Raw genomic sequence first — 56,313 nt, 5'->3', positions numbered from 1 at the left:
ATGCAGGCCGTCCATCGGCCAGAAGGCGATGATCGCGACCTGAAGGGTCATGATGGCGATCGGCCAGCCATAATAGGACCAGCGGATCGCCGCGCGCGCACCGTTGGTCACGGCCTTGGGATCATAGCCGGCGATGCCCAGCACATAGGCGATGATGGCGGCGCCGATGGCCATGCCGATCTTGGTCGACAGGCTGATGCCGGACGAGAGCAGCCCTTCGTTGCGCACGCCGAAAATCCATTCATGATAATCCACCGCATCGGCCGCCATGGTGAAAATGGCCGTCATGGTCAGGCTGACTAATATGGCGGCGATCAGGAACAGGCTCAGGAACAGAATATGCTGCGCCTCGACCCATGGCAGGATCAGGTGCAGGATGATCGCCAGAGCCAAGGCGGCGATGCAGCCCCGGCGAATGCCCGTCCGTTTGAAGATCATCGGCGCGATGAAGGCGCTCAGCAACAGCGTGCCGGATACCGCCGGCAGCAATATGCCGATCATCCAGGGCGCCTTCATCACCTCTATCGCGAAGAAGGCGGTGACGGAGATCACGCAGCCAAAGCGCAGGAAATTGAGCGTGCAGAACAGGAACGTCACCATCCACGCCCGGTTGCGCACCATGGCGCGCAGCTGCGGTCCGATCGCCTCGCTGCGGGGCGCTTCGTCATGGTGCCGTTCCCGGCAGCTGAAGAACAGGTTGAGCAGCGCCGCCAGCGTCAGCACCGCGAACAACGCCGCCACCAGCGCAAAGCCGGTCCGCTCATTGCCCCCGCCCAGCAGGCCGACCAGCGGCATGGTGGCGGCGGTCGCCAGGATGACCGAAATCGACGTGCCGATCGCCCGTGCGCTGCCCAGTTGCATCCGGCTGCCATGGTCGTTCGTCATCATCGGCATCAGCGCGGAAAAGGGCACCGCCAGAAAGCTGTAGAGGATGCCCAGCAGCGAAAAGGTGACATAGGCATAGGCCAGCTTCGCGCCGGTCGACGCGTCAATGGTGGTGAATGTCAGCACCAGCAGGATGGAAAAGGGGATGGCCGTGAACAGGAAATAGGGGCGGGTGCGGCCCCAGCGCGTCCGTGTCCGGTCCACCATCAGCCCGACGCCCAGATCGACCCCTGCGTCGAACAGGCGGGACAGCAGGAACAAAGTCCCCACCGCCGCCGCGGGCAGCAAGGCGACATTCGTGTAGAAATAGAGCAGGAACGCGCCCACCGCATTCCAGCTGAGGCCGCAGGCGAAATCGCCCAGCCCATAGCTGATCTTCTCCCAGGGTTTCAGCCTGTCGTTCGCGGCGGCGGCAGTGGCCGGCCTCTCCTCCATCGCATGACCTGCAACAACACTCGTCATCGCGCTTTCCTCACCTTCTCCTTGGGCGCTTGCCGCGTTGCGGCAGCTGGGTCCGGTCGAAGAAGAAAAAGAGGCGGTTCCGCCGGCCTAGCCGGAACCGCCTCCAGATCATGTCCTGCTATGGTCGCGCTGTCCGTCAGAAACGGACGGTGCCACGAATGCCATAGGTGCGCGGGGAACCATAGACATAGTTGATCAGCAGCGAACCGCCCGCATTCACATAGCCTGCAAAGGCGAATGGGCGATAATTTTCGATGTTGCGGACAAAGCCCTGAACGCTGAAGCGGTCATTGGGGGCCACCCATTCCAGCGTGAAGTCGGTCTGGGTGAACGCCTTCTGCCGGGTCGCCAGATCATTGCTGGGTTGCAGATAATAATCCGACTTGAACCGGCTGAACAGGCTGGCCGTCACCTTCTGATCGCCGAAATGGAAATCATGGTCATAGCCCAGCGCAATGGTCCATGTCGGCGACTGCACCGGCTTGTTGCCGCTCAGGTTAAAGGGCTGAAGCCCTGGCGTACTGGGATCGCTGTCGGTCAGCGTGCCCGTCAGGCCCAGCAGGTTCGCGGAAAATTTGGTCAGTTCCGCGTTCAGATAGTTGACGGTCGCGGTGAAGCGGTCGTTGCGCGACAGAAGGATGGTGGTGTCCGTTTCGATGCCCCAGATCCGCGAAGCGCCCGCATTGACCACTTCCGCCCCGACGCTGGTGTCCAGGAAGATGGGGATCTGCTGATCCTTATAGTCATAATAGAAGGCTGCGGCGTTGAACTGGATCGTGCGGTTGGCGAAGCTGTTCTTCGTGCCGATTTCATAAGCGGTCAGCTTTTCCGCGCCGAACGAACTGACATTGTCGAAACCGCCGGCCTTATAGCCGGTGGCGACCTTGCCGTAGATCAGGTGATCGCGCGAGGGCGTATAGTCGATCCCGGCGGTCCAGGTCAGCTGACCGTCGTTCAGCGGCGTCGGATTGAAGCCCAGCGACGCGTCTTCCGGCGGCGGGGTGGAACCCCGGCCGAAGCGCGGGCCATAGTTGATGAACAGGGCGTTCTTCTTGTCCTTCGTATAGCGGATGCCGCCCGTCACGCTCAGCTTGTCCGCGACCAGCGGCACGGTCGCCTGCGCAAAGCCCGCCATCGACTTGTTCTTCACATAGGGGCGGTAGAAATAGTTGAGGTAGCTGCCGCCAGCGGCCAGCGGCAGGAACAGGCCCTGCGCCATATACTGATTTTCATGGAAGTAGAAGGCGCCGACCTGATAGATCACGCCGCCATTCTCGCCGCCCGACAGGCGGATTTCGTGGCTCTGCGTCTGCGAATTCTTTTCGTAATTCTGGATGAAGACGGTCGGCACATAGCCATTGAGTGGCTGGCTGACATTGGACTGCACATCGCGATAGCCGCCGATATAGCTGAGCGTCCCGATCGAGCCGACATCGATGTCCAGCCGTCCACGAACCGCATATTGCTTGATCCGGGTATAGCCCAGATCGCCCAGCGGGAAGGATTTGCGTGGCGGATTGAACTGGAGATTGGCGGGCACGCCGCCATTTTCCAGCTGCGGCGTCGATGGAATGGCGTCGATCAGGCCGCCGGCATAAGCGGGGTTGGTCAGCACGCCGTTATTGGCGATGACCATGCCATATTGGGCGACGCCGGTCGTATCCACATTGACATATTCCCCCGCCAGATAGGCGCGAACGCCTTCGGTCGGTTCGGCATAGATGGACAGGCGGGCGGCGTCGGTATTGCCCGCGCTGCCGCGGCCGGCGGGCGTATTGTTGAAATAGCCGTCATGCTCATTGTGCATGCCGCTGGCGCGAATGGCGACCTTGTCTCCCAGCGGAATGTTGACGGCCGCTTCGGCGGACAGCGCCTTGTAATTGCCATAGCTGCCCGTCGCATAACCGGAAAATTCGCCCAGCTTGGGTTTGGCGACCACGATGTTCAGTGCGCCGGCCGTGGCGTTGCGGCCATAGAGCGTGCCCTGCGGGCCGCGCAGCACTTCGATGCGCTCCAGGTCGAAGAAGCTGGCGTTCAACGCGATCGGGCGGTTGATATATTCGCCGTCGATGTTGATGGTCAGCGCCGGATCGGCGGTTTCGCCATGATCCTGACTGGAAATGCCGCGGACCGAAATCTTGGTATATTGGGTGTCGTTGGTGATGTTCAGGTCCGGCGCCAGTCGCGACAGGCCGTTCACGTCGCTGATCCCGGCATTGAGCACGGCGTCGCTGTCGAAAGCGCGCATTGCGATCGGCGTGTCCTGAATGTTGGTCGCGCGCTTTTGCGCGGTGACGACGATGTCGGCCAGCCCGATCGCGCCATTGTCCTGGGCCCAGAGCGGGCTGGCATAGGCGATGATGGCGACGCTGGTCGTGAGCGCGGATATGCGACGGAATTTCTGCATGGTTCCTCCCCTCGATGTCCCCCTTCATGGGGGTTATTAAGAATTGCAATGATGGTTTTAATTATGAGCGCTGCGTGCGTCAACCCATAAAGGAATGTGTATTTTAATTTTGCTCTGGCGGCTTGGCCTTTGCTGGCGGCATGTCCGGGGGTGGAGCATGGCGTGATGGGGGGATCATTGATCGTCCGCCTGATCTTTTTGCCCCGATGCCCGCTGCTTCTTGCCGCTCCGCACGATGTTTCGGCGCCGCCGCTGAAGGCAGAAAATGAGCGTGCAGATCAGAATGATCACGGCATTTTGCGGCAGCGATCCTGTTTCGCCTGCCGCTATATGAACGGTCGCTGCAACCATCTGATTGAACAGCAGGGCGATCGCGCCAATCTGGCCTGCCAGCGGGCGGATCATCCCGATCAGCAGCAGCAGCGCGCAACCCATTTCGCTCCATCCGACCGCCCGGCCTGCCTGTTCCGGCAGACGGACCGTCCAGGCATGGTGCTGCGCCAACTCGGCCAGTGGAGCGAAAGCCTTCATATAGCCCACGAACAGAAAGAAGAGGGCGAGCAGGCAGGAGGTGAACAGGATTCCCGCCATCGTAACGGCCTTGAGCAGCCTGCTATGGGAACGCATTTTCCGCCTCCTATCGGATCTGGGGGGAGCCGCGCGCAGAGTCCGTTTGGAACATGGGCGAAAGAGCGAATTTCTGGCGTGACGCCGGCCCGCGCGAATGGGCCGGATGCGCATTTTCAAACAGGCGCTCAGTCATAAATGGGCCGCAGCGCATTATCCAAATAGTAGCGTGTCATCGCCATCGAAGCCAACAGGTCGGGCGATCCGTCATATTCGATCGAGATCCAGCCTTTGAACGCATGTTGCTTGAGCAGGCGATAGAGGCCTTTCAGATCAAGTTCGCCCTGGCCTGGTTCCCAGAACCAGCGCGTGCCATCGTCCGCAATTTCCGGATCCTGCGCATAGCGCACATCATCGGGCGCCTTGGCGGAAGCGGTGTCCTTCAGATGGAATGTGCTGATGCGATCGTGATAATCCTCGTAAAATGTGAGCAGATTCTCGCCCATAATTTCTATCTGTGCGGTATCGATGCAGTAATGCACGAATTTGGGATCGGTCAGCTCGATCAGTTCGCGGTGATTTGGAAGGTTGATCGCGCAGAAAAATTCATTGTGAAGGCCGATCTTCACGCCATGATCTGTGGCATAAAGGCCGATTTCGTTCATCACCCTGGCGCATTGCTGCACCTCTTCCCGGCTCAACGGGCCGGTTCCGTAATAATTCTGCGTGGGGCAGGTGTTCATATATGTGCCGCCAAACTGGACGATCGTATCGACAGCCTCACGTCCGGCCCGCACGGCCTCATCGAAATGGCCTGCCGCATGGGAAGCATGCGCGCCATGGAACATACCAATCACCGAAACGCCACGATCCTTGGCAAATTCGGTAAAGTTCTGCGGCGATCCGAATAGCGGCAGGATGTCGGCCAGATCCCAGGGCGCAATTTCTATACCCTCAAATCCCAATGCGGACTGGTATTTCAATATATTGTCCCAGTCGGAATAATAGGCGCTATTGGTCTTGTCTTCATAGTAGAACTCACGGAAATTATCGATCTTGCGGTACGGGATCGCTTTCCAGTGGCACATATTGGCGTAGCGGATGTTCGGCATGGCGGAATCTCCGTTCATTTATTTCTGGAACTGGTCGATCAGGAGGCGAGTCCGCAGCAGGGCGCGGAACGGATCTCTCGTCTGTCGGGCGCTACAGGTGACGGCGCCGCGATAACCCAGCCTGTCGAGCAGCGCGCTGATTCCGACCAGATCGACCGATCCGGTTCCAGGATCGCGAAACACCTGCGTGGCGCGGTCGCACGGAAACTCCGGATTGGGGGTTTTCCAGATGTCCTGCGTGTCGACGAAATCGGTATCGGTCAAATGGACACAGCCGATCCTGTCTATCTGCGCTTCAAGGAAGGCTGCGGCCGGGATGCCGGCGACAAACAGGTTGGCCGTATCGACGTCCAGCTTCACCGTGTCGGGCAGCGCATCGGCCAGCGATACAATCCGCTCACCGCCAAACAGGCTCCAATATTCATTGCGCAGAACCAGGTCGACGCCCCGCTCTTTTGCGATGACGGCCAGTTCGTTCAGCAGGGACAGGCTGCGTGCCGCGAAACTGTCCATATTGCCCGCTATGTCGGGATGATATTGCGCGACCCGCCCATAAAAGGGGGATGGGCTGATGGCGAAATAGCCCGCGCCCAGATCCGCCGCATGGGCGATGGCCTCCTTCGCGAAGTGGCCGGTCGCGCCAAAATAGAAATCCAGATTGGCGTTGCGCATGAACAGATTGGGGTCGAACGTCACGCCGCTGACCCGGCTGATCCCGCTGGCTTCCAGCACGGCGCGATATTTGGCCGCATCGCCATATTTGGTGGTCACGCAATAGCGATTGAACGGCACGCCGCTGCGTCCGCCAAATTGCCAGACTGGCTCATAGGGAATCTCGATGGCGGAAAAACCGGATGCGGCGATCAGCCTGTACAATTCTTCCCAGAAATACCGGCTTTCATAGCGGTTCCGGTTGGGTTCCTGATAATGGCGATTGATCAGGTCGAGACTGATGGCGATGCTTTGGGGATTCATATCTCATATCCATTTCGTCAGGCGCTGGGGCTGGAAAGCGGGCCATCTCGTCTGGCGCAGGCGATTGTCGCCCGTCATCCGCTTCCATCGCGGCGGTTTGCCGTCAGCAGCCCAGCTTTTGTCGGGTCAGGGCCAGCGACTGCTCCATGGGCAGCGTCGGAAAATATTCCAGGCCAATGGCGCCCGAATAGCCCAGATCCTGCAATGTCTGCATGACTGTCGCCCAATCGATGCTGCCGGTGCCCGGTTCGTGGCGATCGTCCATGTCCGCCATCTGGACATGCGCCACCAGATGGATGCGGCCCGCCAGAACCTCGGCCATGCTCTCGCCCATCACCGCGCTGTGCCAGACGTCATAGAGCAGGCGCAGATTGGGGCTGTTGACGGCCTCGACCAGATCAAGCCCCAATTTGGTACTGACCAGATACATTGCTGCAAAAAGGCGGGTGTTCAGCGGTTCCAGCAACAGCGTGACGCCCGCTTCCTCGGCAACGTCCGCCGCCGCGCGCAGCGCGGCCACGGCATTGGAAAAATGCTCTTCCTCGCTTAGCCCCTCGATGCGGAAACCGGATGCGACGATCAGGTCAGGCTTGCCCAGTTGTTGCGTGGCGGCAATCGTGTCGCGCACCGCCGCGACCATCTCTTCGCGTTCGGCCGGATCGACGATCGACCGGCGCGGATCGACGCACACGCCGGTAAGCCGCATGCCCGTTTCGGCCAGGGCTTTCGACAAGGCATCCACTGGCTTGTCGCGCCAGAGATGAAATTCCGCCAGTTCAAGGCCGGCCGCGCTTGCCGCACGCAAGCGCGCGTCAAGGTCGCCGGCTTCGGTAAATTGCCATTCGATGCAGGATGAAAGCGGGTAACGCGCAGACATAGGATCTCCTTCCCATTCTACGGCCCCGTGGCGCTATGCGCGCTCGTATGCCTGGCAAGGTTGATCCCTGCTATTTTGTCGCGTTTCTATCGTGGCATTTGCAAAAGAGGTCAAGTTGCTTCGCGATGCGAAGGTCAAACCGCAAGGGGGGGCGCCATCGCAAAAGCTGGCCGGCCTGGGCCGACATGGGGCGGCATAGAATATTTGCGCAGACGGCGCATCGCCCGAAAATGCTCGCGTGGCGCCCCCTATGTCTGTCCTACGGGATCGGTCTCTCCTATTCTGCCACCGACTCCTTCATGGTCGGCGCAACAGGGGCCGGTTGGTCCATAGGGCGGCGATAAAGTGACATAAGGTGACAGTTTCGCATGCATTTTGCGTCTCTTTTGTCACTTTATCGCCGGTGCGACAGGAAAAATCGGACCATTTCCCGCGATGCGGACGGTCCTGCCGGGTCGGTGTGCGTTCCGCCTGCGTGGCCCCCGGACCAGCCATGCCCGCTGCCGTGAACAGACCAGTCCTCCAGCAGCGTCTCGCCCCGCAAATTCCCATAGACACGGCGCGTATAGGCGCGCCCGCCCGCCGCCGTCCCGCTATGGCTGCGCGCTATCAAGGGGCCAGCGCCCGACCGTTCGATATTGCGCAAGAAACCGTCCGCATTGGATGGATGAACCACGCGGTCCTTGTCCCCATGGAAAACGATCGTCGGCAACTGGCGCGGCAGGCGCTCCGACGACCCGGATTCGTGCCGGCCCCGCATCGCCGCGATGGCGGCGGAAAGCGATCTTATGTTGCCTCGCGGAACGCCGGAATGGACGCCGATCGCGACATAAAGGTCCGGATAAGCCGCGCCGATGATGGACGCGGCCGCGCCGCCGGCGGACAGGCCGGCAATATAGATGCGGCCCGGATTGGCCCGGCCGAGTTTCGCGACATGCCGCGTCAAGGCTGCGATCAATGCGGGTTCGCCGCGACCGCGCACCTGATTGTCCGGATTATGCCAGTTCCAGCATCGCGCGAAATTGGCTCCGGTCGATTGCTGCGGATACAGAACCAGAAAGCCCAGTTCGTCCGCCAGGCCGTTCATCCCGGTTCCAATCGCGAAATCGCTGGCCGTCTGGGAACAGCCGTGCAGCATGACGATCAGCGGCATGCGCCGCAACGTCGACCCTTTCGGCGTGTAGAGCCGATAGGGAAGCGATCCGAACCGGCACCGAAATTCTTCGTTGAGGAAGCTCCCCGGCGCAGGACGCGGCAACGGCTTTGCGGATGTCTTCGAACCGGGCGAAGCGCTGTTTTTGCCGGCAGTCTTCGATGTTTTGCGAGGAGAGGAGGGCAGGTTTTTTTGCAGGAGGCGGGCGGCCGAGAGCGGACGCCGCTTCCGGATCAGTCGCGACGCTCTGATGATCGTGTCGAAAAAATCCGCCATTCCTGCCCCGACGCTTGCCCAGCATTGATATGGGCAACGACAGGCCGGGGATATTGATCCTTGGGATCAACCATGCTGGCCGTCCTCGATCCATACATGCCGCGATGGTCCGCCGCCGAACATGGCGGCAATGCCGGGTCTAACGCAAGAGCTTCGCGCCTGTCGCCATGGCAGATAAACGCGTCGAAGAGTAAGGCCAAAGGGCTTGGCTTACTTTTCTCATTATGTAATACGTCATACAACATAATGAGAGGATAGCAGTATGAGCGGCGTGATCGAGCGCGCTTCATTCAGTCGACGCGCCATGACCTTGGGGCTGGGTGCGGCCTTCGCCATGGCATCCGCCCCGGTACGGGCGACGGGATCGCTCAGCGGCTTTTACAATGTCCGCGATCATGGCGCGAAGGGGGATGGCGTGGCGATCGATTCCGACGCGATCAATCGCGCGATCGAGGCAGCGAGCGCGGCGGGCGGCGGGACGGTGGTGGTGCCGCCGGGCCATTATCTCTGCTTCTCCATCCGCCTGAAAAGCTACATCACCTTGCTGTTGATGCCCGGCAGCCTGATCGAGGCGGCGGACCCCCGTCGGCACAAGGGCCGCTATGATCTGCCCGAGGGCGTGTATGACGAGCAATATGTCGACTTCGGTGTCGCGCATTTCCATGATGCGCTGATCTATGGCGACAGCGTCAATGATGTGGCGATCGTCGGGCGCGGGCTGATCCATGGGCTTGGGCTGGACCGGGAGGGGCCGGCGCCGCGTTGGCATGGGATAGAAGGATGGAAGTCGCCCAAGGAACAGGGCCTGTCCGCCGACGCCGCGCGCCGGGCGATCCCGCGCGAAATGGCCTATGAGGGGCGTGGCAACAAGGCGGTGGCGCTGCGTCGTTGTCGCAATGTGCTGCTGCGCGACTTCACCATCCTGCAAGGCGGTCATTTCGCCTGCTATGTGCTGGGATCGACCAATGTCACGATCGACAATCTGACGGTCGATACCGATCGCGACGGCATCGACATCGATTGCTGTCGCGATGTGCGGATCAGCAATTGCCTGGTCAACGCGCCAAAGGATGACGCGATCGTCCTGAAGAGCAGCTATGCCTTGCAGGAGCCGGTTTTCTGCGAAGATGTGACCGTCATCGGTTGCAAGACCAGCGGCTATGATCTGGGGTCCGTGGTGGGGGGGCGCTATCGTCCGTCGCCCTATAAATCGGTCGATGATGTGGGTGTGCTGGGACGGATCAAGCTGGGCACCGATTCCGCGACGGGCTTTCGCAACATTTTGATTTTGGGCTGCACCTGCGAACATACGCGCGGCCTGCAACTGGGTGCGATTGACGGCGGCGTGCTGGAGGATGTGACCTTCAGCGACATTAATCTGCGCAACCCGGTCAATCATCCGATCTTCGTGCGATTGGCCGCCCGCAACCGGGCGCCGGGCGGCAATGGTCCGTCCAGGGTGCGGCGGGTGCGCTTTTCCGACATCAACGTGTCGGGCGCGCCCGGCCCCTATGCCTGCGGCATTATCGGCAATCCGGGCGAGCCGATCGAGGATGTGAGTTTCTCCAACGTCCATGTTCGATCGGCCGGCGGCGGGAGCGAGGCGGAGGCGCGCCGCGCCATCCCGGAACGGCCGGCCAGCAGCCTGGAGCCGAGCTTCATGGGGGCCTTCCCGGCCCATGGCCTCTATGTGCGCCATGCCCGCAACATCAGCCTGCGCGACGTCAGCTTCGATGTGGAGGCGGCCGATGCACGCCCGGCCATATTGTTCGATGACGTGCAGGGGGCGATGGTGGATGGCCTGCGCTCCCGCCAGCCCCGCGACAAGGCTATCCGGTCGACCGCCAGCAGCGGCATCCAGATCGGCGATATCCAGACATATAGCTGAAGGAATGACGATGCGTCCGCTTTTCGCGCTTGCCCTGCTGCTGCCGGGCGTGGCTCAGGCCGCCACCGAAACACCGCTCACTAATGGTTGGCGCTTCATCAAGGCGGATGCCACCGGGGCGGAAGCGCCCGGCTTCGATCATGGTGCATGGGCATCGGTCAGCGTGCCGCATACCTACAACGCCGAAGATAGCGGTATCGGCGGGGCGAAGGCGCGGGGCGAACCGGAGGGCGCCTATTATCGCGGGCCGGCCTGGTATCGGCTTGAGATCGACCATAAGCCGCAGCCGGGCAAGCGATACCTGCTGCATTTTGGCGGCGCGACGTTGAAGGCGGATATCTGGCTCAACGGTCGCAGGATCGGCGCGCATCGGGGGGGCTATGGCGCCTTCCGGGTCGATGCGACAGATGCGCTGAAGCCGGGGCGCAATCTGCTGGCGGTGCGGGTCGATAACAGCCGCGACACGCATATCGCGCCGCTCAACGGCGACTTCAATGTCTTCGGCGGCCTCTATCGCAGCGTGTCGCTGATCGAGGTGGATGCGCTGGCGATCGACCGGCTCGATCATGCGGGGCCGGGCGTGCAGGTGCGGACCAGCGCGCTCCAGTCGCGCCGCGCGACGATCGACATCGCGGTGGCGCTACGCAATGATCGCGCTGCGGCTGCGCGCTTCACCCTCAGCAGCCGGATCGTGGATGCGGGCGGCAAGGTCGTGGCGCGATCCGTTGTGCCTGCCACTCTGGCCCCCGGCGCGCGGGATGCGGTGAAGCAGGCGATCGCGCTGCCCAATCCGCACCTCTGGGCGGGGCGCAAATCCCCCTATCTCTATCATGTCGTGACGGACGTGGTGGAGGGCGGCCGCATCATCGACAGCCAGAGCGTGCCGCTGGGCGTGCGCACCATCGCGGTGAAGCCGGACGGCACCGTGCTGCTGAACGGCGCGCCCTATCCGATGCGCGGCGTCAACCTCCAGCATCCCACGCGCTTCGGGCGCGGGCCGATCGTCACTGATGCGGAGATTGACGAGGATCTGGGCATTTTCGCGGATATGGGCGCGACCGCGATCCGCCTTGCCCATATGCAGCATCCCCAGCGCGTCTATGAACGGGCGGATGAGCTGGGCCTGCTGCTGCTGACCGAAGTGCCGCTGATCGATGATCATGATCCGTCTGATGCGTTCCGCGACAATTTGGTCGAGCAGATGCGCGAACTGATCGCGCAGACGGGCAACCATCCCTCGGTCGCTTCGTGGGGCATCGGCAATGAAATCCGCAAATCGGATGCCGCCTCCAACCGCATTCTTGCCGAGTTACAGGCGACCGCGAAGGCGCTCGATCCGACCCGGCCGACCACCTATGCCCATTGCTGTCTGGAGGACAGCGATCCGATCGCCCAGCATAGCGATACCGTGTCCTATAATCGTTATTTCGGCTGGTACTGGACCAAGTCGGAGGACATTGGGCCTTGGGCGGATGAACTTCATGCGAAACTGCCCGGCCGGCCGATCGGCGTCAGCGAATATGGCGCGGGGGGTAGCATCCTGCATCAGGAAGACCCGGTGATGAAGCGGCCGGAATCCAACGGCTATTGGCATCCCGAACAATATCAGACCGATTTCCATATCAAGCATTGGCGTGAGATGAAGCAGCGGCCCTTCCTCTGGTCGACCTTCGTCTGGGTCGGGATCGACTTCCCCTCCTTCAAGCGGAATGAAGGGGATCGGCCTGCGATCAACGACAAGGGGCTGGTGACGGAGGACCGCAAGGTTCGCAAGGACGCCTATTATTGGTATCAGGCCAACTGGTCGGACGTGCCGATGCTGCACATTGCCAGCCGCCGCGATGTGATGAAGCGGACGCAGCGGGTGAAGGTGCAGGTCTTCTCCAACCAGCCGGCGGTCGAACTGCGCCTGAATGACGGAGCGTGGACCCGCGTGCCGGTGGAGGATCATATCGCGGCCTGGGATGTGGATCTAGCCAGGGGCGATAATCGGGTTGAAGCCCGCGCGCAGGCGGGCGGCAAGATGCTGAGCGATGCGGTGGATTGGACATGGGCGACCCGGCCCTGACGCGCAAAAAAAAAGGCCGCCCGAAGGGATCGGGCGGCCAGCGGGGGATGGGACGTTCAGCGCGTGACGGTGAAGTTGTAGTCGCCTGATCCGGCTTCCAGAACGAAACGATCGCCGCGTGGGCCGATCTGGCGAAGGCCTGGTGCGGCGTCGATTGTCCGGCCACCCTCGCGGATCGCATTGATGGAGGTAGTGGGCAGCCATATTTCCGCGCGGCTATTGGCCGGCACGTTGATCTGCGCTGTGAAACCATCTGCGCCGTTGTGCCAGTCAGTGCGGATTGCTCCCAGCACGCTGTCATAGCTGGCGCCGCCGCGCTCCAGCCTTTTGTCCAGCACCGGGTTGAAGCGCCATGTCAGGAAACCGGCGGAGGTCGGATCGATCCCGGCGACCCGGCGGAAGATGAAGCCCGCGACCGCGCCCAGCGCATAATGATTATAGCTGTTCATTGCAGAATCGACCATGTCGGCATTCCACCTTTCCCAGATCGTCGTCGCGCCCTTGGCGATCATATAGCCCCAGGAGGGGAAGGCGGTGCGCAGCAGCAGGTCGTAAACCAGCGCCTCCTCCCCCTGATCCGCCAGCGCGTCGAGGCTGTAGGGCGTGCCGAGAAAACCGGTGGAAATCAGCGTGCCGCGCCGGCGAATGTCGGCCGCCAGCTTTGCCGTCGCCGCCGCGCGCAGCGGTTCGGGCACCAGTCCGAAGCGGAGCGCGAGGATGTAACCGCAATGCGACCCGTTGCCGACGCTGCCATCCGCTGTGACGAAGGCGGCGGCAAAGGCGGTGGCGATGTCGCGGGAGAGTTGACGATAGCGGTCGCCTTCGGGCTGGCGTTTCGATCCGAACGCCATGTCGGCCATCGCGTCGGCCGCATATTTCCACATGGCGGTGGCGATCAGATCCTTGGGCGTCGTCTCGTCGCTCGGCTTCTTCGCGTCGAGCGCGACCCAGTCGCCATAGTCGTAGCCGCGCAAGTTTCGCCAGATATGGTCGGGATTATGCTCGGACAGGAAGCGCATATAGCGCGTCATCGCCGTCCAGTTGCGATCGACGATGGCGGTGTCGCCATAGCGTTGCCATACCGTCCAGGGCAAGATGATGCCCGCGTCGGCCCAACCGGGTGACGCGCCCAGCGATAGGTCGCGCCAGCCGGTCGGGGCATAATCGGGAAACTCGCCGCGCGGCCCCTGCGCATCGCGTAGGTCGCCCATGAAACGATGGGTGAAGGGGCCGACATTCATGGTAAAGGCGGCCGCATCCCAGAACACTTGTGCATCGCCGGTCCAGCCCAGCCGTTCGTCACGCTGCGGGCAGTCGGTCGGCACGCCGAAGAAGTTGGAGCGCTGGCTCCAGCGGCTATTTTGCCACAGGCCCTGGATGATGCGGTTTTCGACCAGTGGCTTGCCACCTTCGGGCAGGGCGCTCGACAGGACTATGCCGGTGACGTCGTCGGCGGTCGGTGCGCGGCCAAGCCCGCTCACCTCGACATAGCGAAAGCCGAAATAGGTGAAATGCGGCTCATAGCTTTCGCCCGCCGGATCGCCCCGGAAGGTGTAGAGGCAGGATGCCCGCGCGGCGCGCAGATTGCCAACGTCGATCGTGCCGTCGGGATGCAGGATTTCGGCGAAGCGCAGCGATACGGTCTGGCCCGCCGCGCCCTTCGCCTTCAGTTCGGCCCAGCCGGCGAAATTCTGGCCGAAGTCGATGACATGCCGGTCGCCGTCGAAGCTGCGGATGCTGACCGCCTGCCGCCGTTCGATCGCGCGGATCGGCGGGGCGACATGGGCGCGCAGGCGACAGGGCGGCGTCTGGCCGATCCGCGCGGGCGTCCAGCCTGTCGCGCGGAATCCGGGGCTGGACCAGCCGGGCTGTTCGCGCCGGGCGTCATAATCCTCGCCATAATAGATTTCCGCCTGGGTGATCGGCGTGTCGGTCTGGAGTTGCCATTTGTCGTCCGTGGCGATGACCGATCGAGCGCCATCGTCATGCTCGACCTCCAGTTGGGCGAACAGACGCAGCGGTGGCGGTCCAAAGGCATAGCGGCCGGCCGGGGCATGATAGCTGCCATACCAGCCTTCTCCCAGCAGCGCGCCGATCGCGTTGGCGCCGGGACGGAGTAGCGCGGTCACGTCATAAGTGCGCAACAGCGCCGTTTCGCGAAAGTCGCTGCTTTCCGGCGCCAGTTGTGCGTCGCCGACACGCTGGCCGTTGATATGCGCGATATAGGCGCCCAGCGCGGTGATGCGCAGCCGGGCCTGACGGACCGGCCGCTTCAGGCTGAAGTCGCGGCGCAGCATATAGGCGCCGACGCGGGGCCAGGCCTGCGGCTGGCTGGCGGAGCGTTCCGCCTTTGCCCACTTTGCGTCATTGAAGCCGGTCGACTGCCACCCTTCGGGTGCGTGGGTTGCCGTGCGCATCTCCTGACTGGTGATGCGCTTGTCGCCCGCGCGGATCATCGCTGCGGCGGCGATTTCATGCATGCGCGGTTCGTCAAAGCCGGCGGGATCCGTGACCTCGATCGCCACGACATGGCGGCCGGCGGGCAGGCTGTGCTGTGTCTGCGCGATCGGTTCCGCGCCGAAGCGATGCGGGCCGGGGGCGGGGAGGGCGACGGGTTCGCCATCGAGCCACACGCGCGGCGCCCGGAAATTGCCGATGGAAAAGAGCGTGACCTGTTCCGCTTTGTCGAGGGTGAAGGGCAGGCGGAACTGGCGCGGGGATTTGTCGGCGGGCCGGTCGCCGCGCATCCAGTGCAGGCCGGCGGCGCGGTCGGCGCGCTCCAGATCGGTTTGCGCCTCGATCCATTGCGCCTGCCAGTCGGTGGGGGCGAGCAGGCCCATCTCAAAGCTGGCGATCGGGCTGGTGGCGCGCACGCCGCGATCGTCGCGCACCAGCACGCGCCACCAGACGCGCTGGTGTGATGTCAGCGGCGCACCAAGCCAGCCCATGTCCATGCTCTTGTCGGTCAGCACTTCGCCCGCGTGCCACAGATCGGGCGCGCCCGCCTCCAGCAGCGCGCGGCTGCTCGCCGCCTGCACTTCGCAGCGGGTCTGGCGCACCGCGCGGTCACGGCTCTCCAATCGCCAGGACAGGCGGACATCCTGCTGGTCCAGGCCGATCGGATCGACCAGCCCTTCGGCGCGCAGATCGGTGATGCGCAGATCGCCGCCCTCCTGCGCCTTTGCGGCAAAGGCGGGCAGGCCGGCGAGCGCGCCTGCGCTCTTGAGCAGCGTGCGACGTTCGATCAGGCTCATGGCCGCACCCCCGCTTCATCGATCACCTTTTGCGCATCGGCCGGCCAGTCGCGATTGGGCAGCAGCCTATTGTCGCGCGCCACATTGCCGACTTCCTCCAGCCAGCGGCCGCCGGTCGTGGCGGAGTTATGCCAGTTGCCGGTTGCGATATTGTCGGTCGAAATGCGCCGTCGGTACATTTTCCCCGCGGTGTTGATGTTCAGCCATTTGCCGCGCGTCTCGATCACATTGCCGGTCACGCGGAAATGTTTGGAGCCTTCGTCCAGATAAAGGCCGATCTTGTCGCCAATGTCGAAAATATGGTTGCCGCGCACGATCGCGTTCGGATTGGCGGACAGGTTGTAGATCGCCCCACCATCCATGAACCAGCCCTTCACGCCATGGATGCGGTTCCCCTCGACCAGCGTGTCGCGCAGCGTGGTTGGCGTCGTATATTTGACGTTGTGGACATAGCCCTTGGCATTTTCATCATAATTGGGATTGCCGCCGGCGTCATTATAGCCCCAGCCCCAACCCACGGCGATCCCGTCATAGGGCGCGTCGCTGATGTCATTATGGACGATGCGCGCGCCGCTGACATAGGTGGTCAGGATCGCGGCATTATCCTTATAATCCTGCGATACGGTGGCGGCGATATTATCCTCGATCGCAATGTCGCGATTGATGAGCGCCGCCTGTTCGGGATGATGCGCCTCCACCCGGATGCCGCCCGCCATGATCGCGCTGCCCGACAGGACCGAAAAGCGGTTGCGCGCGATGCGGATATTGCTGGTGGCGAGGCCCACGCCCGACAGATTGGCGTTGGCGTCATTGCCGATGCCAAGGCCGATCTGTCCCAGCTGCGAGAACTGATTCTTTTCGAAGGCGATGTCGCGTGCGGCCGAAACCTGCACGGCGGCGGGCATCTGGTGCCATTTCTGACGCATCGATTCAAATTCGACGCAGCCCCAGCCACATGTCGTCCACGCATCGGCCGGGCGGATCGGCGAGGTTTCGGACAGGAAGGAGCCGCTTTGCTGATTGGCATAGCCGGTGGGACGCGAAGGGCCGAGCCAACTGCTGTGCGAGAAGCGCAATCCTTCGAACCGCAGCCGCTCGACCGGGGCGTCGGGCGTGCCGCTGATCGACACCAATGTTTCCAGGCGCGGCAGGACCACGCGGCGCTGCGCGATATCCTCGTCCAGCCCCATGCGCAGGTAGAGTTTGCCCGCCTTCGGATTGATCACCCACTGATAGGGCTTGCCGTGCCATTCATTGGTCTTGCCGACAAATTCCAGCGCATTGACCAGAAACAGCCGGCTGTCGTCCGGGAAGATCGGCTTGGTGATCGTGTCATAGCCCCAGCTATTATTGTCCCACGCCGGCTGGGCCATGGTGACGCGGGTGCCGACGATCGCCTTCACTGGGGATATGCGGTCGGTGAAGAAGCCGGTCGCCTCCAGTTCCAGCCGCTCAGGATGCTGGAGCGTGGAAAGCCATTGCAGGTCGGGATTGCGGATGTCGAAGCCGGTGGCGTTGAAGGCGACGTCGGCCGCGCGGATCTCGATCCATGGCCGCTCCGCCAGGGCATCATCGACCCAGAGTTGGCGCGCATCGATCCCCTTGGGCACGTCCGCGACATAGAGGCGACGCTCTGCGTCATAGGGTTTGAAGCCGCTCACCACCAGCCCGCCGGACAGGACCGGATGGGCACCCTCCGCCGCGCGCCAGGTGACAGCATGGCCATTGAGGCCGCCATCGGCACGACGGAAGAGGAGCGGGGCGTCGAGGCTGTAGGTGCCGTCGGCCAAGATGACGGCGACGTCGCGCTTCGCATTATTCTGCCGCACCAGCGCCTGCGCGCGGGTGAGTGATCGCACGGGCCGGGCCTGCGTGCCGGGCGCCTTGTCATCGCCCGCGGGCGAGACATGGACCGTCACCGGCCCCTCCTGCGCGAAGGCCATTGTCGGCGCCATCGCCGCCAATGCCATGCACCAGATCCGCTTCATCCATCCTCTCCTTTTGCTCGCGCTCTTTTCGGCGCTGATGCGGCTTAGTTGACCCAGCCGCCGTCGATCACATTGACCGTGCCGGTGGTGAAGGCGGATTCGTCCGAGGCCAGATAGACGGCCAGCGCCGCCAGTTCCTCGACCCGGCCAAAACGGCCCATCGCCTGCCGTGCGGTGAATTCAGCATAGGCTTTTTCGAAGTCACCCGTGTCATGCAGCCGCTGGATCAACGAAGGCGTTTCGACCGTGCCGGGGCAGATGGCGTTGCACCGGATGCCCTTCGTCACGAAATCGACCGCGACCGATTTGGTCAGGCCGATCACGGCGGCCTTGGTCGCCCCATAGGCGAAGCGGTTGGGCACTGCCTTGATACTGGAGCAGATGGACGACATGTTGATGATCGATCCGCCGCCCCGCGCGATCATGTTGGGCAGCACGGCGCGGATCATGCGATATTGGGCGGTGACGTTCAGGCTGTTGGAGAAACTCCACTCATCCTCATCGCAGTCAAGGATGGTGCCTGCATGGACCCGGCCGGCGCAATTATAGAGTATGTCGAGATATGGATGATCCGCCGCAATGGCCTGCACCGCGGCGGGATCGGTGACGTCCAGCGCCTTCGCCTCTGCCCCGTCCAGTCCGGTCAGGGCGTCGGCGCGCACGTCGGTCGCAATGACGCGCGCGCCTTCCCGGACGAAAGCCTCGACGGTGGCGCGACCGATTCCCTGCCCCGCCGCCGTCACTAATGCCGTCTTGCCTGAGAGGCGCCCCATCTTCCTGCTCCATATTTGATAATATGTATGATGTTTAAGCAGGATGATGGGAGGCTGTCAATTGGCGGCGATGAAGCTCTGCTGCTGTTCGCCCAGCTTCTCGATGCCCAGTGCGACCACGTCGCCGACCTTGAGATACCAGGGCTCGGGCTTCTGCCCCAGACCAACGCCGGGCGGTGTGCCGGTGGTGATGATGTCGCCGGGCAGCAGCGTCATGAACTGGCTGACATAGGCGACGATCTGTTCGACGGTGAAGATCATCGTCTTCGTGCTGCCGTCCTGCTTGCGCTCACCATTGACGTCCAGCCACATGGACAGGGCCTGCGGATCGCCCACCTCGTCGCTCGTCACCAGCCAGGGGCCGACGGGGCCGAAGGTCGGAAAGCCCTTGCCTTTGTCCCAGGTCGCGCCGCGTTCGGTCTGCCATGCGCGTTCCGACACGTCGTTGATCACGCAATAGCCCGCGACATGGGACAGGGCGTCGGCTTCGCTGACATTATGCGCGGCGCTGCCGATAATGACGCCCAGTTCGACTTCCCAGTCGGTCTTGAGCGAGTCCCTCGGCACGATCACCGGATCGTTTGGCCCCTGAATGCAGCTGACCCATTTGTTGAAGACGACCGGTTCCGCCGGGATGGGCAGGTTGGATTCGGCGGCATGATCGGCATAGTTGAGGCCGATCGCGACGAACTGGCGCGTGCCGGTGACGGGCGGGCCATAGCGGACTGGGCCTTCGACCACGGGCAGGCTGTCGACGTCGATCGCGGCGAGGCGGGCAAGCCCTTCCGGTCCGATCGCCGCGCCATCCAGATCGGCAATATGGGCGGACAGGTCACGCAGGCGACCGTCGGCGTCGACCAGGGCCGGGCGTTCCTGACCGGCTTCCCCGATGCGGCACAATTTCATTATAGACGTCCTTTCTTATGGCATGTGACGGAGCGGCATGGACAGCCGTCGATCATGTTGTATGATGTCGTATGTTTGTAAAAATGACAAGGTATGAGGATGGTGGGACAGGCAAAAGCCGACATGCACGAGGTTCACGCATGACGCGACCCCGCATTTTGGATGCGCACCAGCATTTCTGGCGCATAGGCGGGCCGGGACAGGTCTGGCCCGATGCCGAATGGCCCTCGATTCATCGCGACTTCTTGCCGCACGATCTGCGCGCAGCGACGCAGGGGCTGGACATGGCGGGCACGATATTGGTCCAGTCGCAGCCCGATAATCGCGATACCGACTGGATGCTCGATCTGGTGGCGGACGATCCTCTGGTGCTGGGCGTGGTCGGCTGGGTCGCCCTGGAGGCGGCGGATGCGCCGGCCCGGATCGCCCAATTGGCGGCGCAACCCAAATTTGTCGGACTGCGGCCGATGCTTCAGGGAATAGAAGACAGCGCCTGGATCTTGCACGACGATCTGTCGCCGGCGATTGGGGCGATGATCGACCATGGCCTGCGCTTCGACGCCTTGATTCAGCCGCGCCATTTGCCGGTCCTTGCCCGCTTTGCAGAGCGCTGGCCGGACCTGCCGATCGTGATCGATCATGGCGCCAAGCCCTTTGCCGCCGACCTGATCCTCGATCCCTGGCGGACGGAGATGGCGGCGCTCGCCCGCTATTCCAACATCTGGTGCAAGCTGTCAGGCTTGCGCACCGAGCAGGCGCAGGGGCAGGCGGCGGATGCGCTGGCGCCCTATGTCGCGCATATCCTGTCCTGCTTTGGCGATCGGGTGATGTGGGGCAGCGACTGGCCGGTGCTGCTGCATATGGGCGACAGCTATGGCGACTGGATCGACGATGCGCTGCGGTTGGCGGGCGATCTGGATGCGGTAGCGTGCGCACGCCTGTTCGAAGGGGCTGCGCGCGCCTTTTACGGGCTGGAGCGGGCGGCATGACGTTGAACTTCGGCCGGCTGGGCTTTGGCGCGGCGGCGATCGGCAATCTGTATCGCGCGATACCCGACAGCGATGCGCGGTCGGTCGTCGCGGCGGCATGGGACGCCGGGCTGCGCTATTTCGACACGGCGCCCCATTATGGCTTTGGCCTCAGCGAAAAACGGTTGGGCGCCGCGCTGGCCGATCTCGATCCGCGGGGCGAAGCGATCCTGTCCACCAAGATCGGCCGACGGCTCGATCCCGCGCCCGATGTCGACCTGTGGCAGCAGCGGCAGGGTTTTGTGTCGCCCGAACCCTATGAAAGCGTCTTCGACTATAGTTATGACGCAGTCATGCGCTCTTATGAGGCGAGCCGGCAGCGCTTGCAGCGGGATCGCATCGACATTCTCTACGTCCACGATATCGGCCGTTTCGCCCATGGCGACGCCCATGACGCGCGGATGCGTGAACTGATGGAGGGCGGTTTTCGCGCGCTCACCGAACTGCGCGCGGCTGGCGTGGTCGGCGCCATCGGCCTGGGCGTCAACGAGATCGCCGTGTGTGAAGATGTGCTGGCCCAGGCCAATATCGACCTGATCCTGCTGGCGGGGCGCTACACCTTGCTGGAGCAGGCGCCGCTCGACAGCCTGCTACCGTTGTGCATGCAGAAGGGCGTGCGCATCGTGCTGGGCGGCCCCTATAATTCGGGCATATTGGCGCAGGGCGTTCGCCATGGCGGCGCGGTGCATTATGATTATGGCCCAGCGCCGGCCGAGATCGTCGCGCGGGTCGGGCGGATGGAGCATATCTGCGCCGATTTCGGCGTCGCCCTCGGCGCGGCGGCGCTGCAATTTCCGCTGGCTCATCCGGCGGTCGCGACGGTGATACCGGGCATCGGATCGGTCCGGCATCTCCAGTCCGCATTGGACCTGATGGGGCAGCCGATCCCACCCGCTTTCTGGCAGGTATTGAAGGACGAAGCGCTGATCGACGCGCGCGCGCCCGTTCCTGCGGCCTGAACCCTATCCCAGCATCGCGCTGCTGAGCAGGATGCGGCGCGCCAGTTCGGTCTGCCCTCGCACGCCGATCTTGGCATAGATGCGCTTGGAATAGTTGCGTGCCGTTTCCTGCGTGATGCCCAGCAACTGCGCGCTTTCCGCGATCGATCGCCCTTCACCGATCGACAGGGCCAGTTCCGCCTCCCGCTGCGGCAGGGCGAACATCTCGGCCAGAAGGCAGGCTTGCTGCGCGGTCGCCGGATCAGGCGTCAATCGGCACAGGGCAAGCAGCACCGGCCTGGTCAAGGCCAGTATTGGCGTATCGGGTAGCGGCGTCAGCACCATGTCCAGCCGGGGCGCATCGCGCATCGTCACCAGTCTGGGCGGAATGGCGTCGGATTGGCCCGCCGCTGTGGCCATGTGCAGCAGCGTCTGCCGTGCTTCGCCATTGTCGGGGCGCAGCCGATCGCCGACCGCTGCTGGGATCAGCGCCGCCATCCGATCGTCCATCGCGACAATGCGGGCATGCTGGTCAAGGGCGATCCATCCCACATGCGCGCGCGTGAGCGCCATCTGGCTTGCGGCATGGCGGACATGCAGGCGCTGGGTCTGGACGAAATTGTGCAGGGCGACCGCCAGATGCGGGGCAACGGCGATCAGCAGGGCGCCGTCGCTGGCGGAAAAGCTGCCCTTGCTGCGACCAAGGCTGAGCCAGGCGCTGGCGCCTTCCAGGTCGCGCATGCGAATGACGCGCCAGTCGCTGACGCCAAGACGCTGGTTGAGGCTGGAATGAGCCGATCGTGCGCCCGCATCCTGACTGGCAAGTTCGGCGGCGCTGTAGACGCGGCCGGGGCGCAGCATGGGGTAGGGCAGATAGTCGGACTGGTGCATCTGCGGCAGGCCCAATTGTCTGGCCCTTTCCGTCAGATCCAGGCCCGACACGATCTCCAGTGCCTGATCGATCCCGGCATCATCCTGCCCCAGAATCAGCGACGCATGGTCCGCCCCTGTGCGTCGTTGCAGGCGGCTCAAGAAAGATTGCCAGCGACTACGGTCATGGACGCCGGCATAAAGGGGCATCAGCAGATCGGTTTCATCGTTGCTGGTCAGCTGCATCACCCTCCCATATGGGAGGTTCCGCTTTTTGTCATGCCTGTATCAGGCGTGCATCGGAAGACCGGAAAAGGATTTGGCGATGGCCGCAAGAAACCTGACCCATCTGGAGCGCCTGGAATCGGAGGCGATCCACATCATGCGCGAAGTGGTGTCGGAGGCGGAAAAGCCTGTGATGCTGTACAGCGTGGGCAAGGATTCGGCCGTGATGCTGCATCTGGCGCGCAAGGCATTCTACCCGTCGCCGCCGCCTTTTCCGTTGCTGCATGTCGACACCACCTGGAAATTTCAGGAGATGTACAAGCTGCGCGATCAGATGGCGCGCGAGTCGGGCATGGAGCTTCTGGTCTATCAGAACCCTGAGGCGAAGGAGCGGGGGATCAACCCGTTCGACCATGGCGCGCTGCACACCGACATGTGGAAGACCGAAGGGCTGAAGCAGGCGCTGAACCTCTATGGTTTCGACGCGGCCTTTGGCGGCGCGCGGCGCGACGAGGAAAAGAGCCGCGCCAAGGAGCGCATCTTCTCCTTCCGCACGGCCAGCCATGGCTGGGACCCCAAGAATCAGCGGCCCGAATTGTGGAACCTCTACAATGCGAAGAAGAACAAGGGCGAAAGCATCCGCGTCTTCCCGATCAGCAACTGGACCGAACTGGATATCTGGCAATATATCCATCTGAACGATGTGCCGATCGTGCCGCTCTATTTCGCGGACCAGCGCCCCACGGTGGAGCGCGATGGCATGCTGCTGATGGTCGATGATGATCGTTTCCCGCTGCGTGAGGGCGAAGAGCCGGTGATGCGGTCGATCCGTTTCCGCACGCTGGGCTGCTATCCGCTGACCGGCGCGGTCGAAAGCACGGCCAAGACGCTGCCCGAAGTGATTCAGGAAACGCTGCTAACCACCACCAGCGAGCGTCAGGGCCGCGCGATCGACAAGGATGCCGGCGGCGCGGGCATGGAGAAGAAGAAGCAGGAAGGGTATTTTTGACGCGCCACGGAATGCGTAGCGTTCCGAAGCGTCAACCCCAGCGCATGCTGGGGTCTCGTGCCAGAAGGCACCCCTTTCCCCAGATCACAGCGATCCCAGCCTTCGCTGGGATGACGAGGTAAGTGACATGACCGACGTTATGGCAGACCCCATTTACAAGACTGACGCCCTCATTGCCGAGGATATCGACGCCTATCTGGAGACGCATCAGCATAAGACGATGCTGCGCTTCATCACCTGCGGGTCGGTGGATGACGGCAAGTCCACGCTGATCGGCCGGCTGCTCTATGACAGCAAGATGATCTTCGAGGATCAGCTTGCCGCGCTGGAGGCGGATTCGAAGAAGGTCGGCACGCAGGGGCAGGAGATCGATTTCGCCCTGCTGGTCGACGGCCTCGCCGCCGAGCGTGAGCAGGGCATCACCATCGACGTCGCCTATCGCTTCTTCAACACCGAAAAGCGCAAGTTCATCGTCGCCGACACGCCCGGTCACGAACAATATACCCGCAACATGGTGACGGGTGCGTCCACCGCTGACTTGGCCGTCATCCTGATCGACGCGCGCAAGGGCGTGCTGGTGCAGACCCGCCGGCACAGCTATCTGGCGCATCTGATCGGCATCAAGAATATCGTGCTGGCGATCAACAAGATGGATCTGGTTGACTATGACCAGTCGGTCTATGACGCGATCCTGAAGGATTATACCGCGTTCGCGACGTCGATCGGCATCACGGCCTTCACGCCGATCCCGATTTCCGGTTTCAAGGGCGACAATATCACCGGACCCAGCGCCAACACGCCCTGGTACAAAGGACCGGCGCTGATCGAACATCTGGAAAATGTGGAGGTCAATGCCGCGACCGATGCGGACAAGCCGTTCCGCATGGCGGTGCAGTGGGTCAATCGTCCCAATCTCGATTTCCGTGGCTTTTCCGGCCAGATCGCGACCGGCACGGTCAAGCTGGGCGACGCCATTCGCGTGCTGCCATCGGGCAAGACCAGCACGATCAGTCGCATCGTTACGCTTGATGGCGATCTGGATCAGGCGGTTGCCGGTCAGTCGGTCACGCTTTGTTTCGCCGATGAGGTCGATTGTTCGCGCGGCGATGTGATCGCGGCGGCCGACAACCCGCCGCAGGCCGCCGATCAGTTTGAAAGCACCATCGTCTGGATGGCGGACGAAGAAATGCTGCCCGGCCGCCCCTATTGGCTCAAGATTGGCACGCAGACCGTTACCGCAACCATCCAGCAGCCCAAATATCAGGTGAACGTCAACACGATGGAGCATCTGGCGGCGCGGACGCTGGACCTGAACGCTATTGGCGTCGCCAACCTGTCGACCGACAAGGCGATCAGCTTCGAACCCTATGCGCAGAACCGCACGCTGGGCGGCTTCATCCTGATCGACAAGATCACCAACGCGACCGTTGCGGCCGGCATGCTGCATTTCAGTCTGCGCCGGGCGCAGAATGTCCACTGGCAGCCGACCGACGTCAGTCGCGAAAGCCATGCGGCCATGAAGAACCAGAAGCCGGCCGTGCTGTGGTTCACGGGCCTGTCGGGCGCGGGCAAGTCGACCATCGCCAATCTGGTGGAAAAGAAGCTGGCGCGGATGAACCGCCACACCTTCCTGCTGGACGGCGACAATGTGCGCCATGGCCTGAACAAGGATCTGGGCTTCACCGACGCCGACCGGGTGGAAAATATCCGCCGCGTGGGCGAAGTGGCCAAGCTGATGACCGACGCCGGGCTGATTGTCATCACCGCCTTCATCTCGCCCTTCCGGTCGGAGCGCGACATGGTCCGCCAGATGATGCAGCCGGGCGAGTTTGTCGAAGTGCATATCGACACGCCGCTGGCCGATGCGGAGGCGCGCGACGTTAAGGGCCTCTACAAGAAGGCGCGCTCGGGCGAACTGAAGAACTTCACCGGCATCGACAGCCCCTATGAGCCGCCCCATGACCCCGAAATCCGCATCGACACCATGACGATGACGGCGGAAGAGGCAGCCGACCTGATCGTCGCCAGGCTGATCCCGTGAGCGGGACCGGAGAGGTCGGTGCGCTGAGCGACGCCGCGCTGGCGGCGCATCTGGCGGAGGTGGCGGGCCGCATCCTGCTGCAAGTGCGCGAAAGCGGCCTGTTTGACGCCAAGGCGCTGGGCAAGGCGGGGGATCAGACCGCCAACCAGTTTCTGTGCCATGCCCTGCGCGCAGCGCGGGGCAACGATGGGCTGTTGTCGGAAGAAGAGAAGGACAATGACGATCGTCTGGCCAAAAGCCGGGTTTGGATCGTCGATCCGGTCGACGGCACGCGCGAATATGGCGAGGCGCGGGTCGACTGGGCAGTGCATGTCGGCATGGCTGTAGATGGCGCGCCAGTGATCGGCGCCGTCGCGTTGCCGGGGCTGGATGGCGGGATCGTGCTGCGCTCGGATCAGCCGCGCGTCGTGCCGCCGGCGCCTGACCGTCTGCGCATGGTCGTCAGCCGGACACGGCCCGCGAAGGAAACGGTGGAAGTTGCCGCCCGACTGGGCGCAGAACTGGTGCCCATGGGGTCCGCCGGGGCCAAGGCGATGGCGGTCATTCTGGGGCAAGCGGACATCTATCTGCATTCCGGCGGGCAATATGAGTGGGATTCGATGGCGCCGGCTGCCGTCGCGCTGGCCCATGGCCTGCATGCCAGTCGCATTGATGGCAGCTCGCTCGTCTATAATCAGGCAGACGTCTACCTGCCCGACCTGCTGATCTGCCGGAAGGAGCATGCCGGCCATATATTGGATCTCATCGCCGGCATGGCGCGGCAGGACTGAACAAGCCCGGCAGGATCGCGGATCAGACCAGCCCCAGCCGGGTCAGTTCGCCCAGCAGGGCAGGGGGCATCGCGTCCCGGTCGTCCGCCTCGCCATCGTCCAGATCGGCCGGTGCATCCTTGCCCTCCAGATAGCGCCAGCCCTGATGCGCGCGTTTGGGCTGGCTGCGTACGGGGATCAGGCGCGGTTCCAGCCGCACCCAATATCGGCCCTGCCCGGTTTCCTCAAAGCCCAGGATCGGGCTGCGACCGACCAGCATATGGCCGTGAATCCAGTAGAGCGATCCGCCCGCCATTTCCTCTACCCGCTTGGGCAGATAGCGGGTGGTGATGCGCGCCTCACCTGCATGGCTTTCCAGCCAGGCGCGCAGGGTGGTGGGGCTTTCGCTCTGAAAGGCGATTTTGGTGATGTGCAGCGGCATGTGCGGGCCTAGATGGGCGCGGGACTGTTGCGGATCAATGCATCAGGTGAGGAAGATCGTCGCCAGCCCCAGGAAGGTGAGGAAGCCGAGCGAATCGGTCATCATCGTGACGAACACGGCCGATGATACGGCCGGATCGACATTGGAACGGTCGAGCGTCACCGGAATCAGCACCCCTGCCAGACCCGCCACCATATTGTTGATCAGGATGGCGGCGGCGAACACCAGCGACAGCCCCAACTGGCCATAGACCAGATAGGAACCGATGCCGATCAGCACGCCCAGCACCGATCCGTTGGTTGCGGCGATGCGGAATTCGCGCCCGATCATGCGCATGGTGTTGGAACTCGTCACCTGATTGGTGGCGATGGCGCGCACCATCACCGCCAGCGTCTGCGTTCCCGCATTGCCGCCCATGCCCGACACGATGCCCATCAGCGCCGCCAGCAGCGCCAGATGCTCGATGGTGTTTTCGAACAGGCCGACGACCGATGCGGCGATCATCGCCGTGCCCAGATTGACCACCAGCCAGACCAGGCGGGTGCGCACGGTCAGCAGGATCGGCTGGTTGATGTCGCCTTCGCCCGCGCCCGACAGGCGGAGAATATCCTCGCCCGCTTCCTCGGAAATGATGTGGACGACGTCGTCGACCGTGATCATGCCGACCAGCCGCCCGCCGCCATCCACCACCGCAGCGGAGATGAGCGCATATTTCTGGAAGCGCAGCGCCACCTCTTCCTGATCCATGTCGACCGGGATCAGCGTTTGTTCGCGCTTCATCAGGTCCGCCATGGCGATGCCGCGCGGGCAGGTCAGCACCCAGCTGAGCTGGCAGGTGCCGATCGGCTTGTGCGCGGCGTCGACGACGAAGATCTCCCAGAAATCGCGGGTCAGATCCTGATTGTCGCGCAGATAGTCGATCACCTGACCGACCGTCATATGTTCGGGCACCGCGACCAGATCGCGCTGCATCAGACGGCCGGCGGATTCCTCTGGGTAGGACAGCGCGCTTTCGATCGCGGCGCGGTCTTCCGGCTCCATCGCGTCGAGGACGGCCTGCTGATCGGCCTCCTCCATATCCTCGATGATGGCGACGGCGTCGTCGGTGTCGAGTTCGGCGGCGAATTCGGCGACCTGTTCTGGTGCGAGCGCGCCGATCAGGTCGTCGCGAACATAGTCGTTCAGTTCGGACAGAACTTCCGCGCCGACCAGATCGCCCAGCGCGGCGGCCACATCGCCCCGCAGATCCGATGGCGTCAGTTCCAGAAGGTCGGCGATGTCAGCGGGGTGCAGTGGCGAAACGAGGTCGCGCGCCTTCTCGCTGTCGCCTTCTTCCACCGCATCGAGCACGGCGGTCAGAAATTCAGGTTTCAGCCGGTCATCCTCGTCCAGGCCGGTTTCGGCCTGATCGATCAGGATGTCGTCAAATTCTTCCCCATGAATCAGGGGTTCGGCGGTTTCGCCGCGCTCGCTCATAGCGCCCCCTACTGTCCGGTTCCTGTAACATTGTGCCGCTTTCGCCGATGCACAAGCGAAATGCAATAAGGAGACAGCGCTTCCATCATCCCCATAAGCCTTTATATGGGCTGACCTGACCCTTCCCCGGCAAGAGAGGATTTTCCATGGCCGACGAAACCCTTACCCTTTCCCTCGACAGCGGCGGCGACGTCGTGATCAAGCTGCGCCCCGATCTGGCTCCCGGCCATGTCGAACGCATCACCTCGCTGGCCAAGGACGGCTTTTATGACGGCGTGGTGTTCCATCGCGTCATCGCCGGCTTCATGGCGCAGGGCGGCGACCCGACCGGCACCGGCATGGGTGGATCGAAGCTGCCCGACATCAAGGCCGAATTCAGCCGTCAGCCGCACGTCCGCGGCGTCTGCTCGATGGCGCGCGCGTCCAATCCGAACAGCGCCAACAGCCAGTTCTTCATCTGCTTCGACGACGCCACCTTCCTCGACGGCCAGTACACCGTCTGGGGCGAAGTGACGTCGGGCATGGAGCATGTCGACGCGCTGCCCAAGGGCGAGCCGCCGCGCACGCCGGGCAAGATCGTCAAGGCGACCGTCGCCTGATCGGGATCGCCTGACACGATAAGCAAGAACGCCCGGTCTGATGAAGGCCGGGCGTTTTTCTTTTCACTTTGATTTGCGCGCCATGCCGTCCGTCATGGAAATGGCTTCGGCTGACTCCGCGCCATTGGCCGCACCTTCCGGCTGGGGCGGCGGCACATAGGCGCCGATCGATTCGATATGCCAGCGGCGCTGCTCCTGCGTCGATCCAGGCACGACGTTTGCCCTACGCAACACCACCTGCCGCAACGTGTAGAAGGGCTTTCCATTGGCCTTTATGCGGCCATAGACCTGCACCGGAACCGTGACATAGGCAGAACCGGCTGCCCCCTCCTCCACGGACGGCGCGCCGACATTGGCGTGAATTTCGCCAAAGCCCCGGAAGCGCGCCTCGAAATGCGCGTCATCCTGGGCGCCGATCGCCCCTTCCTGATTCCACAAATCCTGCGCATCCTCGAACCGCTTTTCCTCCAGCAGGCCATAATAGCCTTCCACCACCTGCGCCGCGCCCTGTGCGCTGTCGGGGTCGATCGCGCCTTCGGCGATCGGGGCGGGATCGACCGGCAGGCCGCCGGGCGTGCCGGGGCGGGGGGATTTAACGGCTCCATCAGCGCCATCGCTTCGGCACGCACATTATTGCCGACCTGAGATGCGTTGGCGCCATTGGCCAGATTGTCGATTGCGCTCTCCTCCCGCCCGTCGCAGGCCGCGACGAGCAGGAGGGGCAGCAGGGCGCCGGCTTTGATCGCGTGCCGCATCAACGGGGGCGCGTCCGCATTGCCGGATCGCGTCCACCGCCCGACCGCATGGGCCGATCCGCGCGGGGTGCTGGCATCGACCGTGCGCCCCAATCGCGTTGCGGCCGCGGCTGGCTGGCTTGCGGGCGCGGTTGGGGGGCGGGGCGCGTCGCATTGCCATCGGGGCGTGGGCGGGTCCATGCGGGCGGACGTATCTGCCCGTCATTGCCGCGCCAGCCATCCGGCCTGCCCTGATCCGGCCTGCTCTGATCGGGGCGATCTCGGCCCGGCCTTGTCCAGGCTGGTCTATCGCGATCAGGCCTGTTTCCATCCGGTCGGTTCCAACCGCCGGGCTTGTCCCGGTCGCGTCCATTCCAGCGGCCGCCCTGCCCCTGCTGTCCGCGGCGACCTTCCCAATAACGGCGCTGGCCATCATTCCAGCGATGCCGCCGGCCGCCCCGATCATAGACATAATAGCCGCTGCCCGGATAATAGAATCCGTCATACCAGCCATAGCCGCCCGGATAATAGCCGGGGCTGTAATAGGGGTCATAATAGCCCCCGCCATAATAGCCGCTGCCTACGCTGACGCCGCCATAATAGCCGTCGTCATAACAACCGCCGAGCGCGATCGTGCCGGCAAGGCCGATCGCCATCAGAAACCGATGTCGGATGCCCGTCATCGTCTTTCTCCTCATCTGCAAACTGATGACAGGGGTAACGCCGCCCGCTTGAATTGGTTGTGAATGGATTATCCTTTCCCCGCCAGCATTTATCGCCGGTTCAGAAAAGTCCCCTGTTGTTCATGCGGCTGACAGAAACCGTGTTCTTTCCGTCACATAATCGCATTTTGACGGACTTTTATGGTCCGTTCAGGAAACCTTCCGTCCCGTTTGTCCATTATCCCCCTGTCGACAGCGAGCCGCTTTGAGCGCTCCCACCGACCCGGCGGGTCCACACCGCCGCATCATCCACAACAGATTCACAAAAAGGGTCACACCCCATGAAGACACTGGTTTTCACGGCGCTTGCCGCCGCGTCCCTCATCCCCGCCGCCGCTATGGCGCAGGACGATGCAGGCTCCACCCGCCGCATCGAACCCTATGTCGGCGTGATGGCTGGCGTGCATAATTATGACAGCGAAACCAGCAAGGAAGGCATTCCTCCGGTCGGCTATAAGGGCCGCATGGTGGAGGGCGTTGCAGGCGTGAATTATAATGTTGCCGGCCCGGTCGTCCTGGGTGTCGAGGGCACCGCGTCGAAGGGCGTGAGTGGCGACATCGATTGGGAATATGGCGTGGCGGGCCGCGCCGGCGTGAAGGCGGGCAAGGACAGCCTGATCTTCGGCAAGGTCGGCTATCAGTGGACCAATTTCGCCGCGCTGGGCAATAATAGCCCGGACTTCCACGGCATGACCTATGGCGCCGGCGTGGAATTGTCGCCCGCCGACATGGGCGGTTCGGCCCAGAGCAGCAATGTGCGCCTGCGTGTTCAGGCCGACACCACCGGCAATTTCCACTCGATCCGTCCGATGGCGGGTGTGGTCGCCAAATTCTGACATTTCTGGGACGGGGCGGCTCCGCATGATCCGCTCCGTCCTGAAGTCACCTCCCGCATAGCAGTCGGCAGCCATGGCGGTCGATCGCGGCGGGAGTTGGGGTGCGGGACGGTATTAGGACTGCTGCCGTCCCGCATTCCCCAAAAACAGCAAAGGCGGCGCCTGCGGGCGCCGCCTTTTTGTCGTTTTCGACCGGAAAAGAACCCCCGGCATGGTGCCGGGGGTCGAGGTTCAGGGGAGGTGCCAGCGGCAACAGAGGGGGATCTGTGTAGGGGCGCCGCTGACGAAAATCGGGTTAGACGCGATATGCTTCGGGCGAATGTCCCATTTGTTGCGAACCGCATCACATGGGAGGACGGTTGGGGGCGGCGCGCCTTATCCGCTGTTGCGCAGCGCCGTCGCGATCGCGTTGATCGACAGTTCGATGCCTTCCTTGATCCGCGCATCATCCTCGCCGGCGCGATGGCGTTTCAGCAATTCGACCTGAAGCAGGTTGAGCGGCTCGATATAGGGCAGGCGCAGCCGGATCGACGTTTCGAGCGCCGGGCTTTTTTCCAGCAGGCGCGACTGGCCGGTGGCGGCGAGCAGCCCGTCATGCGCCTGCGCCCATCCTTCGCGGATGCGGCCGAACATCGCATCGCCAGCCGCCTGATCCTCGACCAGCGGCAGATAGCGGGCCGCGATGCCCAGATCCGATTTGGCCAGCACCATTTCCAGATTGGCGAGCGCGGACTTCAGGAAGGACCAGTGCTGCGCCATGTCGGCCAGCAGCGCCTTGTCCTCAAAGGCGGACAGGGCATGGCCCACGCCATACCAGCCCGGCAGCATGACCCGCGCCTGCGCCCAGCTGAACACCCAGGGAATGGCGCGCAGATCCTCGATCGCGGTGCTTTTGGTGCGGCTGGCGGGGCGCGATCCGATCTTCAGGCCGGAAATTTCCTGAATGGGGGTCAGCTGACGGAAAAATTCCTTGAACCCATCCGTGCCGTAGACCAGGTCGCGATAGGCGGCGAAGGCGTTTTTCGACAATTCGTCCATCGCGCCGGCAAAGCGGGCGGCGTCCTTCTGCGAAATGCCCTCCGGCTCCAGACTGGCGAGCAGGGTCGCGCTGGTCATCGATTCCAGATTGGTCATGGCGACGTCGCGCGTGCCGAACTTGGCGGCGATCACCTCGCCCTGTTCGGTGATGCGGATGCGGCCCTGCACGCTGCCCTTGGGCTGCGCCTGAATCGCCTTGAACGCGGACCCGCCGCCGCGCCCGACTGCGCCGCCGCGGCCATGGAACAGCTGCATCGCCGCGCCGGCATCGGCGAAGACCGGCTCCAGCGCCTGGCTCGCCTTGTACAGGCTCCAGGTCGATGTGATGTAGCCGCCATCCTTGTTGCTGTCGGAATAGCCGATCATCACTTCCTGATGGCCGCGCGCCTTCACCACCCCGGCGATTTCGGGCAGGCCGAAATAGGCGGTCATGATGCTGGGTGCAGCTTCAAGATCGGCGATGGTTTCGAACAACGGGATCGCCATGATCGCGGCCTGCGGCGGCGCGCCATCCGCGCCGGCCTGCCACAGTCCGGCTTCTTTCAGCAGGATGTTGACCTCCAGCAGGTCCGACACGCTTTCAGCCTTGGAGATGATATAATGGGTGATGCAGGCGGACCCATAGGTGCGGTGCGCGCTCGCGGCGGCATGGACGATCGCCAGTTCCGACGCGGTTTCCTCACTATAGGCGGAAAAGCGCCCGCCCAGCGGCCGGTTGTTCGCCAGTTCCCGGCGCAGCAGCGCAATGCGCGCATATTCGTCGAGCGCCAGATAGTCCGGTTCGACCCCCGCAACCTTCAGCAGTTCCGCCACCACCCGTTCGTGCACCGCGCTGTTCTGGCGCATGTCGAGCGTGGCGAGATGGAAGCCGAACGTCTCCACCGCGCGGATCAGCCGGCCGAGCGCGCCGCCCGTCGCCAGCGCGCCGTCGCCCTCACTGGCGAGGCCCTGCGCCACCGTCACCAGATCCCGGCGGAAATCCTGCGGGCTGGCATAGGGTTCGCCCTTCAGCGTGGCGGGCCGCGCGGGCTGCGTGGCGGTGAGCGTGATGCAGGTGGCGGCGAGCCGGGCATAAATACCGGTCAGCGCGCGGCGATAGGGTTCGTCCTTGCGGCTGGGCGATGCATCGCCGCTCGCTTGCGCCAAATCCAGCACCGCTTGCGGCACATGGGCGAGTTCGGTCGAGAGCGAGAGTTCCGCGCCCAGCGCATGGAGCGCATCGAGATAATAAGCGATGGCGGCCTGTGCGCCGCGCTTCAGCGCAAATTCCAGTTGCGGCGCCTGGACGAAGGGATTGCCGTCGCGGTCGCCGCCGATCCAGCTGCCGACCCGCAGGAAGCTTTGCGGGCGCGCGCCCAGCACCCGTTCCCACCGGGCGTAAAGGGCGGGCAGGACGGGCAGGAAAGTATCGCGGAAATAGGCGAGGACATTTTCGATCTCGTCGGCGACGAACAATTTTTCGCGGCGCAACGGGCGCGTCTGCCACAAAAGGGCGATCTGGCGGAAAATCGCCTCGTCCAGATTTTCGCCATCCTCCGTTTCGGTGCGGCCGGCATCCTTCAATTGCATCAGGTCGGCGATGCGGTTCTTGTGATCAATCATGCTCTTGCGGCGCACCTCGGTCGGGTGGGCGGTTAGCACGGGAACGATCAGCGATTGGGACAGGAGTTCCAGCACCGCGTCGCGGCTAACCCCTTCCGCTTCCAGCCGGGCAAGGGCGGACGCGACGTCCGCACCGGGTTCCGCGGCGACGCCCTGCCGGTCCTCCGCCAGATTGGCGAGCATCGAGAAGAGCATGAAACCGCGGGTGAAATTCAGCGTATCGTCCAGACTCAGCGCTTCAAGGCCGGTATCCGTCAGGTCCGCGCCCTGCACGCCGCGCGCCCGGTCGACCGACGCGGAGCGGATATATTCGGTCTGTTTGTAGAGCTTTTCGCCGCCATAGGCGCGAATGACGTCGCCCAGCAGCCGCCCCAGATAGCGGATGTCGGGATTCTGCGTGATCGCAGGCGCGGATTGGGCCGCGGGCGTGGCCGGTGCTATGCTCTCCATAATCTGGCAATGCTGCACTGCGGCATGGCGACGGTCAAGGCACTGCTACGCATATTTTGACAGGGCGGCGGCAATGCCTCTTGCTGGAGGGATTCAATCCGATTGTCGGCGCAAATAGGCGATGATGTCCGCCCGATCGAGCGCATCGCCCATGCCGGCAAATTGCATGTTGGTGCCGGGAACGACCCGCCGCGGATTGGCGATCCATGCGTCGAGCGTCGGCGCGTCCCAGCGGCCGCCATGATCGCCCTCGTCGACCATCGCCTGCGTATAACCAAAGCGGGCGCTATGTTGCCCCATCACTTGCCCGAATACGCCATAGAGATTGGGACCGCCAAAGTCGGGCGCGTCCTTGCTTGCCTTGTGGCAACCGGCGCAGGCGCCAAATTTGCGCGCGCCTATGTCTGCGTCCGCCACCTTCAACAGGGCGTCGAGCGACGGATTGGGACCGGCCGCGCGCAGCCTTTCTTCTCTGCGATCATCGGCGCAGGCCGACAGAGAAAGCAGGATGAGGATGGCCGCCATGGAAAATCGCAACGCAAAGACTCCTTCATGGTGCATCCCTTAGCCGATCCCATGGGGCAGTGGACAGCGGACCGATTGTCCCGCCATGCCATCAGCGCCCTTGCACTCCCCCGCCCGCTTGGGCCAAAGGGCGTCAGTGACCGCCAGCATCAGCATAGGAACCGACAGCAACGGCAATGCCGTCGTCGTCGATGTGGAGGAATTGCTCGCCACCCGGCTGCTCGTTCAGGGCAATTCCGGGTCGGGCAAGTCGCATCTTTTGCGCCGCCTGCTGGAGGAAAGCGCGCCGATGGTGCAGCAGGTGGTGATCGATCCCGAAGGCGATTTCGTGACGCTGGCCGATGAATATGGCCATGTGGTGATCGATGCGGGCGACTATAATGAGCGCGAAATCGTCAAGATGGCGACGCGCATCCGCGAACATCGCGCGTCCGTCGTGCTGAGCCTCGAATCGCTGGAGCTGGAGGCGCAGATGAAATGCGCCGCGACCTTCCTGTCGACCCTGTTCGATGCGCCGCGCGACCATTGGTATCCCGCCTTGGTGGTGGTGGATGAAGCGCAGATGTTCGCGCCGGTCGCCGCCGGCGATGTGTCGGACGAAGCGCGCCGCCTGTCGCTGGCCGCCATGACCAACCTCATGTGCCGCGGGCGCAAGCGCGGCCTGGCCGGCGTGATTGCGACCCAGCGGCTTGCCAAGCTGGCCAAGAATGTCGCGGCCGAAGCATCCAACTTCCTGATGGGCCGCACCTTCCTGGACATCGACATGGCGCGCGCGGCCGATCTGCTGGGTATGGAGCGGCGACAGGCGGAGCAGATTCGCGATCTGGAGCGGGGCCGCTTCCTGGGGCTTGGCCCGGCGATAGCCCGACGCCCGGTGGCGGTGAAGATCGGCGCGGTGAAGACTGGCACGCGCGGCGGCACGCACAAGCTGATGCCTCCCCCGGTCGCCACCAGCGAGAATTTTCAGGAACTGCTCTTCGCGAAAGTCGAGGAAGAGGCGCTGCCGCTTCCGCCGCCGCGTGCCGAGCCGCCGGCCCGACCCGCCGAAGAGATTATGCGCGCGCTGGCCGACACGCCATCGGCCAAGCCCGCCGCGCCGGAACTGGATTTCGGCGAGAATGAGCCGGTCGTCATCGCCGTGCTGCAGGATATTGTCGCGGATCTGGGCGACGCCGCGCCCAGCGTCGCGACGCTCTATCAGGATTTCGGCGTGCGCTGCCGGATGAAGGGGCTGAAGCGCTCGCCGCTCGATCTGCCCGCCTTTCGTAAACGCTTCGCCATGGCGCAGGCCGGCATGGCCGATGCTGACGATCCCCGCTGGCAGGATGCCATCCGCGCCGCAGAGCCGGTGCCAGAGGATATGCTGGCGCCCTTCCTGCTGATCGCGCGCGCGGCGCTGGACGGACAGCCCTGCCCGGATGATGTGGCGCTGGCCCGCGCCTATGGCACCAGCTCACCGGGCCGCGTACGCCGGCTGATCGACTATATGGAAAAGCTGGGCGTCATCGTCGCGCGCACCGATTTTTCTGGCAAGCGCTCGATCGGCCTGCCCGGCCTTGGGCTATCGACTGCGGCGGCGGATGGATGAGCCAGCCGGCCATTCTTTTCGTTTGCCTTGGCAATATCTGCCGCTCGCCGCTGGCGGAGGCCGCTTTGCGTGCCGAAGCGGAGCAGGCGGGTCTGGATGTTATCGTGGATTCGGCCGGAACGGGCGACTGGCATGTCGGCAGTCCGCCTGATCCGCGCGCGCAGCGTCAGGCATTGTCGCACGGCATTAACATTTCGGGCTATCGCGGACGACAGGTGCAGGAGCAGGATTTTCGCCGCTTCACTCATGTCTTCGCACTGGATGCGGACAATCTGCGCAACCTGCGGCGCATTCGACCCGCAGATGGCACGGCGCAGTTGCGTCTGTTGATGGATATGGTTCCCGGCCGCGAAGGCAGCGGCGTCACCGATCCCTATTATGGCGAAGAGGCTGGCTTTGCCGTGACGTGGGATGACGTTACCCGCGCCGCCCGCGCCATCATTGCGTCGTTGCAGTCGGCCTAGCTCGATTCCCGCACAACCAGTTCCGGGGCGATCTGGACCGTCCCGGCGTTCTGCCCCTCGATTCGCCGTACCAGCAGATCGACCAGCGCCCGCGCGCCCGCCTCTATATCCTGCCTGATGGTGGTCAGTGGCGGATGTGCGAAGCGGGCCAGCAAAATATCGTCAAAGCCCACGACCGCCATGTCCTGCGGCACGCGCAGTCCCTGTTCGGCGGCGGCGGCCATGATGCTCATCGCCACCACGTCCGACGCGGCGAAGACGCCGTCGGGCCGATGGCCGGCCGCAAAATAGTCGGCCGCGGCGCGAAAGCTCTGGTCGGGCGTCATCGCCGTGGGGACCAGATCGACTTCATCGCGCAGATCGTCGGGCAGCCCGTCCAGGAAACCTTGATGCCGCGCGGCAAATTCCGGTACGCTCACCGCGCCGAAATAGGCCAGCCGCCGCCTTCCGCGTGCGATCAGATGATGGGCCGCCAGCACGCCGCCTGCGACATTGTCGGTCCCCACGGTCACATGCATATTGTCCGCCGATCCCGCGCCCCACACGACCATCGGCCGGTAATGGGCTGCGGCACGGTCCAGCGCGGCGCTCTGGGTGGACTGGCCGACGACAATGATGCCGTCTGCGCGTCCGGCGCGAATGAAGGATCCCAGCCAATCGTCGCCCTGCGGCACGACACGCGACAGCAGCAGGTCATAACCCCGGTCCGTCAGCGCGTCGGCCAGGCATCCGAGCATGGTGACGAAGAAAGGGTCGGCCAGTTGCCGTCCCCGCTCCGGTCCCATCGGCAGCAAGACCGCGATCGCGCCGGTTCGGCCAAGCCGCAGATTTTGGGCGGCGACATTCATGCGGAAACCATGCTGGTCGGCCAGCGCCTGGATGCGCGCGCGCGTACCCTTGTTGAGCGCGCCCTTGCCGGTCAGTGCCCGGGACACCGTGGATACGGACACACCGGCAAGGCGCGCCAGATCGGCAATGCTCTTGAGATGGTCCGCCGGGTCATCCATCGCATGGGAATAGAACAGGACGCGCCAATAGAGAAGAGAATCTCGCATCCAGATCCGGCGTGCGCTGATGCCTCCGGGCATTGCTGGGCACCCCGCTGCGATGTCGGCGGGGGCGATATTTGCCTTTCCGTTGAAAGTGCATATCATTTCCTGAACGAAAGGACGGTGCATGGCTGGCAAGGGAAAGTCGAAGGACAAGGCACGGGCGATCCTGCTGGATCTGGACGCAACGGCTTTGAGCGCGCTGCTGGAGCAGCAGGGCGGCGTAGGCGAATTGCTGGAAGTATCGGATGGGCTGGTCCTGCGCGTTTCAGCGCAGCAGGAAGGGCGCACTATCGTCATCCCCGTTACCCTGCCTGTTTCGGCGCCGGTGAATGCGCTGGAGGCGACGGTCACCGCGCGAAAATCGACATCGCCCACGGCGGCGCAGCAGATGGTGCTTGGCTTCATCTGCGATGATGCTGTCGTGGCGGAATCAACGCATTCGCTGGCGACCCGATTGGACTCCCTCAGCCTTCCATTGCCCGATGGACAGTCAGGGGCCCTGTCGCTGTTCGCTGGGGGCAGCTATGTGCTCCAGCGCGTTGTCCTGACCCATGCTTCCGCCGCCCCGGTAAAGGCTGAGAAGGAAGGCAAGAAGGCAAAGGGCGGCAAGGGTGGCGGCAAGCGCAAATAGCATCCGCCTTGCAGTCTTGCTAAGCGGGCGGCCCTGTCTGTCGAGTATAATGCCCTGATGCCGATGATGTTGCGCTGCCTGCTATCGCTGCTGATTGTCTGTTCCGGTCCGGTTCTGGCTCTTCCAGCGAACAAGCCGACCGCCGGCTACACAAGGGTTGCAATCGACACATCGGTGGGCCGGATCATCGTGGCGGTCGACCAGAAGCGCGCGCCGCGGACGTCGGCCAATTTCCTGACCTATGTTGATGACGGGCGGTTTGACGGCGTTACATTCTATCGCGCCGCCCGGCGCAAGGCTGACCCCAAATATGGGCTGATCCAGGGCGGCATCGACACCGATGCGCGCCGGTCCCTGCCGCCGATCCCGCATGAGCCAACGACACAGACGGGCATCCGGCATCTTGACGCCACCTTGTCCATGGCGCGGCCCAATCGGCCCAATTCGGCGATGGGCAATTTCTTCATCACCATCGGTCCCACGCCCAACATGGACGCGCGGGGCGACTATATCGGCTATGCCGCCTTTGGCCATGTGGTGGCGGGGATGGATGTGGTGAAAAAGATTCTGGCGGTGCCCACCTGCTGCGGATCAGGGCCGATGCGCGGGCAGATGATTATCAAGCCAATCGCCATAGTGCGCGCCCAGCGGCTGGACGGCACGCCCAGACCCTCCCGTGGGGTGAAGCCATGGCTGATCGGTCTCAATCGTAAGACAACGAAGTAGACAGTTGCGCAGCTTTGCGCTTTTTCAGGCGAAGGCCGCCTGATCGCGAACCCACGCCCGGCCGCTGCCCCGGGGCGGGCGAGCCTGAATCTTCTTCCATGCCTGTTCGTGGAAGAAGAAGGCGACGGCGTTGATCATCGGTTCGATGAGCGCGATGCCGCCGGCCAGCGCGACCGATCCGGTCATCAGGTAGGCGACGGTGAAGCCGACGGTCAGGTGGATGGTCAGATAGGTTCCGGTCTTGATGAGGTCGAGCGACATGGGTTGTCTCCTTGTTGCGCCCTCAATTAAGAGTCATTCGCAATAGTGGCCAATGGCTTTTTCCGCTGGCTCTGATCGGGCGGGGCGATCAGAACGGGGAAAACAGGAGATGCGGCATGACCGGACGGATCAGGGTGGGCATTGGCGGCTGGGTCTATGAGCCGTGGCGCGGCAGCTTCTATCCGGTGGGGCTGCGGCAAAAGGATGAACTGGTCTATGTCGGGCAGCATCTGACCGCGACCGAAATCAACGCCACCTATTATAGCAGCCAGAAACCCGCGACTTTCGCCAACTGGGCGAAGGCGATGCCCGATGGCTTCCGGTTCGCGGTGAAGGCGTCGCGCTACGCCACGAACCGCAAAGTCCTGGCCGAAGCGGGCGAATCGATCGCGAAGTTCGTCGGTCAGGGTATCGCCGAACTGGGCGACCGGCTGGGACCGATATTGTGGCAGTTCATGGCGACCAAGCGGTTCGATCCCGATGATTTCGGCGCTTTCCTGACGCTGTTGCCGGCCAGTGTCGATGGCGTTCCGCTGCGCCATGCGCTGGAAGTGCGGCATGAAAGTTTCGACGATCCCGCCTTTCTGGCGATGGCGCGCGAAGCCGGTGCGGCGGTGGTGCTGGCCGATCATGAAAGCTATCCCGCGATCGTCGGCCATGATGTCGGCTTTTCCTATCGCCGGTTGATGCGCACGCAGGCGGACGAGCCGGCCGGCTATGGTCCGGCTGATATGGAGCGCTGGGTTGAGGATGCCCGGCGGCAGACGGAGCGGGGTGATGTGTTCAGCTTCTTCATCAGCGGCGCGAAAGAGCGCAATCCTGCGGCGGCGCAGGCGATGATTGTGTCTCTGGGGTGACACTCTGTTGCATTTGATGCAATCGGAAAGTCACGCTTTGCGATTGTTACAAGAATATGACGGGCCTAATGGCGCGCATCCCTCGTGACGGGGGATTGATTCTTGTAACTATGGAGCAAAATATGCGTCAGATGTTTCAGGGCGCTGTGCTGGCCGTTGCGGTCGGCGTGCAGATGCTGACTTTCTATTCGGTGCTTTATGCCTGATCGCGATTTCGCCGCGATCTTGATCCCGTCTGAACGGGATGCGAAAAGGCCGCTCCTGGGTTAACCAGGGCGGCCTTTTTACTTTTCTATAACTTTGGCTGATGGTCGATGATGGTTCAAAAGCCATCACCCCTCGGCCAGCCAGCCGGCCAGCAGATAGGCCACAACGCCGATCGGTCCCAGCGCGCAGAGCGTCAGCAGCACCAGTGCGACACGGATCAGCGTGACGTCCAGGCCGGTGCGATTGGCGACGCCGGCGCACACGCCCATGATCTTGCCATTGCGACGGTCGAGGGTGAAGCTGTTGTTCATGGTGCTGGCTTTCTGTGGAGAGGATATGGAAGGGGGGATGGCCAATCAGGCGATCGGCGATACCGGCATGGCGGCGCCGATGAACAGGCTGGCGACGATGACGGCGCCGGCAAGGGCGAAAGCGGCGTTCTGGATCTTGGCGATGAACATGGTGAAAACTCCCTGATAAGAGGACCGGATCGTCCGGCCTTGATGTCAGGGGATATTGCAGAGGCTGTGCCAGTTTCGGTTTTTGGCGGAAATCCTCGACTTTTCTATGCTTTCAGCCCGCATAGTTATGTTTTGGATGCAGGTTTTTAGGAAAAAATCCCACCTTCTGGTGAAAATATCGGAGACATGCGGTGAGCGAGGCGCATCTTTTCGTCTACGGCACGTTGCGCGCCGGTTTTGATGGTCCCATGGCGCGGCGCTTGCGGGCGGAGGCGGCATTGGTCGGCCCCGCCCGTGTGAAAGGCGTGCTCTATCGCATCGCGGATTATCCGGGGCTGACGATCGGCGGAGAGCATTGGGTGGCGGGCGATCTGTTCGCGTTGCCCGATGCGGACGCTACACTGGGCTGGCTCGACATTTATGAGGAATGTGCGCCCTCTTTTCCGCAACCGCACGAATATCGACGACAAATCTGCGCTGTCGAGGCGGCGGGTGGCATGATCGACGCCTGGGTCTATGTCTACGCCCGCGATACGGCCGCACTCGACCGGATCGATGGCGGGGATTTCCTGAACCCCCGCGCATAAAGCTTTATTATGTCAGGCGGTGCCCAGCTTGTCCGCATAGAGCATGCGGCCGGGGCCGAGCAGGGCGAGCACTTGCGGCACCAGATGCGGTGCCACCGCAAAGCAGCCTTCGGAGCGGCCGCATTTGCCCCAGGCGGCGACATGATCTTCGCTGACATAGTCGGCGCCATGGACGACGATGGCCCGCGCCTCCGCATTATTATTATGCGGATCGAGACCGATCAGGCGCATGGAGCGTCCATGCTGGCCGACATAGATGTCGCCGGTCCTAAAGGCGCCCTGGCTGCTGGCCAGTGAATTGGGCTCGTTGGAAAAGCTGTGCAGCCATCCCGAATGGCCCGGATCGGAGCCGCGCCCATGCGACACCAGATAGCTGCTGGTCTGCCCGCCGATCAGATCGACGATATGCATGCGCATGTCCTTTGACGGGGCATCGAAATCGACGATCGCCACGCGGTCGCGCAGTTCGAAATGATGGGCATGATTGTCGAGCGCCGCCTTGGCGCGCTCCAACAGGGGCGCATAGGGTTTTTCCGCAACGACGCGGGGCGTTGCGGGAACCGGAGCCAGCTTTGCGGGTTCAGCCCCGATGAGACCGGAATCCGTCGGCAGCGCAGCGCGACCCATGCTGTCCGACAAAAACGAAAAGGCAAGTCCGCTTAAAGCGAACTTCGTAAAATTGCGGCGATCCATGGCCGTACTATAGCAAAAGCGTCGCCCCGGTTGAAGACCGGGGTGCGCCTTCTCATTCGCCCGTTGTACTCGATTCGTCCGCAGGCTGGCTCTGTTCGCCGCCTTCGGGCAGGCGCGACGTCATGCCGGTCGCTTCCGCATCATCTTGAATCTGTTGCTGTTCCGAAATGGAGGGCGGGGGCGCGGCCGGAGTCGCGGCGGCATTATTCTGCACTTCGGGCAGGGGCGCTTCGGGTTCCTCGACCACCATATTTTCGACCGGCGGCTCGACCAGATTGTTGGTCGCGGCGGGTGCTTCTTCTTCCTTCTTGCCGCAGGCGGCAAGGGCGAGGGCGCCGGAAAGGGCGACGATCAGGGCGATCTTGCGCATGGAAATATCAGTCCTTGGAAGCGAGGGTGGGAGAGGGGGCTGCGGTCGGATCGACGCGGCTGCTGGACGCTTCGATCTTGGCGGCCAGCAGCTTGTCCCAGCCATAGGGGTCGGCGCGGAAGCTGACGGTGCCATTATTGCTGGCAAAGGCGGTCCAGTAGAGCAGGTAGACGGCGACCTGCGACGGCAGCGACACGCGCTGGGTCTTGCCCTCGTCAATCAATGTCTGGATCTGGCCGTTCAGATTGGGATCGGCGGCGACCATCTGTTCAGCCAGCGCCACCGGCTTTTCCAGGCGGATGCAGCCATGGCTGGCCAGCCGGTCATAGCTGGAAAATTTCCCGCGCGACGGCGTGTCGTGCAGATAGACGGCGAAGGGATTGTTGAAGTCGAACTTCAACCGGCCCAGCGCGCTGCCTGGTCCCGCCGGCTGGACGATCCGTTCGCCGCCCTCGGGCGTCTTGATGATCTTATAGCCCTGTTTGATCAGCGTCGCCCGTCCTTTGGGGAAGAGTTCCCGCTTTGCGATCGACATCGGCACGTTCCAGGGCGGATTGACCACGATCGAATGGATGCTGGACGACAGCATCGGCGTCTGGTTGGTCGGGCTGCCGGTGACGGCGCGCATCGAACTGACCGGCTGGTCGCCTTCGAACACGGTCAGCACCGCAGCGGCGATGTTCACCTGCACGCGATTGACCGGCAGGCTGCGCGGCATCCAGCGCCACCGCTCCATATTGGCCATGATCGCGGCGATCCGGTCATTCACGCTGACATTGAGCGCTTCCAATGTACGCGCGCCCAACTGGCCGGTCGGTTCCAGTCCATAGCGGCGCTGGGCGCGCTGGATGACGGCGGCCAGATTTTCATTCTGGGTGACGGTGGGGTCTTCCAGCGCGATGCGCGCGCGCACCACATCGGGCGATGTGCCGGCGGTCAGCGTTGGCCAGCCGCCCTTGTCGCGGATCGCCTCATATTTGGCCAGGCCCTTGCGCAGCGTGTCATATCCCGACCAGGGCGGGGTCAGCCCATTGGCCCATTGTTGCAGTCGATCCTCGCTCACCGCCTTCGCCAGCGCCGGGCGCGGATCGACGGCGGCCGGGCGCAGCGCCCAGACTTCCAGGAAATCGGCGGTGTCGACCCGGCCGGTGCCCAGCGCCTTGGCGCGATCAAGCAGCGCGCTCACCAGAGCATCGCCCTTCAGCGCGGCGCTGGCCTTGCTGCGCGCCATCAGGCCCTGCGCCACGCCGGTCTTCAGCCATTCATTGGCCCAGCTTTCCTGCGCGGGCGACAGCGCCGGGATTGGCACGGGCGGTGGCGGCGCGGGCAGCGGCTGGACGGTGGGGGGCGTGATCGTCGGCGTCACGGCTGGCGGCGGCGTCTGCGCGGCAAGCGGGGCGGCGAGGAGGCCAGCGACAGCCAGCAGCGGGAAACGGATCAAATCGGGACGGTTCATGCTGGACCAGATAGCGCAAAGCCGCCATCGTTCAAATCGCGATAGCGGGAAAAGATCATGCTGCACGTTGTTCACCATCCCGCCTATGTCTCCCCTGCAACACCCGGCCTTCAAACACCGGGCAGCCAATTTCGTTTCGACAAATATGGGCTGGTGATGGATGCGCTGCGGGAAAGCGGCGCGGCCCATGTCATCCACGCGCCCGAACCGATGCCGCAGGCATGGATCGCGGCGGTGCATGATCCCGATTATGTGGATCAGGTGGCGACCCTGTCCGTGCCGCCGGACAAGGAACGGCGCATCGGTTTTCCGGTGACGGACCGGGTGGCGCGCCGGTCGATGCTGTCGCCCGGCGGCACATGGCTGGCGGCGAAGCTGGCGATGATCCATGGCTATGCCGCCAATGCGGCGGGCGGCAGCCATCATGCGCTATATGATACGGGCGCCGGCTATTGCGTGTTCAACGATCTGGCCATCGCCGCCAACCGTTTGATTGCGCAGGGGGATGCGGCGCGCATCCTGATTTTGGATCTGGATGTGCATCAGGGCGACGGCACGGCGTCGTTGCTGGCCGGGCGGGGGGACATTTTCACCCTGTCGATCCATGCGGACAAGAATTTCCCGGTGCGCAAGGCGCGATCGACGCTGGACATCGGGCTGGACGACGGGACCGGGGATGACGCCTATCTGGCGGTGCTGGCCGATGCGCTGCCCTGCGTGCTGGACGATTTTGCGCCCGACTTGATTCTCTATCAGGCGGGGGTCGATCCGCATGAGGAGGATCGGCTGGGGCGGCTGGCGCTGACCGACGCCGGGCTGGACGCGCGCGACCGCACCGTCATGCATCAGGCGCGGGCGCGCGGCATCCCCGTCGCCAGCACGATGGGCGGGGGGTACGGCGCGGACCGGATGGCGATTGCGCGTCGGCATGCCGACTGCATGATCCGAATGGCGGAAGAAGCCTTCTAACCCCTTGCAAATCGGGTGAGACATTGGGATCACTGGCGCGTTGGGCGCGCTCCATGGGGATGGGGCTTTCGGCGCCAATTCGGGGGTTTATGAAGCATCTGTCCGTCCTGCTCGCCGCAACCAGCCTGATCGCCGTGCAGGCCAACGCCGCCGACAAGCCCGTGCTGGCGCCCGCGCCCACTTGGGTGATCCCTGCCGGTGCGCTGCCGGAGGCGAAGAAGGAGGCGGAGGCCCCGGTCGAACTGCTCCGATCGGATCAGCAGGTGAAGCTGGAGAAGGGGCGCCAGACCGTCTATACCGATGTGGCAATGCGGATCGGCACGCCGCAGGGATTGGCGGCTGGCAATATCTCCTTTCCCTGGCGGCCCGAGACGGACGACCTGACCGTCCATAAACTGACGATCCGGCGCGGCGATCAGCTGATCGACGTACTCGCCAGCCAGAGCTTCACGGTCATGCGCCGCGAGCAGAATCTGGAAAATGCCACGCTGGACGGGGTGCTGACCGCCAATATCCAGCCTGAAGGCTTGCAGGTCGGCGACATTGTCGAATTTGCCGCGTCGATCAGTTCGTCCGACCCGACATTTCAGGGGCATGTCGAACAGGTGGCGGCGGGCTGGAATGGCATGCCGATCGGGCAGGCGCGACTGCGCATGCAATGGCCCACCAGCCTGCCCGCCCGTTTGCAGGCCAGCCGCGACATGCCGGCGGTCAAGCCGGTGCGCAAGGGCGACATGATGAGCGTCGACTATGCGCCGGGCGCAGTCGAGCCGATCATCCCGGCCAAGGGCGCGCCTGCCCGCTACGCCATGGGCCGCTATGTCGAACTGAGCGATTTTTCCTCCTGGGCGGATCTGGGCGCGCTGCTCGCCCCGCTCTATGACAAGGCGGCGGCGTTGCCGGCGCAGGGCGCGCTGAAGGATGAACTGGACCGGATCGCCGCCCTGTCCCCCGACCCCAAAAAGCGCGCGCAGGCGGCGCTCACTCTGGTGCAGGACCGGATCCGTTATGTCGCGCTGGCGATGGGGACGGGCGGGCTGGTGCCGGCCGATGCGGACACGACATGGTCGCGCCGCTATGGCGATTGCAAGGGCAAGACCGCCCTGCTGCTGGGCCTGCTCCATGCGCTGGGCATCGCGGCGGACGCGGTGGCGGTAAACTCTCTATCCGGCGATGGCATCGACCAGCGCCTGCCGATGGTTGGCCTGTTCAACCATGTGCTGGTGCGCGCGACGATCGGCGGCAAAACCTATTGGCTGGATGGCACGCGGACGGGCGACACCGATCTCGACCGGCTCCAGGTGCCGGCTTATGGCTGGGGCCTGCCGCTGACGCCCAAGGGCGCGGCGCTGGTGCGGATGATGCCCGCGCCGCTCGACATTCCCGACGAGGCGGTGACGATCCGCATCGACGCCACTGCGGGTCTCAGCATCCCCGCGCCGATCACGGTGGAGACGGTGCTGACCGGCGATGGGGCGATCGGCACGAAAAATGCGCTGGCGAACCTGACCGGGGCCGCGCGCGAGGATGCGCTGCGCCGCTACTGGAAGGGGCAATATGATTTTGTCGAGGTCCAGTCGACCGGCGCGACCTTCGATCCGGCGACGGGGCAGGAGCGGCTAACGATGCAGGGCCTGGCCAAGATGGACTGGGACGACGGCTGGTATGAGACGGACAAGATGCGGGTCGGCTACAAGGCCGATTTCAGCCGCGATCCCGGCCCGGACCAGAAGGCACCCTTTGCCGTGGCCTATCCCTATTATAGCCGCGCGAGCGAGACGATCCTGCTGCCGCCCGGCTTTTCCGGCAAGGCGGGCGCGGACAATGCCGATGTGGACGAAACGGTCGCCGGCATCGCCTATAAGCGGAGCGCGAAGCTGGAAGGCAATGTCTTCCATGTGGAACGCAGCGAACGCAGCCTGATCCCCGAATTTCCGGCGGCGGACGCCCCCGCCGCGCAGGCGGCGCTGCGCCGGCTGGCGGACAAGGTCGTCTATCTGCGCAAACCCGCCGGTTATCGCCCAACCGGCAAGGAACTGGCGGCGATGAACGCCGCCACGCCCGACAGCGCCAAAGCCTATTTCGACCGTGGCCGTGCGCGGATGGACAGCGGCCAGTTCAAGGAGGCGGTCACTGATTTCACCAAAGCGAGTGAGCTGGACCCCAAGGATGAATGGGCGCTCGCCAATCGCGGGATGAGCCAAGTCTGGCTGGGCGATTATGCCGCCGCCAACAAGGATATGGACGCGGTGGCGCTTCTTAATCCGAAAAATCCGATGGTCTTTCGCGCTCGCGGCCTGATCGCCGAGCGCAAGGGGCAATGGGCGGAGGCGGTCGCCGCCTACAGCCAGTCGCTTGCGCTGAATGAAAGCGACAGTTTTACGCTGGGTCATCGGGCGATCGCTCAGCGCGCCGTAGGCAATAATGACGCTGCGCTGGCGGATGCAGCGGCCGCGCTGAAACTCGATCCGCGCTGGACCGAACTCCATCTGCTGCGCGCCACCATTTTGCGGGGCAAGGGCGACGGTGAAGGCGGGGTGAAGGAAGGGCAGGCTCTGGAAGAGGCGTTGCCGGACGATGGCTATGCCCATGTTGCCGCCGCCAGCATCTATGACAGCTTCGGCCGCTGGGATCTGGCGCAAAAAGCCTATGACCGGGCGATTGCGATCAAGCCTGAACCCTATATCTACATCAATCGCGGACAGCGCAGGCCGCGCACGGATCTGGCCGGCAAAAAGGCGGACTTTGCCGAGGCGCTGCGCCTTTCCCGTGACAATTTGGACGCACTGGTCGCCATGGCCAGTTTGCAGAGGGATAATGGCGACACAAATGGCGCGATCCAGAGTTATTCACGGGTTATCGCGATCGCGCCCGGCTATGCTGAGGCGCTTGTCGGCCGTGGCTTGGCCTATGATCGTGCAGGAAATCGGATGGCGGCGGACAAGGATTTCGTCAGCGCACGGACCAGTGCAGGCGGGCAGCCGCAAATGCTCAACAACCTGTGCTGGATGAAGGCGACAATGCCCGGCGTATCGAGCATTGTGTTGCAGACGGCACTGGTCGACTGCGATGCAGCTCTCAAACCAAGGCAGGACTTTGCGCCTTATCTGGACAGTCGAGGGCTGGTGTTGTTGCGTCTTGCTCGCCTGGACGATGCGATTGCCGATTATGACAAAGCCTTGGGCGACCAAGGGACTAATCCGACCTCGCTTTATGGCCGGGCGCTGGCCTGGGCGGCGAAGGGCGACCGCACCAAGGCGGAGGCGGATCGCGCCGCCGCGATCAGGCTGAATGGCAAGATCGTGGAGGAATTTGCCGGCTATGGCCTGCCCTGGCCAGCGGACGCCGCGCCGCGCTGATTCAGTGCAGCGTGCCGCCCCGCGCTGCGTCCGCGGCCGGCTTGCCCTCCATCAGCTTTGCCGCGATCAGGCCAGCCAGCGCCAGCGCTACGAAATCGCTGAAGGCAAGGTAGAGGGTATAACCCCAGGGCGCATGGTTGAACACGGCTTGGCCGATATGCAGCCACAACACCGCGGCCAATGCGAACAGGATGCTGACACGCATCCGGCTGGCAAAGTCGCCCAGCGCATAGCGCAGCGCCAGCGCGATCAGCACGCCCACGATCAGCGACAGGATCAGCCCGCCGATCAGCGCGCTGCCATCCATCACCGGAAAGCCGCCGCTATTGTAAAAGACCTGCGCCACCGGGCCTCGGCCATAGAGGATGGTGCCCTGCGCCGTCGCGGGATCGGGGATCACATAGACGCCGGTGCCGGTGGCGTTGAGCGCCTGCGCCATCGCCGCCTGCAAATTGGCGCTGCCCTGTTCGTCCGCCCGGCTCAGCGCCAGCGCGGACAAGGGCGTGCCCCAGAAGATGAAGCCGGTGATGAACATGGCAAGGCCGCCCAGAAGGCCGCCGATCAGAGAACGAAGCATAAATCCTCCCCCCAAACAAATGCGAAACTGACGCATCAACGCAGGGCGGGCAACTTCTTTCCGGTTGCTGTGGGCGCGCTGGACCTGCACGTCCGGAACGACCCTTTTTAAATCTGGATCACCTAACATCCGTTCGGCCCTTCGGCTTCGCTCAGGAGAGCTTGTCGAAGCCCTGCACTTTTCCTTGAACACACTTAAGAAAAGTGCAGCCCTTCGACAGGCTCAGGGCGAACGGATCATATTTAAAGCGCGATGCTCAATCCTGCGGACGCGCGGCCTTTTCGGCGATGCCCGACACGCCTTCGCGCCGGTCCAGCTCGTCCAGCACGGCGTCGAACGGCACGTCCAGATCGGCCAGCAACATCATCAGGTGAAAGATCAGGTCCGCGCTTTCGCCGATCAGATCCTGCCGGTCGTCCGCCATGGCGGCGATGACCGCCTCCACCGCTTCCTCACCGACCTTCTGCGCAATCTTGGCGCGGCCCCTGGCGGCCAGCTTGGCGACATAGGAGGCCGACGGATCGGCGCTCCGCCGTTGGCGGATGGTCTGTTCAAGGGTTTGAAGGGTCGCGCGCATGGCCCTGCATCAAGCGCCGTGCGCGCGACCCGTCAACCTCTTATTTGCGCTTGCGCCGGCCGATGACCATGCGGCCGACCAGAACAGCCGCACCCATGCCGAACAGCGCCATCTGTTCCGGTTCGGGCACCGGGGTCGGCGTGCCGCCCGACGATCCGCCCGAACTGGTCGTGCCGCCCGTGCTGCCGCCCGAAGAGGAGGACGTGCCGCATTTGCCAAACCAGCACCACCATGTCGCCTGCGCCGGTGCGGGCACGGCCGCGCCCATCAGGCCGGCTGTTGCTGTTGCCAGCCAAATTTTGCTGATTTTCATAATAGTCACCCCGTTTGCAGAAAGGAAAAATCGTTTCGAAACGACCCGCCTGTTCTTTCGCAGGTTATGTGCCAATTTTGCGGGGTGACGCTTTTGCGCGGCTGACGGCCCAGGGGGGCGCAGCCGGAATATGGTTACTGTAAATTAACCCGACATTTGCCAGCTTTTCCGCCGCTTAGTGGTGCCGCACCGGAATGCCGGCGGCCGCCAAGGCCTGATGCGCTTCGGCAATAGTGTGTTGACCGAAATGAAATATGGAGGCGGCCAGCACGGCGCTGGCATGGCCCTCGACCACGCCTTCGACCAGATGGTCGAGCGTGCCGACGCCGCCGCTGGCGATCACCGGCACCGACACGGCGTCGGCAATGGCGCGGGTCAGGGCCAGGTCATAGCCCTGCTTCGTGCCGTCCCCGTCCATCGACGTGACCAGCAGTTCGCCCGCGCCCAACTCCGCGAGGCGCAGCGCATGCTCCAGCGCGTCGATGCCCGTCGGCTTGCGACCGCCATGGGTGAAGATTTCCCACTTATTCTCGCCCACGCGCCGGGCGTCGACCGATCCGACGATGCACTGCGCACCGAAGCGATCGGCAATGTCGGCGACCAGTTCGGGCCGCGCTACCGCAGCGCTGTTGACCGCCACCTTGTCCGCTCCCGCCAGCAGCAGCGCGCGCGCATCTTCGGGCGTGCGCACGCCGCCGCCCACGGTCACGGGCATGAAGCAGACTTCGGCGGTGCGGCGCACCACGTCCAATATGGTCCCGCGCGCCTCATGCGTGGCGGTGATGTCGAGGAAGCAGAGTTCGTCCGCTCCGGCCGCATCATAGAGCTTGGCCTGCTCCACCGGATCGCCGGCGTCCTTCAGGTCGACGAAATTGACGCCCTTCACCACGCGCCCATTGGCCACGTCGAGACAGGGAATGACACGGGTGCGGACGGTCATCATTCCTCCCCTGCAAGGGGAGGGGGACCGCCGGCGCAGCCGGTGGTGGAGGGGGATGGCCCCATGGCGACGCGCAAGGGGCAAGCCCCCTCCACCATGCTTCGCATGGTTCCCCTCCCCGTACCGGGGAGGAACAGGCCGGCGCCGCTCAAGCCGCCGCCTGCGCAACCGCCAGCGCGGTCTTGAGGTCCAGCCGCCCGTCATAGAGCGCGCGGCCGGTGATGACGCCTTCAATCCCGTCATCGGCATGCAGGCTCAAAATGCGGATGTCCGCGATCCCCGCGACCCCGCCGCTGGCGATCACCGGCATGTCGGTGGCGCGGGCAAGGTCGACGGTCGCGTCGATATTCACGCCCTTCAGCAACCCGTCGCGGCCGACATCGGTGAACAGCAGGCTGGCGACGCCCGCATCCTCGAACCGGCGGGCCAGGTCGATCACCGGCATGTCGCTCTTTTCCGCCCAGCCGTCGGTCGCGACGAAGCCGTCGCGCGCATCGACCGCGACGACGATGCCGCCGGGAAAGTCGCGCGCCGCCGCCTTCACGAAAGCCGGGTCTTTCAACGCCGCCGTGCCGATCACGATGCGCGACACGCCAAGGTCGAACCAGCGCTCCACCGCCTCGCGATTGCGGATGCCGCCGCCCAGCTGCACATGGCCGGGAAAGGCGTCCACGATCGCCTCGACCGCTGCGGCATTGACCGCATGGCCGGCGAAGCTGCCGTCGAGGTCCACCACATGCAGATGCTGCGCGCCGCTTTCCGCGAACAGCAGAGCCTGCGCGGCGGGATTGTCGCCATAGACGGTGGCGCGATCCATATCGCCCTCGGCCAGGCGGACGACCTGGCCGCCTTTAAGGTCGATGGCGGGAAAGACGATCAGGGACATGATGCAAACATCCGTTCGGTTCGAGCTTGTCGAGAACCCGCGCGCAACGGTTCTCGACAAGCTCGAACCGAACGGGGGTTGTATTGAATCACGGCTTCCAGTCCAGAAACCGCGCAAGGAAGGACAGGCCGTAACGCTGGCTCTTTTCCGGGTGGAACTGGCAACCGATGATGGTGTCGCGCGCCACGGCGGCGACCAGCGACCCGCCATGATTGGTGACGGCAGCAATATGCGCCGGATCGGCCGCTTCAAAATGATAGCTGTGCAGGAAATAGGCCTCGCCCGCCTCGATCAGCGGCGGTGCGCCATTAAGCACCACATCGTTCCAGCCCATATGCGGCACCTTCACCGCGGCGTCGGCCGGTTCGATCAGGCGCACCGTGCCGGGAATCCAGCCCAGCCCTTCATGTCGGCCAAATTCCTCGCCCGCATCGGCCAGCAACTGCATGCCCACGCATACGCCCAGAAACGGAATGCTGCGTGCGTTCACCGCCTCGTTCATCGCGTCCACCATGCCGGGGATCGCGACCAGCGCATCGCGGCATGCGCGAAAGGCGCCCACGCCCGGCAACACGATGCGGTCGGCCTTCGCCACCACATCGGCATCGGCGGTGATGACGACATTGTCGGCGCCCGCCTTGCGCAGGGCATTATGCACCGAATGGAGATTGCCGGCGCCATAATCGATGAGGGCGATGGTCATGCCAGCAGCGTGTCCAGATTGACGCTGGCGGCGCGCGCCGGCAGAAATTCGATCAGCTCGAACGATGCCGCGCCGTTCACCACGAAGGGATCGGTCGCCGCCTTTTCCTGAATGTCCGCCTTTGTGCCCTGGGCCAGCAAGATGCCGCCGGTGCGCGGCTCGCGCCGTCCGGCCAGCAACAGCCAGCCGTCGGCAATCCCCTGATCCAGCCAAGCGCGATGATCGGCCAGATGATGGTCCAGCACATCGATCGGCGCCGTATAGGTCAGCGAAATGATGAACATGGGTCCGGCCTTTCCAGTCTGTTGATGCTTACAGGATGCCTTTGGTCGAGGGGATCGCGTCCGCCTTGCGCGGGTCGATCTCCACCGCCTGCCGCAGCGCGCGGGCCAGGCCCTTGAACGCGCTTTCGACGATATGATGATTGTTGCTGCCATAGAGCAGCTCGATATGCAGCGTGATGCCGGCCGCCTGCGCGAAGCTGTGGAAGAAATGCTCCACCATCTCCGTGTCCCATTCGCCGATCTTGGTGACGGTGAAGGGCAGCTTGCACACAAGCCAGGGGCGGCCCGAAATGTCCAGCGCCACGCGGCTCAGCGTCTCGTCCATCGGCGAATAGACGCTGCCATAGCGGCTGATGCCGCGCTTGTCGGCCAGCGCCTTGGCGATGGCTTCGCCAATCGCGATCGCGGTATCCTCGGTCGTGTGATGCTGGTCGACATGCAGGTCGCCGACGGTGTTGACCGTCATGTCGATCAGTGAATGGCGCGAGAGCTGCTCGATCATATGATCGAAAAAGCCGATGCCCGTCGACACCGTATAGAGGCCCGTCCCGTCGAGGTTGACGGTGACGTCGATCTGGGTTTCCGCCGTGTTGCGGTGAATCTCGGCCGTGCGCATGGCCGCCCTATAGCGCGTCGCGCCCATCATGCAATCGCGTCCTGCAAGCCGGGCGATGGGGGTTGACCCTTCGTTTCGTGCCGCTAGGACATTGGGCCATGAGCGACGACCTGCCCGACAGCCTGATTCCCTATGACGAAATCGTGCAGGAGGCGCTGCGCGCGGTCGTCGGCCGTGTGCTGGGCGAAGTGCAGCAGTCGGGCGGCCTGCCCGGCGCGCATCATTTCTACATCACGTTCAAGACGCAGGCGCCCGGCGTCGACATTCCCAAGCATCTGATCGAGCGCTTCCCGGACGAAATGACCATCGTCCTCCAGAATAAATATTGGGATTTGAAGGTCAGCGATCGCCATTTCGAGGTCAGCCTGACCTTCAACCAGATCGCGGCGCATCTCTACATTCCCTTCAGCGCGATCACTGCCTTCGTCGATCCGGCGGTCAATTTCGCCCTCCAGTTCCAGGTCGCGGCAGACGAACTGCCCGAACCCCATGACCCGGCCGAAAATGACGCACCGACGGTGACGAGCGAAGACGGCTCCAACGTGGTGACAGTGGACTTCGGGAAGAAGAAGTAAGCGGTTTTCGCTTCTCTTCGCCCTAATTCGACCTTCGCCAAACCGGGAAGATCGCATTCCCGGTTGATCCCATCGCGGCGGTCATTTGCGTGTGATCGAATCCTTCCAGTGCCATCAGCACGTCCAGCACGGCGGCTTCGCCCGTAGCGCCCTGGGGATAGGCGCAGGCGACGTGATCGTCCGCGCCAAAGAACAGCCACCAGACGTCTGCACCCCACGGGCCGCTATCGTTGGTTTCTATCAGAATGCCGGACAGTTCGGCTCTTTTGACCATTCTGACCGCGCCGGACGCATCCCGCACTATGATGCATGTCGCGTCGATGCTGACCTCCCAGCGCGCTTCCGGCTCCAGTTGCTGCGATCGCTTTTTGAACCATCCGAACATGTAAGCTTGCCTCTAGATTTTCGACGCTGCTTCTAAGTTCGAGCTTACATGTTTCCGAGGCAATTAACGCTTGGATTTTTTGCGTCTCTCCCTACATCGAACCCAGTTTTGCGACTGATTCTTAACTGGGAGTAATGCATGTCCGCTACCCGCACCGAAACCGACAGCATTGGCGCGATCGAAGTCCCTGCCGACGCCTATTGGGGCGCGCAGACGCAGCGCAGTATCCAGAATTTCCCCTTTGGCGAACCTGAACGCATGCCGATCGGCATCGTCCATGCGCAGGCGATCGTGAAGCAGGCGGCGGCGCGGGTGAATGCCAAGCATGGCCTGGACGCCGGGATCGTCGCGGGGATCGAGAATGCCGCGCAGCAGATCGTCTCCGGCGCGCTGGACGACCAGTTCCCACTCGTCATCTGGCAGACCGGCAGCGGCACCCAGACCAATATGAACGTCAATGAAGTGATCGCCGGCTATGCCAATGAGCAGCTGGCCGGCACGCGCGGCGGCAAGAGCCCGGTCCACCCCAACGACCATGTGAATATGAGCCAGTCGTCCAACGACAGCTTTCCGACCGCGCTGCATGTCGCGACCGTGATCGCGACGCGCGACCGGCTGGTCCCGGCGCTCGAAAAGCTGACCGCCGCGCTCGTCGCCAAGGCGGAAGGCTGGGGCCATATCGTCAAGATCGGCCGCACCCATACGCAGGATGCGACGCCGCTGACGCTGGGGCAGGAATTTTCCGGCTATGCCGCGCAGCTTGTCAGCGCGAAGGCGCGGATCGAGGGGGCGCTCAATGGCAATATCCGCAAGCTCGCGATCGGCGGCACGGCGGTCGGCACCGGCCTCAACGCGCCCGAAGGCTGGGCGGAGGATATGACGGCGGCGATCAGCGATATTGCCGGCACCCCGTTCGAAAGCGCGCCCAACAAGTTCGAACAGCTCGCCGCCAAGGATGGCCTCGTCTTCTTCTCCGGCGCATTGAGCACGCTGGCGGTGGCGCTGACCAAGATCGCCAACGACATCCGCTTCCTCGGCTCCGGCCCCGGTCTGGTCTGGGTGAACTGGACCTGCCCGCCAATGAGCCGGGCAGCTCGATCATGCCGGGCAAGGTCAATCCGACCCAGTGCGAATCGCTGACCATGGTCGCCGCGCAGGTGATCGGCAATCATCAGGCGGTGACGGTCGGCGGCATGCAGGGTCATTTCGAACTCAATGTCTTCATGCCGCTGATCGGCGCCAATGTGCTGCGCTCCATCCATCTGCTCAGCGTCGGCATGGAAAGCTTCGCCGAACGCTGCGTCGACGGCTTGCAGGCCAATGAGGCGCGGATCGCCGATCTGGTGAACCGATCGCTGATGCTGGTAACGGCGCTGGCCCCCGAAATCGGCTATGACAATGCCGCCGCCATCGCCAAGCACGCCCACAAGAAGGGGCAGACGCTCAAGGAAGCCGGACTGGAACTGGGCCTGGTGGACGAAGCCACATTCGATCGCCTCGTGCGGCCTGAAAATATGGTCTGATCCAGATCAACTGGCGGAACCGGCGGGGCTGCGGTACATTAATCCTTTATGAAGAGGAAAGCACCCAGCTCCGCCACGCCGTTGATAACGGTCCGCCCGCCCAAAAAGCGCGGGTTGCTGCGAAAGGCCGCCCGTGTCGGCGCGACCGTGGTGGCGGCGCGAGTTGCTGCCGACACCGGCAAAAAGGGCGTGATCGGCCTGCTTGCCGGGGCGGGGGCAAAGCGCCTCATCATGCGCTACCCGGCTGGCGCGCTGCTCGTGACCGGCGCCTATATGGCCGGCAAGCTTTATGAGGCGAAGCGGGAGGCGGACCGCAAGAAGGCGCTCAAGCTGCTGCCCGACAAGAGCGGCGAGCCGATCCCGATAGAAAGCGCGCGC

52 protein-coding genes and 2 pseudogenes (2 of these 54 running past the window's edge) are annotated in these 56,313 nt (G+C 63.5%); 21 read left to right on the top strand and 33 right to left on the bottom strand.

Going from position 1 to position 56,313, the window contains the following annotated elements:
* The 7 genes from ACFOKF_RS18060 to ACFOKF_RS18030 all read right to left on the bottom strand — a co-directional run.
* Positions 1-1,347, bottom strand: partial view of an MFS transporter gene (locus tag ACFOKF_RS18060; protein ID WP_380797414.1) — the 5' portion only. 39 nt of this gene lie to the left of the window's left edge; 1,347 of the gene's 1,386 nt are visible here — the first part of the coding sequence; the start codon lies at positions 1,345-1,347; the stop codon falls past the left edge of the window.
* Positions 1,348-1,483: 136 nt separating this feature from the next.
* Positions 1,484-3,754 carry a TonB-dependent receptor gene (locus ACFOKF_RS18055; protein WP_380797413.1) on the bottom strand — a complete coding sequence of 757 codons (2,271 nt, stop codon included), beginning with the start codon at positions 3,752-3,754 and terminating at the stop codon, positions 1,484-1,486.
* Between the two features lie 174 nt (positions 3,755-3,928).
* Entirely contained in the window at positions 3,929-4,381 is a 453-nt protein-coding gene (locus ACFOKF_RS18050) for a DoxX family protein (RefSeq protein WP_380797411.1), read from the bottom strand.
* A 128-nt stretch (positions 4,382-4,509) separates the two neighbouring features.
* Positions 4,510-5,433 carry a sugar phosphate isomerase/epimerase family protein gene (locus ACFOKF_RS18045; protein WP_380797409.1) on the bottom strand — a complete coding sequence of 308 codons (924 nt, stop codon included), beginning with the start codon at positions 5,431-5,433 and terminating at the stop codon, positions 4,510-4,512.
* Between the two features lie 18 nt (positions 5,434-5,451).
* Complete coding sequence (locus ACFOKF_RS18040) at positions 5,452-6,408, bottom strand: sugar phosphate isomerase/epimerase family protein (RefSeq protein WP_380797407.1); 957 nt, start codon at positions 6,406-6,408, stop codon at positions 5,452-5,454.
* Between the two features lie 103 nt (positions 6,409-6,511).
* Positions 6,512-7,285 (bottom strand): TIM barrel protein, encoded by a 774-nt coding sequence (locus tag ACFOKF_RS18035; RefSeq protein ID WP_380797405.1) that lies wholly within the window; start codon positions 7,283-7,285, stop codon positions 6,512-6,514.
* A gap of 394 nt (positions 7,286-7,679) precedes the next feature.
* Positions 7,680-8,543: an extracellular catalytic domain type 1 short-chain-length polyhydroxyalkanoate depolymerase gene (locus tag ACFOKF_RS18030; protein ID WP_380797403.1), complete on the bottom strand. Its 864-nt coding sequence runs from the start codon at positions 8,541-8,543 to the stop codon at positions 7,680-7,682.
* Here ACFOKF_RS18030 and ACFOKF_RS18025 point away from each other — a divergent pair.
* From ACFOKF_RS18025 to ACFOKF_RS18015, 3 genes are all read left to right on the top strand, one after another.
* Positions 8,512-8,742: a hypothetical protein gene (locus ACFOKF_RS18025; protein WP_380797891.1), complete on the top strand. Its 231-nt coding sequence runs from the start codon at positions 8,512-8,514 to the stop codon at positions 8,740-8,742. The two genes, ACFOKF_RS18030 and ACFOKF_RS18025, sit on opposite strands and share 32 nt — an antisense overlap.
* Positions 8,743-8,976: 234 nt before the next feature.
* Positions 8,977-10,602: a rhamnogalacturonidase gene (locus tag ACFOKF_RS18020; RefSeq protein WP_380797401.1), complete on the top strand. Its 1,626-nt coding sequence runs from the start codon at positions 8,977-8,979 to the stop codon at positions 10,600-10,602.
* A gap of 10 nt (positions 10,603-10,612) precedes the next feature.
* The gene (locus ACFOKF_RS18015; RefSeq protein WP_380797399.1) at positions 10,613-12,670 is read left to right on the top strand and encodes a glycoside hydrolase family 2 protein; all 2,058 of its coding nucleotides are present in this window, start codon (positions 10,613-10,615) and stop codon (positions 12,668-12,670) included.
* 56 nt (positions 12,671-12,726) lie between these two features.
* On the opposite strand, the gene ACFOKF_RS18010 is transcribed toward ACFOKF_RS18015, so the two are convergent.
* The 4 genes from ACFOKF_RS18010 to ACFOKF_RS17995 are packed head-to-tail and all read right to left on the bottom strand — an operon-like array spanning position 12,727 to position 19,591.
* A complete protein-coding gene (locus tag ACFOKF_RS18010; RefSeq protein WP_380797396.1) occupies positions 12,727-15,924 on the bottom strand; it encodes an alpha-L-rhamnosidase in 3,198 nt (1,065 codons plus the stop codon).
* Positions 15,921-17,912: a right-handed parallel beta-helix repeat-containing protein gene (locus ACFOKF_RS18005; RefSeq protein ID WP_380797395.1), complete on the bottom strand. Its 1,992-nt coding sequence runs from the start codon at positions 17,910-17,912 to the stop codon at positions 15,921-15,923. The genes ACFOKF_RS18010 and ACFOKF_RS18005 overlap by 4 nt, the downstream gene beginning before the upstream one ends.
* A gap of 44 nt (positions 17,913-17,956) precedes the next feature.
* A complete protein-coding gene (locus ACFOKF_RS18000) occupies positions 17,957-18,685 on the bottom strand; it encodes an SDR family oxidoreductase (RefSeq protein WP_380797393.1) in 729 nt (242 codons plus the stop codon).
* A gap of 57 nt (positions 18,686-18,742) precedes the next feature.
* Complete coding sequence (locus ACFOKF_RS17995; RefSeq protein ID WP_380797392.1) at positions 18,743-19,591, bottom strand: fumarylacetoacetate hydrolase family protein; 849 nt, start codon at positions 19,589-19,591, stop codon at positions 18,743-18,745.
* A 140-nt stretch (positions 19,592-19,731) separates the two neighbouring features.
* Between ACFOKF_RS17995 and ACFOKF_RS17990 the strand changes: the two genes are divergently transcribed.
* On the top strand, positions 19,732-20,580 hold the full coding sequence (locus ACFOKF_RS17990; RefSeq protein WP_380797391.1) for an amidohydrolase family protein: 849 nt from the start codon (positions 19,732-19,734) through the stop codon (positions 20,578-20,580).
* Positions 20,577-21,578 (top strand): aldo/keto reductase, encoded by a 1,002-nt coding sequence (locus tag ACFOKF_RS17985; RefSeq protein WP_380797389.1) that lies wholly within the window; start codon positions 20,577-20,579, stop codon positions 21,576-21,578. Before ACFOKF_RS17990 ends, ACFOKF_RS17985 begins: the two co-directional genes overlap by 4 nt.
* Positions 21,579-21,581: 3 nt before the next feature.
* On the opposite strand, the gene ACFOKF_RS17980 is transcribed toward ACFOKF_RS17985, so the two are convergent.
* Positions 21,582-22,673, bottom strand: coding sequence for a helix-turn-helix transcriptional regulator (locus ACFOKF_RS17980; protein WP_380797388.1), 1,092 nt, complete (start codon positions 22,671-22,673; stop codon positions 21,582-21,584).
* A 79-nt stretch (positions 22,674-22,752) separates the two neighbouring features.
* Here ACFOKF_RS17980 and cysD point away from each other — a divergent pair, with 79 nt between their 5' ends.
* The 3 genes from cysD (at position 22,753) to ACFOKF_RS17965 (ending at position 26,472) form a co-directional block, all read left to right on the top strand.
* On the top strand, positions 22,753-23,661 hold the full coding sequence (gene cysD / locus ACFOKF_RS17975; RefSeq protein ID WP_380797386.1) for a sulfate adenylyltransferase subunit CysD: 909 nt from the start codon (positions 22,753-22,755) through the stop codon (positions 23,659-23,661).
* A gap of 127 nt (positions 23,662-23,788) precedes the next feature.
* A complete protein-coding gene (cysN, locus tag ACFOKF_RS17970) occupies positions 23,789-25,702 on the top strand; it encodes a sulfate adenylyltransferase subunit CysN (protein ID WP_380797385.1) in 1,914 nt (637 codons plus the stop codon).
* A complete protein-coding gene (locus ACFOKF_RS17965; RefSeq protein ID WP_380797384.1) occupies positions 25,699-26,472 on the top strand; it encodes a 3'(2'),5'-bisphosphate nucleotidase CysQ in 774 nt (257 codons plus the stop codon). Before cysN ends, ACFOKF_RS17965 begins: the two co-directional genes overlap by 4 nt.
* 22 nt (positions 26,473-26,494) lie before the next feature.
* On the opposite strand, the gene ACFOKF_RS17960 is transcribed toward ACFOKF_RS17965, so the two are convergent.
* Positions 26,495-26,893, bottom strand: coding sequence for a DUF1489 family protein (locus ACFOKF_RS17960; protein WP_380797383.1), 399 nt, complete (start codon positions 26,891-26,893; stop codon positions 26,495-26,497).
* A 42-nt stretch (positions 26,894-26,935) separates the two neighbouring features.
* Positions 26,936-28,369, bottom strand: a complete 1,434-nt coding sequence (gene mgtE, locus ACFOKF_RS17955) for a magnesium transporter (RefSeq protein WP_380797382.1) — start codon at positions 28,367-28,369, stop codon at positions 26,936-26,938.
* A gap of 146 nt (positions 28,370-28,515) precedes the next feature.
* Between mgtE and ACFOKF_RS17950 the strand changes: the two genes are divergently transcribed.
* Entirely contained in the window at positions 28,516-28,968 is a 453-nt protein-coding gene (locus tag ACFOKF_RS17950; protein WP_380797380.1) for a peptidylprolyl isomerase, read from the top strand.
* 63 nt (positions 28,969-29,031) lie between these two features.
* Here ACFOKF_RS17950 and ACFOKF_RS17945 read toward each other — a convergent pair.
* Together ACFOKF_RS17945 and ACFOKF_RS17940 are read right to left on the bottom strand one after the other, a co-directional pair.
* Positions 29,032-29,723: pseudogene (locus ACFOKF_RS17945) on the bottom strand (hypothetical protein).
* Positions 29,723-30,385, bottom strand: coding sequence for a peptidase (locus ACFOKF_RS17940; protein WP_380797378.1), 663 nt, complete (start codon positions 30,383-30,385; stop codon positions 29,723-29,725). Before ACFOKF_RS17940 ends, ACFOKF_RS17945 begins: the two are co-directional and overlap by 1 nt.
* A 320-nt stretch (positions 30,386-30,705) precedes the next feature.
* Here ACFOKF_RS17940 and ACFOKF_RS17935 point away from each other — a divergent pair, with 320 nt between their 5' ends.
* Positions 30,706-31,260 (top strand): outer membrane protein, encoded by a 555-nt coding sequence (locus ACFOKF_RS17935; protein ID WP_380797376.1) that lies wholly within the window; start codon positions 30,706-30,708, stop codon positions 31,258-31,260.
* 375 nt (positions 31,261-31,635) lie between these two features.
* Here ACFOKF_RS17935 and ppc read toward each other — a convergent pair whose 3' ends face one another.
* Together ppc and ACFOKF_RS17925 are read right to left on the bottom strand one after the other, a co-directional pair.
* Positions 31,636-34,350: a phosphoenolpyruvate carboxylase gene (gene ppc, locus ACFOKF_RS17930; RefSeq protein WP_380797375.1), complete on the bottom strand. Its 2,715-nt coding sequence runs from the start codon at positions 34,348-34,350 to the stop codon at positions 31,636-31,638.
* A gap of 93 nt (positions 34,351-34,443) precedes the next feature.
* Complete coding sequence (locus ACFOKF_RS17925; protein ID WP_449325394.1) at positions 34,444-34,887, bottom strand: c-type cytochrome; 444 nt, start codon at positions 34,885-34,887, stop codon at positions 34,444-34,446.
* Between the two features lie 124 nt (positions 34,888-35,011).
* Here ACFOKF_RS17925 and ACFOKF_RS17920 point away from each other — a divergent pair, with 124 nt between their 5' ends.
* A complete protein-coding gene (locus ACFOKF_RS17920; RefSeq protein WP_380797374.1) occupies positions 35,012-36,463 on the top strand; it encodes a helicase HerA domain-containing protein in 1,452 nt (483 codons plus the stop codon).
* Positions 36,460-36,927: a low molecular weight protein-tyrosine-phosphatase gene (locus ACFOKF_RS17915; RefSeq protein WP_380797373.1), complete on the top strand. Its 468-nt coding sequence runs from the start codon at positions 36,460-36,462 to the stop codon at positions 36,925-36,927. Before ACFOKF_RS17920 ends, ACFOKF_RS17915 begins: the two co-directional genes overlap by 4 nt.
* Here ACFOKF_RS17915 and ACFOKF_RS17910 read toward each other — a convergent pair.
* Positions 36,924-37,934, bottom strand: a complete 1,011-nt coding sequence (locus ACFOKF_RS17910; protein ID WP_380797873.1) for a LacI family DNA-binding transcriptional regulator — start codon at positions 37,932-37,934, stop codon at positions 36,924-36,926. The two genes, ACFOKF_RS17915 and ACFOKF_RS17910, sit on opposite strands and share 4 nt — an antisense overlap.
* Positions 37,935-38,103: 169 nt before the next feature.
* On the opposite strand from ACFOKF_RS17910, the gene ACFOKF_RS17905 reads away from it, so the two are divergent.
* Together ACFOKF_RS17905 and ACFOKF_RS17900 are read left to right on the top strand one after the other, a co-directional pair.
* Positions 38,104-38,610, top strand: a complete 507-nt coding sequence (locus ACFOKF_RS17905; protein ID WP_380797372.1) for a hypothetical protein — start codon at positions 38,104-38,106, stop codon at positions 38,608-38,610.
* Positions 38,611-38,667: 57 nt separating this feature from the next.
* Entirely contained in the window at positions 38,668-39,336 is a 669-nt protein-coding gene (locus ACFOKF_RS17900) for a peptidylprolyl isomerase (RefSeq protein WP_380797370.1), read from the top strand.
* A gap of 24 nt (positions 39,337-39,360) precedes the next feature.
* On the opposite strand, the gene ACFOKF_RS17895 is transcribed toward ACFOKF_RS17900, so the two are convergent.
* Positions 39,361-39,597: a DUF2061 domain-containing protein gene (locus tag ACFOKF_RS17895; RefSeq protein WP_380797369.1), complete on the bottom strand. Its 237-nt coding sequence runs from the start codon at positions 39,595-39,597 to the stop codon at positions 39,361-39,363.
* Positions 39,598-39,713: 116 nt separating this feature from the next.
* Here ACFOKF_RS17895 and ACFOKF_RS17890 point away from each other — a divergent pair, with 116 nt between their 5' ends.
* The gene (locus ACFOKF_RS17890) at positions 39,714-40,454 is read left to right on the top strand and encodes a DUF72 domain-containing protein (protein WP_380797368.1); all 741 of its coding nucleotides are present in this window, start codon (positions 39,714-39,716) and stop codon (positions 40,452-40,454) included.
* Between the two features lie 332 nt (positions 40,455-40,786).
* Here ACFOKF_RS17890 and ACFOKF_RS17885 read toward each other — a convergent pair whose 3' ends face one another.
* Entirely contained in the window at positions 40,787-40,972 is a 186-nt protein-coding gene (locus ACFOKF_RS17885; protein ID WP_298396737.1) for a PspC domain-containing protein, read from the bottom strand.
* A gap of 341 nt (positions 40,973-41,313) precedes the next feature.
* Between ACFOKF_RS17885 and ACFOKF_RS17880 the strand changes: the two genes are divergently transcribed.
* Positions 41,314-41,709: a gamma-glutamylcyclotransferase family protein gene (locus tag ACFOKF_RS17880; protein WP_380797367.1), complete on the top strand. Its 396-nt coding sequence runs from the start codon at positions 41,314-41,316 to the stop codon at positions 41,707-41,709.
* A gap of 12 nt (positions 41,710-41,721) precedes the next feature.
* On the opposite strand, the gene ACFOKF_RS17875 is transcribed toward ACFOKF_RS17880, so the two are convergent.
* The 3 genes from ACFOKF_RS17875 to ACFOKF_RS17865 are packed head-to-tail and all read right to left on the bottom strand — an operon-like array spanning position 41,722 to position 44,228.
* The gene (locus ACFOKF_RS17875) at positions 41,722-42,402 is read right to left on the bottom strand and encodes a murein L,D-transpeptidase catalytic domain family protein (RefSeq protein WP_380797366.1); all 681 of its coding nucleotides are present in this window, start codon (positions 42,400-42,402) and stop codon (positions 41,722-41,724) included.
* Between the two features lie 52 nt (positions 42,403-42,454).
* Entirely contained in the window at positions 42,455-42,772 is a 318-nt protein-coding gene (locus tag ACFOKF_RS17870) for a hypothetical protein (RefSeq protein WP_380797365.1), read from the bottom strand.
* Between the two features lie 7 nt (positions 42,773-42,779).
* A complete protein-coding gene (locus ACFOKF_RS17865; RefSeq protein WP_380797364.1) occupies positions 42,780-44,228 on the bottom strand; it encodes a L,D-transpeptidase family protein in 1,449 nt (482 codons plus the stop codon).
* Positions 44,229-44,285: 57 nt separating this feature from the next.
* On the opposite strand from ACFOKF_RS17865, the gene ACFOKF_RS17860 reads away from it, so the two are divergent.
* A complete protein-coding gene (locus ACFOKF_RS17860) occupies positions 44,286-45,197 on the top strand; it encodes a histone deacetylase family protein (protein ID WP_380797361.1) in 912 nt (303 codons plus the stop codon).
* 89 nt (positions 45,198-45,286) lie between these two features.
* The gene (locus ACFOKF_RS17855; protein WP_380797360.1) at positions 45,287-48,556 is read left to right on the top strand and encodes a tetratricopeptide repeat protein; all 3,270 of its coding nucleotides are present in this window, start codon (positions 45,287-45,289) and stop codon (positions 48,554-48,556) included.
* Between the two features lies 1 nt (position 48,557).
* Here ACFOKF_RS17855 and ACFOKF_RS17850 read toward each other — a convergent pair whose 3' ends face one another.
* The 8 genes from ACFOKF_RS17850 to hisB form a co-directional block, all read right to left on the bottom strand.
* On the bottom strand, positions 48,558-49,133 hold the full coding sequence (locus ACFOKF_RS17850) for a hypothetical protein (protein ID WP_380797359.1): 576 nt from the start codon (positions 49,131-49,133) through the stop codon (positions 48,558-48,560).
* 256 nt (positions 49,134-49,389) lie between these two features.
* Complete coding sequence (locus ACFOKF_RS17845; RefSeq protein ID WP_380797357.1) at positions 49,390-49,710, bottom strand: phosphoribosyl-ATP diphosphatase; 321 nt, start codon at positions 49,708-49,710, stop codon at positions 49,390-49,392.
* A 40-nt stretch (positions 49,711-49,750) separates the two neighbouring features.
* On the bottom strand, positions 49,751-50,023 hold the full coding sequence (locus ACFOKF_RS17840; RefSeq protein ID WP_380797356.1) for a PEP-CTERM sorting domain-containing protein: 273 nt from the start codon (positions 50,021-50,023) through the stop codon (positions 49,751-49,753).
* A gap of 175 nt (positions 50,024-50,198) precedes the next feature.
* The gene (gene hisF / locus ACFOKF_RS17835; protein WP_380797871.1) at positions 50,199-50,963 is read right to left on the bottom strand and encodes an imidazole glycerol phosphate synthase subunit HisF; all 765 of its coding nucleotides are present in this window, start codon (positions 50,961-50,963) and stop codon (positions 50,199-50,201) included.
* Positions 50,964-51,111: 148 nt separating this feature from the next.
* Positions 51,112-51,849, bottom strand: coding sequence for a 1-(5-phosphoribosyl)-5-[(5-phosphoribosylamino)methylideneamino]imidazole-4-carboxamide isomerase (gene hisA / locus ACFOKF_RS17830; RefSeq protein WP_380797355.1), 738 nt, complete (start codon positions 51,847-51,849; stop codon positions 51,112-51,114).
* A gap of 88 nt (positions 51,850-51,937) precedes the next feature.
* On the bottom strand, positions 51,938-52,552 hold the full coding sequence (gene hisH, locus ACFOKF_RS17825) for an imidazole glycerol phosphate synthase subunit HisH (protein WP_380797353.1): 615 nt from the start codon (positions 52,550-52,552) through the stop codon (positions 51,938-51,940).
* The gene (locus ACFOKF_RS17820; RefSeq protein WP_380797352.1) at positions 52,549-52,836 is read right to left on the bottom strand and encodes a YciI family protein; all 288 of its coding nucleotides are present in this window, start codon (positions 52,834-52,836) and stop codon (positions 52,549-52,551) included. The genes hisH and ACFOKF_RS17820 overlap by 4 nt, the downstream gene beginning before the upstream one ends.
* Before the next feature lie 28 nt (positions 52,837-52,864).
* Positions 52,865-53,452, bottom strand: coding sequence for an imidazoleglycerol-phosphate dehydratase HisB (hisB, locus tag ACFOKF_RS17815; RefSeq protein ID WP_380797870.1), 588 nt, complete (start codon positions 53,450-53,452; stop codon positions 52,865-52,867).
* A 98-nt stretch (positions 53,453-53,550) separates the two neighbouring features.
* On the opposite strand from hisB, the gene ACFOKF_RS17810 reads away from it, so the two are divergent.
* On the top strand, positions 53,551-54,027 hold the full coding sequence (locus tag ACFOKF_RS17810) for an SspB family protein (RefSeq protein ID WP_380797350.1): 477 nt from the start codon (positions 53,551-53,553) through the stop codon (positions 54,025-54,027).
* A gap of 22 nt (positions 54,028-54,049) precedes the next feature.
* On the opposite strand, the gene ACFOKF_RS17805 is transcribed toward ACFOKF_RS17810, so the two are convergent.
* Positions 54,050-54,412: a hypothetical protein gene (locus ACFOKF_RS17805; protein ID WP_380797349.1), complete on the bottom strand. Its 363-nt coding sequence runs from the start codon at positions 54,410-54,412 to the stop codon at positions 54,050-54,052.
* Between the two features lie 138 nt (positions 54,413-54,550).
* Between ACFOKF_RS17805 and fumC the strand changes: the two are divergent.
* Both fumC and ACFOKF_RS17795 read left to right on the top strand, forming a co-directional pair.
* Positions 54,551-55,935, top strand: a pseudogene (gene fumC, locus ACFOKF_RS17800) (class II fumarate hydratase).
* 48 nt (positions 55,936-55,983) lie between these two features.
* On the top strand, positions 55,984-56,313 hold the 5' portion of the coding sequence (locus ACFOKF_RS17795; protein WP_380797348.1) for a hypothetical protein. 12 nt of this gene lie beyond the right edge of the window; only the first 330 of its 342 coding nucleotides appear in the window; it begins with the start codon at positions 55,984-55,986; the stop codon falls past the right edge of the window.

The sequence above is a fragment of the Sphingobium rhizovicinum genome (assembly GCF_042647625.1).
Lineage (GTDB): Bacteria > Pseudomonadota > Alphaproteobacteria > Sphingomonadales > Sphingomonadaceae > Sphingobium > Sphingobium rhizovicinum.
The sequence above is the reverse complement of the archived record's forward strand: the minus strand, read 5'-3'. Positions and strand labels throughout refer to the sequence as shown.

Bases quoted from the DNA above. Each gene is read 5' to 3' on its own strand.
- ACFOKF_RS17855 (WP_380797360.1), top strand. From the start codon at position 45,287: ATGAAGCATCTGTCCGTCCTGCTCGCCGCAACCAGCCTGATCGCCGTG.
- ACFOKF_RS17950 (WP_380797380.1), top strand. From the start codon at position 28,516: ATGGCCGACGAAACCCTTACCCTTTCCCTCGACAGCGGCGGCGACGTC.
- ACFOKF_RS17900 (WP_380797370.1), top strand. From the start codon at position 38,668: ATGCCGATGATGTTGCGCTGCCTGCTATCGCTGCTGATTGTCTGTTCC.
- ACFOKF_RS17890 (WP_380797368.1), top strand. From the start codon at position 39,714: ATGACCGGACGGATCAGGGTGGGCATTGGCGGCTGGGTCTATGAGCCG.
- ACFOKF_RS17805 (WP_380797349.1), bottom strand. From the start codon at position 54,412: ATGTTCGGATGGTTCAAAAAGCGATCGCAGCAACTGGAGCCGGAAGCG.
- ACFOKF_RS17850 (WP_380797359.1), bottom strand. From the start codon at position 49,133: ATGCTTCGTTCTCTGATCGGCGGCCTTCTGGGCGGCCTTGCCATGTTC.
- ACFOKF_RS17910 (WP_380797873.1), bottom strand. From the start codon at position 37,934: ATGGATGACCCGGCGGACCATCTCAAGAGCATTGCCGATCTGGCGCGC.
- hisF (WP_380797871.1), bottom strand. From the start codon at position 50,963: ATGACCGTCCGCACCCGTGTCATTCCCTGTCTCGACGTGGCCAATGGG.
- cysN (WP_380797385.1), top strand. From the start codon at position 23,789: ATGACCGACGTTATGGCAGACCCCATTTACAAGACTGACGCCCTCATT.
- ACFOKF_RS18010 (WP_380797396.1), bottom strand. From the start codon at position 15,924: ATGAGCCTGATCGAACGTCGCACGCTGCTCAAGAGCGCAGGCGCGCTC.
- ACFOKF_RS17935 (WP_380797376.1), top strand. From the start codon at position 30,706: ATGAAGACACTGGTTTTCACGGCGCTTGCCGCCGCGTCCCTCATCCCC.
- ACFOKF_RS17915 (WP_380797373.1), top strand. From the start codon at position 36,460: ATGAGCCAGCCGGCCATTCTTTTCGTTTGCCTTGGCAATATCTGCCGC.
- ACFOKF_RS17885 (WP_298396737.1), bottom strand. From the start codon at position 40,972: ATGAACAACAGCTTCACCCTCGACCGTCGCAATGGCAAGATCATGGGC.
- hisH (WP_380797353.1), bottom strand. From the start codon at position 52,552: ATGACCATCGCCCTCATCGATTATGGCGCCGGCAATCTCCATTCGGTG.
- ACFOKF_RS17980 (WP_380797388.1), bottom strand. From the start codon at position 22,673: ATGCAGCTGACCAGCAACGATGAAACCGATCTGCTGATGCCCCTTTAT.
- ACFOKF_RS17875 (WP_380797366.1), bottom strand. From the start codon at position 42,402: ATGGATCGCCGCAATTTTACGAAGTTCGCTTTAAGCGGACTTGCCTTT.
- ACFOKF_RS17940 (WP_380797378.1), bottom strand. From the start codon at position 30,385: ATGACGGGCATCCGACATCGGTTTCTGATGGCGATCGGCCTTGCCGGC.
- ACFOKF_RS17840 (WP_380797356.1), bottom strand. From the start codon at position 50,023: ATGAAAATCAGCAAAATTTGGCTGGCAACAGCAACAGCCGGCCTGATG.
- ACFOKF_RS17860 (WP_380797361.1), top strand. From the start codon at position 44,286: ATGCTGCACGTTGTTCACCATCCCGCCTATGTCTCCCCTGCAACACCC.
- ACFOKF_RS17990 (WP_380797391.1), top strand. From the start codon at position 19,732: ATGACGCGACCCCGCATTTTGGATGCGCACCAGCATTTCTGGCGCATA.
- ACFOKF_RS18045 (WP_380797409.1), bottom strand. From the start codon at position 5,433: ATGCCGAACATCCGCTACGCCAATATGTGCCACTGGAAAGCGATCCCG.
- ACFOKF_RS17820 (WP_380797352.1), bottom strand. From the start codon at position 52,836: ATGTTCATCATTTCGCTGACCTATACGGCGCCGATCGATGTGCTGGAC.
- ACFOKF_RS17865 (WP_380797364.1), bottom strand. From the start codon at position 44,228: ATGAACCGTCCCGATTTGATCCGTTTCCCGCTGCTGGCTGTCGCTGGC.
- ACFOKF_RS17810 (WP_380797350.1), top strand. From the start codon at position 53,551: ATGAGCGACGACCTGCCCGACAGCCTGATTCCCTATGACGAAATCGTG.
- mgtE (WP_380797382.1), bottom strand. From the start codon at position 28,369: ATGAGCGAGCGCGGCGAAACCGCCGAACCCCTGATTCATGGGGAAGAA.
- ACFOKF_RS17905 (WP_380797372.1), top strand. From the start codon at position 38,104: ATGGCTGGCAAGGGAAAGTCGAAGGACAAGGCACGGGCGATCCTGCTG.
- ACFOKF_RS18055 (WP_380797413.1), bottom strand. From the start codon at position 3,754: ATGCAGAAATTCCGTCGCATATCCGCGCTCACGACCAGCGTCGCCATC.
- ACFOKF_RS17895 (WP_380797369.1), bottom strand. From the start codon at position 39,597: ATGTCGCTCGACCTCATCAAGACCGGAACCTATCTGACCATCCACCTG.
- hisB (WP_380797870.1), bottom strand. From the start codon at position 53,452: ATGCGCACGGCCGAGATTCACCGCAACACGGCGGAAACCCAGATCGAC.
- ACFOKF_RS17870 (WP_380797365.1), bottom strand. From the start codon at position 42,772: ATGCGCAAGATCGCCCTGATCGTCGCCCTTTCCGGCGCCCTCGCCCTT.
- ACFOKF_RS18050 (WP_380797411.1), bottom strand. From the start codon at position 4,381: ATGCGTTCCCATAGCAGGCTGCTCAAGGCCGTTACGATGGCGGGAATC.
- ACFOKF_RS17995 (WP_380797392.1), bottom strand. From the start codon at position 19,591: ATGAAATTGTGCCGCATCGGGGAAGCCGGTCAGGAACGCCCGGCCCTG.
- hisA (WP_380797355.1), bottom strand. From the start codon at position 51,849: ATGTCCCTGATCGTCTTTCCCGCCATCGACCTTAAAGGCGGCCAGGTC.
- ACFOKF_RS18040 (WP_380797407.1), bottom strand. From the start codon at position 6,408: ATGAATCCCCAAAGCATCGCCATCAGTCTCGACCTGATCAATCGCCAT.
- ACFOKF_RS17985 (WP_380797389.1), top strand. From the start codon at position 20,577: ATGACGTTGAACTTCGGCCGGCTGGGCTTTGGCGCGGCGGCGATCGGC.
- ACFOKF_RS18005 (WP_380797395.1), bottom strand. From the start codon at position 17,912: ATGAAGCGGATCTGGTGCATGGCATTGGCGGCGATGGCGCCGACAATG.
- ppc (WP_380797375.1), bottom strand. From the start codon at position 34,350: ATGGAGAGCATAGCACCGGCCACGCCCGCGGCCCAATCCGCGCCTGCG.
- ACFOKF_RS18000 (WP_380797393.1), bottom strand. From the start codon at position 18,685: ATGGGGCGCCTCTCAGGCAAGACGGCATTAGTGACGGCGGCGGGGCAG.
- ACFOKF_RS17845 (WP_380797357.1), bottom strand. From the start codon at position 49,710: ATGCGCGCGACCCTTCAAACCCTTGAACAGACCATCCGCCAACGGCGG.
- ACFOKF_RS17960 (WP_380797383.1), bottom strand. From the start codon at position 26,893: ATGCCGCTGCACATCACCAAAATCGCCTTTCAGAGCGAAAGCCCCACC.
- ACFOKF_RS18020 (WP_380797401.1), top strand. From the start codon at position 8,977: ATGAGCGGCGTGATCGAGCGCGCTTCATTCAGTCGACGCGCCATGACC.
- ACFOKF_RS18015 (WP_380797399.1), top strand. From the start codon at position 10,613: ATGCGTCCGCTTTTCGCGCTTGCCCTGCTGCTGCCGGGCGTGGCTCAG.
- cysD (WP_380797386.1), top strand. From the start codon at position 22,753: ATGGCCGCAAGAAACCTGACCCATCTGGAGCGCCTGGAATCGGAGGCG.
- ACFOKF_RS18035 (WP_380797405.1), bottom strand. From the start codon at position 7,285: ATGTCTGCGCGTTACCCGCTTTCATCCTGCATCGAATGGCAATTTACC.